The sequence below is a fragment of the Mesorhizobium sp. P2_H9 genome (assembly GCF_056403215.1).
This window is the reverse complement of record NZ_JBFUFX010000005.1, coordinates 226,641-281,404: the sequence shown is the minus strand read 5'-3', so window position 1 is coordinate 281,404 and position 54,764 is coordinate 226,641. Positions and strand designations below refer to the sequence as shown.

The 54,764-nt window shown below is 61.1% G+C and carries 57 protein-coding genes and 3 pseudogenes (1 of these 60 only partly in view); 36 read left to right on the top strand and 24 right to left on the bottom strand.

All coding sequences use genetic code 11. The features are described 5' to 3' along the window. Positions 1 to 249: the 3' end of a hypothetical protein gene (locus AC1DXN_RS11605; RefSeq protein ID WP_477273800.1), read on the top strand. Its footprint begins 270 nt before the window's first position; 249 of the gene's 519 nt are visible here — the last part of the coding sequence; the start codon falls outside the window, past its left edge; the stop codon is at positions 247 to 249. 32 nt (positions 250 to 281) lie between these two features. Here AC1DXN_RS11605 and AC1DXN_RS11600 read toward each other — a convergent pair whose 3' ends face one another. Further along, positions 282 to 653, bottom strand: a complete 372-nt coding sequence (locus tag AC1DXN_RS11600) for a nuclear transport factor 2 family protein (protein WP_477421549.1) — start codon at positions 651 to 653, stop codon at positions 282 to 284. A gap of 396 nt (positions 654 to 1,049) precedes the next feature. Between AC1DXN_RS11600 and AC1DXN_RS11595 the strand changes: the two genes are divergently transcribed. Both AC1DXN_RS11595 and AC1DXN_RS11590 read left to right on the top strand, forming a co-directional pair. Continuing rightward, positions 1,050 to 1,625, top strand: a complete 576-nt coding sequence (locus AC1DXN_RS11595; protein WP_477273796.1) for a hypothetical protein — start codon at positions 1,050 to 1,052, stop codon at positions 1,623 to 1,625. 606 nt (positions 1,626 to 2,231) lie between these two features. Continuing rightward, positions 2,232 to 3,395: an acyltransferase family protein gene (locus AC1DXN_RS11590; RefSeq protein WP_477273794.1), complete on the top strand. Its 1,164-nt coding sequence runs from the start codon at positions 2,232 to 2,234 to the stop codon at positions 3,393 to 3,395. A gap of 39 nt (positions 3,396 to 3,434) precedes the next feature. Here AC1DXN_RS11590 and AC1DXN_RS11585 read toward each other — a convergent pair whose 3' ends face one another. Next, complete coding sequence (locus tag AC1DXN_RS11585) at positions 3,435 to 4,604, bottom strand: acyltransferase family protein (protein WP_477273792.1); 1,170 nt, start codon at positions 4,602 to 4,604, stop codon at positions 3,435 to 3,437. 46 nt (positions 4,605 to 4,650) lie between these two features. Between AC1DXN_RS11585 and AC1DXN_RS11580 the strand changes: the two genes are divergently transcribed. Continuing rightward, entirely contained in the window at positions 4,651 to 6,465 is a 1,815-nt protein-coding gene (locus tag AC1DXN_RS11580; protein WP_477273790.1) for a portal protein, read from the top strand. Then, complete coding sequence (locus AC1DXN_RS11575; RefSeq protein WP_477273788.1) at positions 6,462 to 6,785, top strand: Bbp19 family protein; 324 nt, start codon at positions 6,462 to 6,464, stop codon at positions 6,783 to 6,785. Before AC1DXN_RS11580 ends, AC1DXN_RS11575 begins: the two co-directional genes overlap by 4 nt. A 217-nt stretch (positions 6,786 to 7,002) precedes the next feature. Here AC1DXN_RS11575 and AC1DXN_RS11570 read toward each other — a convergent pair whose 3' ends face one another. After that, positions 7,003 to 7,320 (bottom strand): YMGG-like glycine zipper-containing protein, encoded by a 318-nt coding sequence (locus tag AC1DXN_RS11570; RefSeq protein ID WP_477273786.1) that lies wholly within the window; start codon positions 7,318 to 7,320, stop codon positions 7,003 to 7,005. A 270-nt stretch (positions 7,321 to 7,590) separates the two neighbouring features. Between AC1DXN_RS11570 and AC1DXN_RS11565 the strand changes: the two genes are divergently transcribed. From AC1DXN_RS11565 to AC1DXN_RS11550, 4 genes are all read left to right on the top strand, one after another. Next, positions 7,591 to 8,163 carry a hypothetical protein gene (locus AC1DXN_RS11565; protein WP_477273784.1) on the top strand — a complete coding sequence of 191 codons (573 nt, stop codon included), beginning with the start codon at positions 7,591 to 7,593 and terminating at the stop codon, positions 8,161 to 8,163. Between the two features lie 218 nt (positions 8,164 to 8,381). After that, positions 8,382 to 9,293 carry a hypothetical protein gene (locus AC1DXN_RS11560; protein WP_477273782.1) on the top strand — a complete coding sequence of 304 codons (912 nt, stop codon included), beginning with the start codon at positions 8,382 to 8,384 and terminating at the stop codon, positions 9,291 to 9,293. Positions 9,294 to 9,647: 354 nt separating this feature from the next. Next, positions 9,648 to 10,982: a hypothetical protein gene (locus AC1DXN_RS11555; RefSeq protein WP_477273780.1), complete on the top strand. Its 1,335-nt coding sequence runs from the start codon at positions 9,648 to 9,650 to the stop codon at positions 10,980 to 10,982. A gap of 327 nt (positions 10,983 to 11,309) precedes the next feature. Further along, complete coding sequence (locus AC1DXN_RS11550) at positions 11,310 to 13,295, top strand: hypothetical protein (RefSeq protein ID WP_477273778.1); 1,986 nt, start codon at positions 11,310 to 11,312, stop codon at positions 13,293 to 13,295. 110 nt (positions 13,296 to 13,405) lie between these two features. Here the strand turns inward: AC1DXN_RS11550 and AC1DXN_RS11545 are convergent, their stop codons facing one another. The 4 genes and pseudogenes from AC1DXN_RS11545 to AC1DXN_RS11530 all read right to left on the bottom strand — a co-directional run bounded on the left by AC1DXN_RS11545 (position 13,406) and on the right by AC1DXN_RS11530 (position 18,171). After that, the gene (locus AC1DXN_RS11545) at positions 13,406 to 15,319 is read right to left on the bottom strand and encodes an acyltransferase family protein (protein WP_477273776.1); all 1,914 of its coding nucleotides are present in this window, start codon (positions 15,317 to 15,319) and stop codon (positions 13,406 to 13,408) included. A 204-nt stretch (positions 15,320 to 15,523) separates the two neighbouring features. Beyond that, positions 15,524 to 16,408, bottom strand: a complete 885-nt coding sequence (locus AC1DXN_RS11540) for a glycosyltransferase family 8 protein (protein ID WP_477273774.1) — start codon at positions 16,406 to 16,408, stop codon at positions 15,524 to 15,526. A gap of 152 nt (positions 16,409 to 16,560) precedes the next feature. After that, positions 16,561 to 16,785, bottom strand: a pseudogene (locus AC1DXN_RS11535) (CatB-related O-acetyltransferase); the annotation flags it as partial. 957 nt (positions 16,786 to 17,742) lie between these two features. Continuing rightward, positions 17,743 to 18,171 carry a hypothetical protein gene (locus tag AC1DXN_RS11530; RefSeq protein ID WP_477273772.1) on the bottom strand — a complete coding sequence of 143 codons (429 nt, stop codon included), beginning with the start codon at positions 18,169 to 18,171 and terminating at the stop codon, positions 17,743 to 17,745. On the opposite strand from AC1DXN_RS11530, the gene AC1DXN_RS11525 reads away from it, so the two are divergent. The 6 genes from AC1DXN_RS11525 to AC1DXN_RS11500 all read left to right on the top strand — a co-directional run bounded on the left by AC1DXN_RS11525 (position 18,149) and on the right by AC1DXN_RS11500 (position 21,403). Then, on the top strand, positions 18,149 to 18,697 hold the full coding sequence (locus tag AC1DXN_RS11525) for a hypothetical protein (protein WP_477273770.1): 549 nt from the start codon (positions 18,149 to 18,151) through the stop codon (positions 18,695 to 18,697). The genes AC1DXN_RS11530 and AC1DXN_RS11525 overlap by 23 nt on opposite strands. Before the next feature lie 129 nt (positions 18,698 to 18,826). Then, entirely contained in the window at positions 18,827 to 19,561 is a 735-nt protein-coding gene (locus AC1DXN_RS11520; protein WP_477242468.1) for a glycosyltransferase family 25 protein, read from the top strand. Positions 19,562 to 19,644: 83 nt separating this feature from the next. Further along, positions 19,645 to 20,334: a glycoside hydrolase family 108 protein gene (locus AC1DXN_RS11515; RefSeq protein WP_477273768.1), complete on the top strand. Its 690-nt coding sequence runs from the start codon at positions 19,645 to 19,647 to the stop codon at positions 20,332 to 20,334. After that, positions 20,331 to 20,534: a hypothetical protein gene (locus AC1DXN_RS11510; RefSeq protein ID WP_477273766.1), complete on the top strand. Its 204-nt coding sequence runs from the start codon at positions 20,331 to 20,333 to the stop codon at positions 20,532 to 20,534. The genes AC1DXN_RS11515 and AC1DXN_RS11510 overlap by 4 nt, the downstream gene beginning before the upstream one ends. 118 nt (positions 20,535 to 20,652) lie before the next feature. Further along, a complete protein-coding gene (locus tag AC1DXN_RS11505; RefSeq protein ID WP_477273764.1) occupies positions 20,653 to 20,892 on the top strand; it encodes an ABC transporter permease in 240 nt (79 codons plus the stop codon). Between the two features lie 187 nt (positions 20,893 to 21,079). Continuing rightward, the gene (locus AC1DXN_RS11500) at positions 21,080 to 21,403 is read left to right on the top strand and encodes a hypothetical protein (protein WP_477243104.1); all 324 of its coding nucleotides are present in this window, start codon (positions 21,080 to 21,082) and stop codon (positions 21,401 to 21,403) included. A 20-nt stretch (positions 21,404 to 21,423) separates the two neighbouring features. Here the strand turns inward: AC1DXN_RS11500 and AC1DXN_RS11495 are convergent, their stop codons facing one another. Then, positions 21,424 to 22,221, bottom strand: coding sequence for a hypothetical protein (locus tag AC1DXN_RS11495; protein WP_477273762.1), 798 nt, complete (start codon positions 22,219 to 22,221; stop codon positions 21,424 to 21,426). Positions 22,222 to 22,338: 117 nt separating this feature from the next. Between AC1DXN_RS11495 and msrA the strand changes: the two genes are divergently transcribed. After that, entirely contained in the window at positions 22,339 to 22,857 is a 519-nt protein-coding gene (gene msrA / locus AC1DXN_RS11490) for a peptide-methionine (S)-S-oxide reductase MsrA (protein ID WP_477273760.1), read from the top strand. A gap of 136 nt (positions 22,858 to 22,993) precedes the next feature. On the opposite strand, the gene AC1DXN_RS11485 is transcribed toward msrA, so the two are convergent. Beyond that, positions 22,994 to 23,137, bottom strand: a complete 144-nt coding sequence (locus AC1DXN_RS11485; RefSeq protein WP_477273758.1) for a hypothetical protein — start codon at positions 23,135 to 23,137, stop codon at positions 22,994 to 22,996. A 174-nt stretch (positions 23,138 to 23,311) separates the two neighbouring features. Between AC1DXN_RS11485 and waaF the strand changes: the two genes are divergently transcribed. Beyond that, the gene (gene waaF / locus AC1DXN_RS11480; RefSeq protein WP_477273756.1) at positions 23,312 to 24,430 is read left to right on the top strand and encodes a lipopolysaccharide heptosyltransferase II; all 1,119 of its coding nucleotides are present in this window, start codon (positions 23,312 to 23,314) and stop codon (positions 24,428 to 24,430) included. Between the two features lie 87 nt (positions 24,431 to 24,517). Here the strand turns inward: waaF and AC1DXN_RS11475 are convergent, their stop codons facing one another. The 5 genes from AC1DXN_RS11475 to AC1DXN_RS11455 form a co-directional block, all read right to left on the bottom strand. Next, the gene (locus AC1DXN_RS11475) at positions 24,518 to 24,985 is read right to left on the bottom strand and encodes a GFA family protein (protein WP_477273754.1); all 468 of its coding nucleotides are present in this window, start codon (positions 24,983 to 24,985) and stop codon (positions 24,518 to 24,520) included. Positions 24,986 to 25,171: 186 nt separating this feature from the next. Continuing rightward, positions 25,172 to 25,465: a hypothetical protein gene (locus AC1DXN_RS11470; RefSeq protein WP_477274014.1), complete on the bottom strand. Its 294-nt coding sequence runs from the start codon at positions 25,463 to 25,465 to the stop codon at positions 25,172 to 25,174. A gap of 37 nt (positions 25,466 to 25,502) precedes the next feature. After that, positions 25,503 to 25,682, bottom strand: coding sequence for a DUF3606 domain-containing protein (locus AC1DXN_RS11465; RefSeq protein WP_477242490.1), 180 nt, complete (start codon positions 25,680 to 25,682; stop codon positions 25,503 to 25,505). 109 nt (positions 25,683 to 25,791) lie between these two features. Next, positions 25,792 to 26,133 carry a hypothetical protein gene (locus tag AC1DXN_RS11460; RefSeq protein ID WP_477273752.1) on the bottom strand — a complete coding sequence of 114 codons (342 nt, stop codon included), beginning with the start codon at positions 26,131 to 26,133 and terminating at the stop codon, positions 25,792 to 25,794. A 52-nt stretch (positions 26,134 to 26,185) separates the two neighbouring features. Next, on the bottom strand, positions 26,186 to 26,353 hold the full coding sequence (locus AC1DXN_RS11455) for a Thivi_2564 family membrane protein (RefSeq protein WP_477242494.1): 168 nt from the start codon (positions 26,351 to 26,353) through the stop codon (positions 26,186 to 26,188). 206 nt (positions 26,354 to 26,559) lie between these two features. Here AC1DXN_RS11455 and AC1DXN_RS11450 point away from each other — a divergent pair, with 206 nt between their 5' ends. The 4 genes from AC1DXN_RS11450 to AC1DXN_RS11435 all read left to right on the top strand — a co-directional run bounded on the left by AC1DXN_RS11450 (position 26,560) and on the right by AC1DXN_RS11435 (position 29,460). Further along, positions 26,560 to 27,129, top strand: a complete 570-nt coding sequence (locus AC1DXN_RS11450; protein WP_477242496.1) for a hypothetical protein — start codon at positions 26,560 to 26,562, stop codon at positions 27,127 to 27,129. A 276-nt stretch (positions 27,130 to 27,405) separates the two neighbouring features. Beyond that, positions 27,406 to 27,570, top strand: coding sequence for a DUF3309 family protein (locus AC1DXN_RS11445; protein ID WP_258602338.1), 165 nt, complete (start codon positions 27,406 to 27,408; stop codon positions 27,568 to 27,570). A gap of 271 nt (positions 27,571 to 27,841) precedes the next feature. Further along, complete coding sequence (locus AC1DXN_RS11440; protein ID WP_477273750.1) at positions 27,842 to 29,239, top strand: PAS domain S-box protein; 1,398 nt, start codon at positions 27,842 to 27,844, stop codon at positions 29,237 to 29,239. Positions 29,240 to 29,286: 47 nt separating this feature from the next. Then, positions 29,287 to 29,460 (top strand): hypothetical protein, encoded by a 174-nt coding sequence (locus AC1DXN_RS11435; protein ID WP_477273748.1) that lies wholly within the window; start codon positions 29,287 to 29,289, stop codon positions 29,458 to 29,460. Between the two features lie 17 nt (positions 29,461 to 29,477). Here the strand turns inward: AC1DXN_RS11435 and AC1DXN_RS11430 are convergent, their stop codons facing one another. Both AC1DXN_RS11430 and AC1DXN_RS11425 read right to left on the bottom strand, forming a co-directional pair. Further along, positions 29,478 to 31,322 carry a CHASE3 domain-containing protein gene (locus AC1DXN_RS11430; protein WP_477274012.1) on the bottom strand — a complete coding sequence of 615 codons (1,845 nt, stop codon included), beginning with the start codon at positions 31,320 to 31,322 and terminating at the stop codon, positions 29,478 to 29,480. Between the two features lie 169 nt (positions 31,323 to 31,491). Then, positions 31,492 to 31,827 carry a hypothetical protein gene (locus AC1DXN_RS11425; protein WP_477273746.1) on the bottom strand — a complete coding sequence of 112 codons (336 nt, stop codon included), beginning with the start codon at positions 31,825 to 31,827 and terminating at the stop codon, positions 31,492 to 31,494. A 274-nt stretch (positions 31,828 to 32,101) separates the two neighbouring features. Between AC1DXN_RS11425 and AC1DXN_RS11420 the strand changes: the two genes are divergently transcribed. Further along, positions 32,102 to 32,353, top strand: coding sequence for a hypothetical protein (locus AC1DXN_RS11420; RefSeq protein ID WP_477273744.1), 252 nt, complete (start codon positions 32,102 to 32,104; stop codon positions 32,351 to 32,353). A 113-nt stretch (positions 32,354 to 32,466) separates the two neighbouring features. Here the strand turns inward: AC1DXN_RS11420 and AC1DXN_RS11415 are convergent, their stop codons facing one another. Next, positions 32,467 to 32,760: a hypothetical protein gene (locus AC1DXN_RS11415; RefSeq protein WP_477242506.1), complete on the bottom strand. Its 294-nt coding sequence runs from the start codon at positions 32,758 to 32,760 to the stop codon at positions 32,467 to 32,469. 405 nt (positions 32,761 to 33,165) lie between these two features. On the opposite strand from AC1DXN_RS11415, the gene AC1DXN_RS11410 reads away from it, so the two are divergent. The 3 genes from AC1DXN_RS11410 to AC1DXN_RS11400 all read left to right on the top strand — a co-directional run bounded on the left by AC1DXN_RS11410 (position 33,166) and on the right by AC1DXN_RS11400 (position 34,683). Next, on the top strand, positions 33,166 to 33,339 hold the full coding sequence (locus tag AC1DXN_RS11410; RefSeq protein WP_477242508.1) for a hypothetical protein: 174 nt from the start codon (positions 33,166 to 33,168) through the stop codon (positions 33,337 to 33,339). A 27-nt stretch (positions 33,340 to 33,366) separates the two neighbouring features. Beyond that, positions 33,367 to 33,858 (top strand): pyridoxamine 5'-phosphate oxidase family protein, encoded by a 492-nt coding sequence (locus AC1DXN_RS11405; RefSeq protein WP_477242510.1) that lies wholly within the window; start codon positions 33,367 to 33,369, stop codon positions 33,856 to 33,858. Positions 33,859 to 34,272: 414 nt separating this feature from the next. Next, a complete protein-coding gene (locus AC1DXN_RS11400) occupies positions 34,273 to 34,683 on the top strand; it encodes a hypothetical protein (protein ID WP_477273742.1) in 411 nt (136 codons plus the stop codon). 1,170 nt (positions 34,684 to 35,853) lie between these two features. Here AC1DXN_RS11400 and AC1DXN_RS11395 read toward each other — a convergent pair. Beyond that, positions 35,854 to 36,924, bottom strand: a complete 1,071-nt coding sequence (locus AC1DXN_RS11395; protein WP_477242514.1) for a sensor histidine kinase — start codon at positions 36,922 to 36,924, stop codon at positions 35,854 to 35,856. Between the two features lie 580 nt (positions 36,925 to 37,504). Between AC1DXN_RS11395 and AC1DXN_RS11390 the strand changes: the two genes are divergently transcribed. Next, a complete protein-coding gene (locus tag AC1DXN_RS11390) occupies positions 37,505 to 38,731 on the top strand; it encodes an anion transporter (RefSeq protein WP_477273740.1) in 1,227 nt (408 codons plus the stop codon). Here AC1DXN_RS11390 and AC1DXN_RS11385 read toward each other — a convergent pair. Continuing rightward, on the bottom strand, positions 38,728 to 39,321 hold the full coding sequence (locus AC1DXN_RS11385) for a TetR/AcrR family transcriptional regulator (protein WP_477273738.1): 594 nt from the start codon (positions 39,319 to 39,321) through the stop codon (positions 38,728 to 38,730). The two genes, AC1DXN_RS11390 and AC1DXN_RS11385, sit on opposite strands and share 4 nt — an antisense overlap. Positions 39,322 to 39,402: 81 nt before the next feature. On the opposite strand from AC1DXN_RS11385, the gene AC1DXN_RS11380 reads away from it, so the two are divergent. From AC1DXN_RS11380 to AC1DXN_RS11365, 4 genes are all read left to right on the top strand, one after another. Further along, positions 39,403 to 40,326 (top strand): crotonase/enoyl-CoA hydratase family protein, encoded by a 924-nt coding sequence (locus AC1DXN_RS11380; RefSeq protein WP_477273736.1) that lies wholly within the window; start codon positions 39,403 to 39,405, stop codon positions 40,324 to 40,326. 131 nt (positions 40,327 to 40,457) lie between these two features. Further along, the gene (locus AC1DXN_RS11375) at positions 40,458 to 41,780 is read left to right on the top strand and encodes an aminotransferase class I/II-fold pyridoxal phosphate-dependent enzyme (protein WP_477273734.1); all 1,323 of its coding nucleotides are present in this window, start codon (positions 40,458 to 40,460) and stop codon (positions 41,778 to 41,780) included. Between the two features lie 53 nt (positions 41,781 to 41,833). Then, entirely contained in the window at positions 41,834 to 42,949 is a 1,116-nt protein-coding gene (locus AC1DXN_RS11370; protein ID WP_477273732.1) for a branched-chain amino acid ABC transporter substrate-binding protein, read from the top strand. 83 nt (positions 42,950 to 43,032) lie between these two features. After that, entirely contained in the window at positions 43,033 to 43,902 is an 870-nt protein-coding gene (locus AC1DXN_RS11365; RefSeq protein ID WP_477273730.1) for a LysR substrate-binding domain-containing protein, read from the top strand. Between the two features lie 52 nt (positions 43,903 to 43,954). Here the strand turns inward: AC1DXN_RS11365 and AC1DXN_RS11360 are convergent, their stop codons facing one another. The 5 genes and pseudogenes from AC1DXN_RS11360 to AC1DXN_RS11340 all read right to left on the bottom strand — a co-directional run bounded on the left by AC1DXN_RS11360 (position 43,955) and on the right by AC1DXN_RS11340 (position 48,137). Next, on the bottom strand, positions 43,955 to 44,263 hold the full coding sequence (locus AC1DXN_RS11360; RefSeq protein ID WP_477273728.1) for a cupredoxin domain-containing protein: 309 nt from the start codon (positions 44,261 to 44,263) through the stop codon (positions 43,955 to 43,957). 10 nt (positions 44,264 to 44,273) lie between these two features. Continuing rightward, positions 44,274 to 44,798, bottom strand: coding sequence for a DUF4142 domain-containing protein (locus AC1DXN_RS11355; RefSeq protein WP_477273726.1), 525 nt, complete (start codon positions 44,796 to 44,798; stop codon positions 44,274 to 44,276). A gap of 116 nt (positions 44,799 to 44,914) precedes the next feature. Beyond that, positions 44,915 to 45,586, bottom strand: a pseudogene (locus tag AC1DXN_RS11350) (RNA polymerase sigma factor). 79 nt (positions 45,587 to 45,665) lie between these two features. Next, positions 45,666 to 46,746, bottom strand: a pseudogene (locus AC1DXN_RS11345) (HPP family protein). Between the two features lie 218 nt (positions 46,747 to 46,964). Then, positions 46,965 to 48,137 carry a cystathionine beta-lyase gene (locus tag AC1DXN_RS11340; RefSeq protein ID WP_477273724.1) on the bottom strand — a complete coding sequence of 391 codons (1,173 nt, stop codon included), beginning with the start codon at positions 48,135 to 48,137 and terminating at the stop codon, positions 46,965 to 46,967. A 357-nt stretch (positions 48,138 to 48,494) separates the two neighbouring features. Here AC1DXN_RS11340 and AC1DXN_RS11335 point away from each other — a divergent pair, with 357 nt between their 5' ends. From AC1DXN_RS11335 to AC1DXN_RS11310, 6 genes are all read left to right on the top strand, one after another. After that, positions 48,495 to 49,130, top strand: a complete 636-nt coding sequence (locus AC1DXN_RS11335) for a DUF1326 domain-containing protein (protein WP_477273722.1) — start codon at positions 48,495 to 48,497, stop codon at positions 49,128 to 49,130. A gap of 9 nt (positions 49,131 to 49,139) precedes the next feature. Beyond that, positions 49,140 to 50,000, top strand: coding sequence for a DUF2182 domain-containing protein (locus AC1DXN_RS11330; RefSeq protein WP_477273721.1), 861 nt, complete (start codon positions 49,140 to 49,142; stop codon positions 49,998 to 50,000). 380 nt (positions 50,001 to 50,380) lie between these two features. Next, on the top strand, positions 50,381 to 51,409 hold the full coding sequence (locus tag AC1DXN_RS11325; RefSeq protein WP_477242537.1) for an amino acid ABC transporter substrate-binding protein: 1,029 nt from the start codon (positions 50,381 to 50,383) through the stop codon (positions 51,407 to 51,409). A 63-nt stretch (positions 51,410 to 51,472) separates the two neighbouring features. After that, positions 51,473 to 52,660, top strand: coding sequence for an amino acid ABC transporter permease (locus tag AC1DXN_RS11320; protein WP_477242539.1), 1,188 nt, complete (start codon positions 51,473 to 51,475; stop codon positions 52,658 to 52,660). Positions 52,661 to 52,664: 4 nt separating this feature from the next. Continuing rightward, positions 52,665 to 53,828 (top strand): amino acid ABC transporter permease, encoded by a 1,164-nt coding sequence (locus AC1DXN_RS11315; RefSeq protein WP_477242541.1) that lies wholly within the window; start codon positions 52,665 to 52,667, stop codon positions 53,826 to 53,828. A gap of 20 nt (positions 53,829 to 53,848) precedes the next feature. Then, positions 53,849 to 54,652, top strand: coding sequence for an amino acid ABC transporter ATP-binding protein (locus AC1DXN_RS11310; protein ID WP_477242543.1), 804 nt, complete (start codon positions 53,849 to 53,851; stop codon positions 54,650 to 54,652). The last annotated feature ends 112 nt before the right edge of the window (positions 54,653 to 54,764 follow it).

Genomic DNA, 54,764 nt, shown 5'->3' with positions numbered 1-54,764 from the left:
AAGCTGACCGACTGGGCCGTGTTCAAGGTATCGGGCGACAGGTCCGTCTCCGGCTTTAACAGCAAGAGTTCGAGAGTGACGGTGCAGACCATCAATCTCGTCTTGCAGTTGGAAGCCGCACCCGTCCGCAGTCTTCATGGCGACATCTGCGTGCAGGTCACCGCTGGGCTCGAGCATGGCGAACTCGGCGTTTCCATACGCAAGGCTTTGAGGGCAGCGGATGCGTTGCGGCAAGCTGGAATAGTCTGATCGCTGTCGCGAATTGACCCTATCGCCAACTCCTATTCCACGATCTTCCAATACGAATCCTTGCGGATCACCTTGCCGTCCCGAAACGTGTAGAAGTCGCAGCCGCGGACTTCCTTTTTCACGCCCTCGCGGGTGGTGCCGGTGAGGGTCCATTTCGACATGCCGGTATCGGCAGCCGCATCGGCAAAATGCTCACCGTTGCCATAGTGGACGTCGGGCAGGCCTTCGAAGCGTGTCGCCAGCGCGTCTCGCACGTTGGCTTTTCCCTCGAGACGAGTGCCCCAGGGCTTGCTTCCCCGCGGCATCTCCAGCACGCAGTCGTCGRCAAAGAACGCCATGATGCGATCGAGATCGTGCGCGTTGAAGGCGTCGCATAGCTCCGTCAGTGTCGATCGAATGTCCATTCGCCCGTCTCCTGGATAACCGATAGCGTGCGCCTCCGAAGTAGGTCACTGGCGACGGAGCCGGTCAAGTGCGCAGGCCTTTGAGGGCAAACGCTTCGGACAATGACGGTTGCACTTGCGACGAGCCAATCGTCGAAGCTGGCACCGCCCCTCATCGCCCTGCCGGGCACTTCTCCCCGTATAGGGACGGGGAGAAGGGGCTGGCCACAACGACGGCGTCCTTCTTGCAACGCTGGTGATTGGCGAAACCGGCGATGAGAGCGCCCCTCTCCCCGTCACTATACGGGGAGAGGATGCCGGCAGGCAGGTGAGGGGCAGCGCAAACGCCCAAGGCCACTGAAACTGAAGCGAATGCCCTGCCTTCGATACGCACGAAACGAGAAGCGCACCCATGGCATGCTCATGACCCTCCGCATCATCCCCGCCACCTTGCGCGATCTTTCCTACATCGCCGCTAACCTCCGCCCCGAAGACCGCGCCGAGATCGATTGCCAGCTCGACCATTGGTCGCCGGCTTTGCTGGCGCTGACCGCGCTGCAGGGGTTTGCCTACGTCGCCGAACTCGACGGCAATCCGGAAGCCGGTTTTGGCGCCGCCGAACAGCGGGGCGGGCTGTGGATCGCCTGGAGCTGGGGCACACGCCGCATGAAGCGCTGCGTGCCTGGCATCACCGGGTTCTTCCACAAGGTGCTGGGGCCTCAGGTTGCGGCGCGCGGTGCTTTACGCGTCGAGGCGAGGGCGCTGGCCGCCAATGAACTGGCGCTGCGCTGGCTTGGCCGGCTGGGTGCTACGCAACGCTGCCTGCTGCCGGGCTACGGCAAGAACGGCGAAGATTTTTTCCTCTACGACTGGACAAGAGAAGGCTGGAACCATGTGTCTGTTTCAAAAACCACCGGAACTGAAGCCGCTGCCGCCAACGCCGACCATCGCCGACAAGGACGTGCAGGCGCGCGAAGCCGCACTTCGGGCTGAGCTCGAACAGCGCCAGGGCACGGCCGGCACCATCAAGACCGATCTGTCGCCGAGCGATCTCACCGGCCAGCGCCGCGTGCTGCTGGGGGTATGACCATGACCGCGATGAAGCGCAGTTTTCGCAAGCGAGTGCTGGCCTGGTGGTATTGGCGAAAGCACGCACGGTTGGTGAAAAGGCGAGGGTAATCTCCCCCCTCGAGGGGGAGATGTCGCCGAAGGCGACAGAGGGGGTCGGTGCGACGGGACGCGACCTTCTAACTTGCAAGAGTGGGTCAGCGCTCCACGCGAGACGACCCCCTCTGGCCTGCCGGCCGTTCGTCGTTCGGAAAGCCAAGCAATTGGCTTTCCGTCCGCTGCACGGAACACTCCTCAACCCCCTCAAGTGGGGAGATCGGCAGCTTCGGTGCTGGCGCTTTCGCCCCTCAAAACCTCCGCTCATGTTGCACTGCGTTAGATTTGTTGCGTTGCGATATGCGGCCGGTGGATCGAAACTCTCCATGGGTGGGTTTTCGACCTTGCACGAGGATTCATCGTGTCAGCACCCTCCTGGGCACCACTCCGTGTCGCAGTCGTATCGCCCGCGCTCCTGCTATCTCGGAGCCCGGCATGACAGATATCAGGTCATCGCGCATCGAATGCCTGGACGGGCTTCGGGCGCTCGCCGCGATCTGGGTGCTGGTCGGGCATTGCCTGCTTTTGACCGGCTGGCAGATTCCGATCGTTGGCGAACCGGATCTCGGCGTCGACCTGTTCATCATGCTGTCCGGCTTCCTGATGGTGTTCCATTATCAGCTGCGCCAGGACAAGGAGCCCTGGCAAAGGCCGGAAACCTGGCTGAAATTCTGGACGCGCCGCTATTTCAGGATCGCGCCGCTGTTCTACGTCATGCTTTTCGCGGCGTTGGCGCTTGGCCCCTATCTCTACGAGTCGAGGATCGTCATCGACGATTTCCTGTCGAGATCGCACCAGGCGCCTGAACGCTATCTCGACGGCAGCCTGAAAAACATCGTCGCCCATCTCACCTTCCTGTTCGGACTGGTGCCGAACCTCGCCTACCGCACGCCGCTGCCCGACTGGAGCCTGGGGCTGGAGATGCAGTTTTACGCCGTGTTCCCGGCGCTCATGCTGCTGGTGCGCAGGCTGGACTGGATACGGAGCGCCATACTGGTCGCAGTGCTTGGCTGCATCATCGTGTTTGCGATGGGCCGGTTGTCGATCCATTTTCCGATGCCCTCGTTCCTGCCGCTGAAAATGCAGATCTTCCTGTGTGGAATGCTGTTGGCGGGCGTCGTGCATCAAAGCCAGCCGCGGCCGCTGCTCTATCTGGCATTGGCCGTGCTGCTGGCGGCGCTGCCCTTTGGCGGCGACTACGGACTGGGCAAGCTTTTGGTGCGGGAAGCGCTGGTGCTGGGCTTCTTTGCCCTGGTGCTTTATCGCATGCTGCCGGGACAGGCGGGAAGGCTGGCGAGAGCAATCGCCCTGACGCTCAGCAATCGGTTCTTTCATCTGATGGGCGAGCTGTCCTTCAGCATCTACCTGATCCATCTCTTGGTGCTGCAGCCCGTGGCGGCCTTTGTCATCAGCCAATACGGCCACGAACTGGCGGCGCCGCTGCGCTTCGCCATCGTCGTCGCCATCGTCCTGCCGACGGTGACCTTGCTGTCCTGGATCACCTACAATCTGATCGAGGTCCCCGGCCAGAAGGCAGGCCGCTTCGTTGTCCAGCGCTCCGCAAGAAAGCCAAAGCTGGGGACGGCGCCAGCGGAGTAGGCTCTAAAAGCCAGCCGATCTCCTCGACCTGAAAGCCGGCTAAAACTGTGTCACGCCCTCTCGGGCGCGCCGAAGTGAAAGCCATTGCCGCAGCAGGGCCCGGATATTCTTGTCGTAGACATAATGGGCGAGTGCCGAGACCGCGATGATCAGGGTGGATGTCGCCAGGATGAACGGCAGGCCGTGCTCGTTCCATGCGATATCGGTGACAGCTTGGACCGCGGCGTCCGACAGGCGGATGAGCGGCGTGTGAAGGACATAGATGGCGTAGGAGATGTTGCCGGAGAAGAGCGCAATCCAGCGCCAGAAACCGGAAAGCCGCAAGCGCGAGGCCACGAGAACGAGCCAGGGCCAGATCAGGACGATAACCACCAGGCTGTATAACTGGACATGTTCGGCGGGATCGAAGGTCATCAGCGCTCCGCACAGCACCAGCAGGAACAGCATATAGAGATTGCCATCCCGGCTGTCGCCGGTCGCATACCGGTTGAGAAAGACCCCGAGAAAGAACGAGAAGGCGATCCGGGCGGGCGCCGCGATCGTGTTGTCCCAGTAGGCGCCGCCGCCAAGCACGACACCGTGCCAGGCCATCAGCACCAAGGCCAGCAAGCCAACGCCGACGATGACGGCCAGCGAACGCGCAAGCAGCCTTGTGGCCAACGCGGCAAAGAAGGCATTGGCGACGAGTTCATAAAACAGCGACCATGCCGGACCATCAAGCGGGAAAAGCAGGTCGGGAGCCGTCGAGAGCGCCGGCGGCGTAGGCAGGAAAAGAACGGAAAACCCAAGGGTTGCAAGCAAATCCAGCCGCGAATACGCACCGAGCCCTTGTGTTGCGATGATTGCACCGACGCCGATCATGGCCAGGCCGAGTGCGGCGAAGTAGAGCGGGTAGAGCCGGAGAAGACGGGTCTCCGCGAAGGCCCAGAATGACATCCCTTTTCGGAACTTGTCGTCGTAGGCGTGGGCGATCACGAAGCCGCTCAGCAGAAAAAACAGGTCCACGGCGAGGAATCCTGAAGGCGCCAGATCATATCGCCGGCCCGTATATTCGGCGAAGTGGCCGAGCATCACCAGGACAGCAGCGATGCCCCTAAGGCCGTGCAGGGCGTCGAAGTGGGCCGTTTCCGCCCTTGGATCTCGCGTTTTGGTCATCCCGTTCCTGGCTGCTTTGCCCTGCCAATCTACGCACTGATTGCTGCGATGCACAAGAAAGTTTTGCGGCGCACACTCAACTCATACTCAGGAGCCTCCCATGGCCATTGAAGAAGGCTCGAGAAGCCGCGCCCACGATATCCTGTCGCGCCAGGCCGAGCTCGAAAGCGAGCGCAGCCAGTATGAGGCGGTCTGGGAGGCGGTGTCCGAGTTCTGCGACCCCGATGCGCCCGATGTCTGGAGCGGCCGCCGCAGCGGCGGCGCGGACTCGCAGGCCGAGCGGCAGGAGCGGCGGGGTGCGCGCGTCTACGCCAACACCATCAACTCGGCCGCCAACCGGCTGGCCGCGGGCCTGGAAAGCCTGATCATCCCGCAGTCGGAGAAATGGCATGGCCTGTCGACCGCCGCCATGAACGACGAGGAGACCGACGAGGAGAAGGAATGGGCGGAAGCCTTGCGCGATTTCCTGTTTGCGCTGCGCTATTCCGCCAATTCGAACTTTGTGCCGGCGACGCAAGCCTGCCTGCGCAATGTCGTGCGCTACGGCCCGGCCTATCTCTACGCCGAGGAAGGTTTTGACGGCACGCTGATCCGCTATGCCTCGATCCCGGTGGTCGAGGGTTATCTCGCGCGCAACCGCTGGGGCCAGGTCGACACGTTTCACCGCCGCTACGAGCGCACGGCGCGCCAGGCCGCGCAGCTGCTCGGTTACGAAAAACTGCCGGCGCGCATCAAGGTGCTGGTCGACGACCCCGCCAAATGCGAGACGAAAATTTCGCTGATCCAGTGCATAAAACCGCGCGACGAGCGCAAGATGTATCGGCTCGGCGGGTCCTACCAATATCTCGACACGGCCTTTGCTTCATATCACGTCATCGAAGACGAGGAAGAGATCGTCCGGGAAAGCGGTTTCCGTTCGTTCCCGGTGTCGTGCTTCAACTGGCGCCGCTACGAGGGCGACCCCTATGGCATCTCGCCGACCATCGAGGCGCTGACCACGGTTCGCGAGGAAAACGCCGTGCGCCGCTCCGGCCTGCGCGCCTTGCAGCAGGTCACCGATCCGGCGACCGCTTCCAAGGCCAGGCTCGACTATGTGCCGGTGCTCAATCCCGGCGAAAATTATCCCGGCCTGATCGACGACAATGGCCGGCCGCTGATCCAGCCGATCGCGACCGGCCAGAACCCGACCTACGCCTTCAACTATGCGGCGAGCCGGGCCGAGGAGATCCGCGACATGATGTTCGTCAATCTGTTCCAGACGCTGGTGCAGAACCCGCAGATGACGGCGACGGAAGCGCTGATCCGGCAAGAGGAAAAGGGCGCTCTGCTCGGCCCCTCCGGCTCGATCATCCAGGCCGGCTTTGCCAGCAATCTCGACCGCGAACTTGGCATTTTGGAAGACAAGGGACTGTATGACGAGGACAGCCGTTTCCAGCCGCCGGAAAGCCTCGCCGGCAAGGCGGTGCGGCCGACATTCACCGGCCCGCTCGACGTGCTGCGCCGCTCGGCCGAAGCGCGCGACACCATCCAGGTGGTGACGACGGCCATGCAGATGGCGCAGTTCGACCCCGGGGTGATGGACAACATCGACAGCGACGAGGCGATCAAGATCGTGCAGAGCGCCGGCCGCAGCCCGCAACGCATCTTTCGGCGCAAGGAGGAGGTCGACGGTCTGCGCGGCGCGCGAGCCAAAGCGCAGCAGGCGCAGGCCGGCATGGCGGCGATCGCCACCGCCGGCAAGGTCGCCAAGGATGCCGTGCCGGCGGCCGTGCAGGCGCGCGACAGCGGCTTGCTCGACAGTTTGCAAGGCCTGATGGGCGGACAGCCGGCCGCACCAGGCGGGCAGGGCGCGCCGGCTGACGCATCGAGTGGCCAAGGTGCTGGCGGCCCAGGCATGACAGGCGGCGGCGCATGAGCCAAAAACGCTTCGCCCATTCCAGCCAGGCCGGTGGCCCGGCCAAGGCGCGCGACGCGCTGACCAAGGCCTATCTCAGGGTCTTCTCCGGCCAGGACGGCGAGATGGTGCTGGCCGACCTCTTTGCCGCCACCGGCTACTACCGCCGCCCGTCCTATGGTGAATGGCTGGCCAAGACCAAAACGCCGAACGGCTTCGAACTGCACAGTGCGCTGAGCAATGCGCGCGCTGAGGTGGTGCAGCATATTATGGGGTTTCTGACCCTGGACGAGGCGCAACTCGCGGCGCTGGAGAAGGCGGCGCGGGCGGAGAGTAATTAGGAGGCGCCGACATCGAAGCTGCGCCCCTCTCCCCGTTCTACGGGGAGTTGAGGAGTGGCCCGCGTAGCGGACGAAAAGCCAACTGCTTGGCTTTTCGAATGACGAACGCCGGCAGGCAGGTGAGGGGCGGTGCCAGCCTATCAGAAGTTTGTGCTGCCCTCATCCGCCCTTCGGGCACCTTCTCCCCGTGAACGGGGGAGAAGGTGGGAGCTAGTGCTCAATAATCGCCGTTATAGTACCGGTCGTCGCAGGGTGCGGTGTAAATCCGGCCGTAGCGGTCCTGGTAGCGGCAGAGCTGTTCGCCGCGGCGCTGCGGCGTGGTCGCCTGGCCGATGACGGCGCCGAGCAAGGCGCCGCCGGCAGCACCCACGACCGTGCTTTTGGTGTTGCCACCCAGCGCCTGGCCGGCGAGGGCGCCGACACCGCCGCCGATGAGCGCACCGGTGGTCGCCCTCTGCTGCTGTTCGGTCTGGGTCGCGCAACCTGCCAGCGCGGCAGTCATGAGCACGGCGGCAATGGCTTGTCTGATGATCATCTCGAGAACTCCTTTGAAGCCCCAAACGCGGATCGGGGCGAATGGTTGCCAGTTGCTGGCGCAATGCGGCGGAACATGGGCACCATCTCTCACGATATGAGACATGGTTTCTCAGGCCTTGATGACTGAAGCCTTCAGGCTGAAAGATCGTGATCGAACAAGACGATAGAGCTTCGTCTTGAATCAGTCTGCAAGGCCCTATGCCGCCTCGATCCCAATCACCCGCGGCGGGTTGAGCCGAGAGAAAAGAATCCAAGAATGGAGATACCAATGACCCGAGGTCTTCCCCGGACGCTTGTCCGTGCCACAGCCCGTGAGGCCGGCCTTGCCCCGCCCAAGGCCGGGCTGAAAGCCATCACCACAGGGCAGGGCGGTTCGTACCGCACCGTGTTTTCCTTCAACGCCATGCCGGTCCCGGTCACCGATGCTCTGGCCTATGCCGCCCAAAAGATCTTCGATTTCCTCGACGGCAAGGTGCGCATCAAGGGCGGCACGGCAAGGCTGCAATTCGCGGTGCTGACCACCCGTGCGTCGACCATCAACGACAATGCCGCACTGACCTGGTCGCTGGGCTCGGTGGCCGCGTCGAGCGCGACACTGGCCGGCACCATGGTCAATGTGCTGGCCTCGACCGGCCGCACGCTGGACGGCGCCGGTGCTGCTTTGTCGACCGCCTCGACAGCCGATATCGCCGCCCCCGCGACGCTCGATGGCACGACAACACCGGTCGACCTCTATCTCAACCTGGCGTTCGCCACCGGCACCGACATCGATGCTGATGGGACGATTGCGGTGACGGGGACGATCACGCTGCTGTGGGAGAACTGGGGCGATAATGTGTAGGCGCTGATCTCCCCCCTCGAGGGGGAGATGTCGCCGGAGGCGACAGAGGGGGCCGGTGCGACCTGACGCGACGCCCTATTCCGCGCCGCATGAAGTCAGCGCTCCACGCGCGGCTACCCCCTCTGGCCTGCCGGATATCTCCCCCTCAAGGGGGGAGATATCAAGCTTCGCCGCCGGCGCCCTTGCGCTGGCATCTGACCACAACAAAGGAATCTCACATGACAGATCTGGCAGACGCCGGGTCCGTGGCTGCGCACGCGCAGCCGGCGGGCAACCCAGTACGGCCACCGGCAGGTGCGGACAACGGGTCCGCCGCGCCTGGCGCCAAAAGTTGGTTTGACGGTCTTTCCGAAGGCAACCGCAAGCTCGCTGAAACCAAGGGCTGGACCAAGCCTGAAAGCCTCGACCGGGTTTTCACATCCTATGCGGAGCTGGAAAGGCAGCAAGGCGAAAGCCTGCGCGTTCCCGCCGCCGACGCATCTCGGGAAGACTGGGACAGGTTTCATGCCCGGCTGCCCGAGACCATGCGTCCGCTGACATCGCCCGACAAGGTCGAGTACCGGCGCCCCGACGGGCTTCCGGAAAACTTCGCCTATTCGGATGAGCTTGCCCAGGCGTCCAAAGCCTGGGCGGTCGAAGCCGGCGCCACGCCCAAGGTGGCGCAGGCCTATCACGACCGTTTCGTCGGCTACATGGCCGAGCAGGCCAAGGCACAAGAGATTGCCCTTGCCCGCTCGGTCGAGGCCACGCACGACGATCTCGTCAGGGATTGGGGACCGACCGACAGCGACGGCTTTCGCCAGAAGCTCGAGGTCGCCAACCGGGCGATGAAGAAGCTCGGCCTGGTCAATGCCTACAAGGCGAAGGGCATCCTTCTGCCGGACGGGGCACTGACCGATCCTGAGATCGCCAAGGCGTTCCACGCCGTTGGCGAAGCGATGTTCCGCGAAGACACGATCGACGGTGGCGCGCGTTCAAGCGGAAGCAATCCGTTCAAACGCAACGCCGCCGGCGAACGCAACATTTCGGCGATTTCAGCCCTCGTCAAAAGCGACCCCGCCCGCGCCCGGCGGCTCGCGCGGGAGGCGGGCGAGAACCCGGACCGATGGATGCCCAACAACCCGCTCTAAGCTGTGTCGATATTCAAGTGATCCCGGCCTGCAAACGATGGCCTTCTGCGCTTCCGGTGCTCACGGACCGAAATGTCCGCTCCGCGCCGGTTCTCGAAAGCCATCATTTTCGGCTCGGCCTGACCTGAATCTCAACAACTTCATGTTCCGGAAATTCTGCCGTTTCCCCAAGACGTTTTACGTTACATCAACAGGCGACTAAGCGACCCCAACGGTTCGCAGAAGGATAAGCACGCGCTTGTCGATGAATTGTCATCTGCGACGGACGATCCAGCCGTCCAGGCAGCCGTGTTCCGGCAACTCTACCATTTTGGTTTGGCCCGACTTGTCCGCAACACCGCACTGGAACTCCAAATGACCCCAGCTGAGACGCAAGCTGCGGAACTGGAGCAAGCCGCGAACGCCGGTCTTCACGCCAACGGGGAAGCTTGGTCATACGATCCAACGCTTCGTGAGAAAGCCGGAGGATTTATAGCCGGCGAGGGGCGGCCTTACGGTCTACGCGCGGATCTAGCGCGAGCGCTTGTCGGATCTACCGGACTTGGGAACGAAGGCATCTCGGTTGCCGACGTCGCTCCTGTTATAGGCGGTGTGTTTTCCTCGCAGGAGGCCTTGCGGGCGCTGGAAGCTGGACACTACGGCGAAGCGGCACTCGACGCGCTCGGCGTAATCCCGAGCGGCGGTCTCGGCGGTAAAGTTGGCAAAAAAGTAGTCGGGGAGGTCGCGGAAGCGATTTTCGGCAAAGCTGCCAAGGACGCGGCTTCGCTGGCAAAACCCGCAGAAGAATTTGCGAGCAGAAGCGCAAACATCTATGATCCTCTGACCAAGCCGGCTCGCTCGATTTTCGACGACTACAAAGGTGCAGTGAAGGCGGATGACAACGAAAAGCTCCTCATCGACGCAAGAACCGGAAGACAACTCTCCGACCCAGAGACCGGAAGACTCCTCTACGACTCGGAAAGGCGACGCCTCGGCGACGGAAGAGTGGTTGGACGAAGCGCCGTGGGAGGAGAAGATTCTCCCCTCTTACCGGAAGAATATGCCGCTATTGTCAAGGCAGCGATTGGCGAGAGCCATAAGGCAGTCGAGAAAGGAGCGTTTCAAAAAGGAGTAGTCGGAAAATACGTAGTCGCTCCCGGTGCAAATGGTACCGAAAGGTCCATCCTCATTTTGAATACTCTTTCAAAAGACGCGGCAGACAAAGTCGGAGCACACGAGATAGGGCATATGATCGATGACATCGCAGGCAAGATTGTCAAGATCGATCAAGCTGGTCCAATTCGGATGATCGATCAGGAGGGGATCAAGAGCGAACTTAAATGGCTCTACAATGACCTCAACAATCCTGCCCTTCAAAGTGCACGCGCCGCAGGGCAGCCTGTCGAACAATTCTCATCGAAAGTGTATCGAGGATTTGGCCCTGAACAAATGGGCTATAAGACGGGGGTCGATGCCGACAGAGAACTAATGGCGGAAGCTATTCGCGCCTACATGGCCAATCCCAATTATATGAAAACCGTTGCACCCAGAACGGCCGCGCGCATTCGCGCATACGTAAATGACAATAAAGACCTAAGGGATATCATTCAGTTCAACAGCGTAGTTGGGATAGGTGGCGGTGGTGTCGGTGCTGCCGCCGTATTGGGGACGCAGAACGATTCAGCCACGCAGGGTGAATCTGGACTCTAGTAGACCCGAGAAGGGCCGAGGCTGACCGCCCAGTCACGGTCGCCGCACTTCACTAAGAATCCTTAAAAGTGCACTGTCACCGTAATCACGAAGCAAGAGCCTGGGCGCGCAATTATCCAGAAGACGAATAATAGTACGAACCGCGCAGCAACTGAGTTGCCAGAGGCCGAGCGCTTTCAGGAAGTGAAGTTCCGGAATAAGCGATCGCACCTGGCTAAGCGCACCTGCGCGTTCGTTCTATCCAAATCCCATTGTCAGCCCGCGCAATGACCCAAAATATCCTTCCAAGCCTCGCTTTCGCGGGGCTTTTTTCATGGAGCAAGCCTTATGGCCCGACCAGCAACTGCCGCCGTTCGCCTGTTGACCGGCGAACGCGAACCCGTGCGCCTGGCAACCACGGCCAACATCGCCCTCTATGGGCTGCAGACCATCGATGGCGTGGCGGCCGAGGTCGGCGACCGCGTGCTGGTCAAGGACCAGACGGACGCCTCGCAGAACGGCATCTACACCGCCAGCGAAGGCCATTGGCATCGCGCCGCCGACGCCCGCAGCGCCCGCACCCTGCAGAAGGGCACCACGGTGCATGTGCAGCAGGGCACGGTCTCGGCCAGTTTCGTCTATGTCGTCGAGACATTTGATCCGGTGATCGGCGCCGATGCCATTGTGCTCGCCTTCTACCTCTCGGATGACACGCTGGGCGATGTCGTGGGCGCGGCAAGTGCTGCGGCTGCGAGCGCTGCCGCGGCGCTGACCTCGAAGAACGCGGCCGCCACCAGCGCCACCAATGCCGGGACGTCGGCCACATCAGCCGCCGGCTCGGCCACCGCTGCTTCCGGCTCCGCCACCACGGCCGCGACCAGCGCCACCACTGCCGGCACCTCGGCCACTGCCGCCGCCGGCTCGGCATCGGGTGCCGCGACCAGCGCCACCAATGCCGGCAACTCAGCAACCGCCGCGTCGGGCTCGGCAAGTGCCGCCTCGGGCTCGGCCACGGCGGCTGCAACCTCAGCCACCAATGCCGCGACCTCGGCCACCAATGCGGCTGCCAGCGCCTCTGTTGCGGCAACATCGGTGGCGGCGCTCGGCTACACCTTTTCGACGACCACCACCGACGCCGATCCCGGCGGCGGCACCTTGCGGCTGAACAATGCGAGCGCCGCCGCGGCAACGGCAGCCTATGTCGACAATCTCGACGCCGGCGGCGCCACGGTGACCGGCCTTCTCGACACGCTCGACGACAGCACCAACACCATCAAGGGCCAGCTGACACTGCGCGCAAAAGCCTCCGCCGCCATTTCCTATGTCTACAACGTCACCGGCTCGGTGGTGGACGGCACCGGCTATCGCAAGCTGACGCTGGCCTATGTCAGCGGCTCCGGCACCTTGCCGACAACAGCCGACGGCATCTGGCTGATATTTGCCCGGGCAGGGGACAAGGGGGCGGACGGCACGGGAGCGGGCGACTTCTCCGGGCCGGCGTCTTCGGTGACGGACAACATCGTCACCTTCAACGGCATTACGGGCAAGGTGGGCAAGGACAGCGGCATCAAGGCGTCCGACCTGATCGCCGGCCCGGCATCGGCGATCGCCGACAACATCGCCACGTTCAACGGCACAACAGGCAAGCTCGCCAAGGACAGTGGTGTTGCTGTGTCGAGCCTGGCGCCAAAGGCCAGCCCAACGTTCACGGGGACGCCTGCGGCACCAACCCAGGCGCCGGGCGACAACAGCACGAAGCTGGCGACTACCGGATTTGTAAAAGCCGCGATCGACGTTGTCCTCGGCGGTGTGTCTGCGGCGTTCGACACGCTATCCGAGATTGCAACGGAACTTGGGCTCAAAGCCGCTATTGCCAGCCCAACCTTTACCGGCACACCCGCCGGACCGACTGCTGCGCCTGGCACCAACACGACGCAGTTGGCGACTACCGCGTTCACTACAGCAGCAATTGCGGCGCTGCCCTTCAAAAACGCTTATGAAACCACTCCGCAGACCCTGACGAAAGGTGGAACCGTCACCGTTCCTCACGGGCTCAGTGGTCAACCGAAGCTTTACCAACTGTACCTTCAGTGTGTGACCGCTGACCTAGGCTACGCCGTTGGCGATGAGACATTAGTATCTCCACAGACAGGCGGCAGTCAGGACCCACGAGGCATGGCGATCACCCCAGATGCTGTCAATATCAATGTGAAGATTAGCAACGACGCCAACAACGGCTTCTTTATGATTGTCAACAAGGGCACCGGAGCTCTGAGTACAGTTGGAACGAGCAACGCTGCAAATTGGCGTTGGATTGTGAGGGCGTGGCGATGACAATCTGCGGCAACGCTATATGCGGGTCACACTGACAAGGTGGCGCATACAAATTTTGTAGATGTCGCCGACCTCGCTCGACCGACCGATTCAAGGAACATAGCGCCGATTTAGCGGCCTGCTTTCTGGGCGAGCCCGATCTCTGCTTTGATCTTCTCTGCGAAAAGTTTTGATCCGACATCTGTCAGGTGCCCGATGTCGGCATGGACTGGGGTGCCGTCAAGGTACATCGGGCATTGCTGATTTGGGCACACCGCGTCGAGGACTGACACATACAAGGCCGATGTCTCAGCCATCTCAGCTTTCATCCGTCTATCCGCATCGAAAATGCGGCTGCGTATCTCGCCCTTGGAAACCGTGGAACGATCCCCTCGCAACCATCGACGAGCCAGAATGACAGGAACATCCTCTTCGTAAGACGGCGATTGGCCCAGGATAACGACGGACGTCCCAGCGGGAAATTCTGATATTTCCTTCTTTAGCAACTGCATGGCCGGTTCGTTGTAAAGCCAACTTCCCGACAAGTAAAACCACCTTGAAGACATGACGATAAGTTTTGGGCGGTTCTTCTGTATCCATTCAAAGGCCGCATCATTGAAGGCCTTACAATTTGGTTTATCTCCAATGTTAAGCCCAGCAATCGGCGGGCAGCCAGCAGCGTTCAGTTGGGCGAACACAAAACCCATATCTTCAAGAACGGGTCGAAGTCCAAGTGTGTAATGTGCGGCGTAACTGTCCCCCCACAGTAGCGCGACCGAGCCTTCTACGGGAAGGCATACGGCTTGATCTATCGCTTCATAGGTATCACCTGGTCCGACGAAACACTGACCAGAACGATAGTCCGCATTCATGCGGATGTCATTTTTGGAGCGGTAGGCAAGGAGTTGCTGAACATCAGGTGGCAGTCTGTCTATGAAGCCGCCGCTGGCGAACATCAAATACGCCAACCCGAGTGATGCGGCGACCCCAAACGTGGACAGCTGGAAGATCCTGCGTGGCCGCCAGAATCCCTTTCGGTTGCGAGTCGGGATCTCAACAAATTGGTAGGAGAGCACAGCCAGGCCCAATGACCCAGCGACTGTTCCAGCTAGAAATATCGAGAGCGGTGCGTTTGGGTAAAGAAGCCTAGTAAAGACGATGATGGGCCAATGAATCAGATAGAGGCTATAGGACGTGCGGCCGATATAGTTCAGCGGTTCCAGACCAAGAATACGGCTGGCGAAATTCTGATACTGTCCACCCCAAATTACGAGTGCCGCCCCGGCGCATGGAGGCAAAGCGGCGATGCCGGGAAACGACATAAACGATGAATATAGAAGTAGCGTGGCCAAAATCATGAGAAAGCCAGCAGCACTGGCGATAGAGCCTATCAAAGGCGATTTCGGTGGCTTGACAGACGGCAGGGCAATCATGCTGCCGATCAGCAGTTCCCAAGCCCTAAACGGAAGCCAGTAGAAAGTCGTCGTCGGAGAGACAGACAACATCAATTGGGAGGCAATGAGCGAACCGACCAGGAGGATCGTAAGGTCCAACGCAAATAGGCGGGGACCAAATCGCCACAGAAGCAGGGCTATCACAGGGAAGAGCAAGTAGAAATGCTCCTCCACCCCGAGTGACCAATAGTGAAGGAGCGGGCGCGTCTCGGCGGCCGGTCCGAAATACTCCGCCCGCGTGGCGAGGTTCCCTGAAAATAGCGAGGATGCGAGCAGGGATTTCGAGAACCTGACTAACTCGTCCGGCATGAGAATGGCGTAGGCTGCAAACGCAGTCAGCGTCGACACGGCGAAATAGGCGGGCAGGATTCGCCGCGCCCGCCGCTCGTAGAAGTCGATGAAGCTAAATTGTCCGATTGCCAAGCCTTGGAAAATTCGCCCACTGATCAAGTAACCAGAGATAACGAAGAACACGTCGACGCCTACAAAGCCCCCAGGCACAGCTGAAATGCCGGCATGATAAAATAGCACGGCAAGAACCGAGATTGCTCGTAAGCCATCGATGTCACGCCGATAATCTTGTTCTGGCAACTTGCTCCCCTACGCCCATGGCCAAGGCTTTCTTCATCTGAGAATGCGCTTTTCGCGCAACCAGTTGGAGAATCGCGACATTTGTTCTGATACCAGTGCGGCACTGCGCTCAGAGCCATTCCAAGCGGCTAACCCCGTGTGACGATTTGATATCGGAGAGAAAGAAAGACCGCAACTTCGGGTGGCGTTAACCGCTGGCGGCGCTCAGCCGAAGCCGCCAAGTCTTTCCGGAAAAGGCGCGGCCAGCATATGAGCGTCCGCATGTTGGGCATAGATCTCGTGCATCTTTTTGCCGTCGTAGCGAGCCCGGCGCCGCTGGACGTCCTTGGTCGCAAGAAGCCCCGTAAGGCGGTCAAACTTGCGGAAGAAACGTTTCATCACGCCTCGCTCGAATGGGATTTTCTGCTGAAAAGGCTTCCCCCACGGAGTATCCTGCGCCAATTCACGCCAGACTTTGAGCGCATCGAGTTCAACGCCGACCTGGTTTCCCCAAGGCTTTCCGGCGGTGAAATGGCGAGCAAATGCTTGCGAGAACCGATAGTCCAAGGTGCCATTGGACATCAGGTTCCAGTTCGGGTGCATCGTCTGCCACTTGCCTTCAAAAGCGATGTTAAGCGCGCCTTGATCTCCCTGTCCTTTTTCGGCCACGGCTTGCCGAGTCAGCTCCAACAAGCCCTGCTCGCGCACGGCTTTCATGTCAAAAACGAGGATGCCGGAATTGAAATACGGTGCCCCCGGCCGCATCGACATCATTTGACGATAGCTCGGCCGGAAATACATGTAGTCGTCATGAGCCGCCAACAGTGGCGCGTTCAGCTTTTGGCCGACGAGATCGCCGATATCTCGATTAAAGAGAACGTCGCAGTCAGTGTAGGCTATGCGCTCATAAGAATCGAAAAACGGAAACAGATCGGCGAAAAGCCTGATGCAGGCGGAGATGAGTCCGCCGGGAACGCGAAATCCTGATTCCTGCATAAACGCCGAAACGTCGATCAGTTTGACTCGCTCTGGAAGAATGCGCTTGGCCACGCGCATATCGGCGTCATCTACACCCAGATGAAGAATGAAGCCGTCGATGGGTGCGGACACGTCCAGTATCCGGCGCGCCGTCAAACAGGCGTATCGAAAATACTTGTCGTCTGCAGCCAGAAAGAAACACGAGCGCGAAATCAGGGCCTCCCAGATGCAAAATGCCGTTCGATAAAGGCCTCGATCGGGCCGTTCAGAGCGTCAGCCTCTCGTTTTATCTTCTCGTCATCCCACAACCACCATTGGATCGCCAGCAGCTTTGCGATGACATCCTCTGAAAAGCGATAACGGATGAGCTTGGCCGGGATGCCCCCGACGATTGCATATGGCGCTACATCTCTTGTGACAATTGCCCCGGCGCCAACGACGGCGCCGTGCCCGATGTGCACGCCAGGCATGATCGTTGCGCCAAGACCAATCCATACATCGTCGGCGATGGTCACCCCGCAGGGTTTGCCGCCGTTTTCAACCCGATCGGGCTTGTCCATCATTCGGCTGCGAATTGGGAAAGTCGTCGCGCTACTGACCGAATGGTTTCCCCCCGAGCACATAAAACGGACCTTGGCAGCGATCGAACAAAATGCTCCCACCGTCAGGGGAGCGCCCTCGGAAACGTAAAATAGCTTTTCGTGACTTACACCATAAGTGTGCCGACCAACCGTTACGCCAGCAGGCAGTCTACGCCGAAAAGGGCTCCTTTCGTGTAGCCATCTGGACAACCTGGACATCCGGAACTCCCTCTGCAGCGCCAGCACGACGTAGCCGCGATCACCCCAATCCACAACCCAGGAGGCGTAGACGGGCCGCAGCTTTGCGCGGGCGCATGCGCTCGTTTTGAAATACGAAGGCCGCTGTTCGCACAATCCGGCCAGTCCCAGTGGAGTGTGTTTCTATGCAACTGGGGAGCGTAGCCGAACGATGCGCCCCTAGGCCAATTCCCTAACGGGCTTATCAATACTCGGAGCGAAGAACGTCCCGTCGGCTAGAGGGCGGCGTGCACTCCATACCACCCGTGCCTGCACATTCCGAACAGCGCACGCTCGTGCCGGGGCATTTGTGGCTATGTGTCCCGGCTGGGCAGCAGTTCCCGTTCGAACTGTGCCATCTCGGACATTCGAACGTCTTGCCCGTGCCGCCGCAGCACTGGCACTCGACCATTTCTGAAAACGACGAACCCATCTTGCCCAACCCCAGGCGTTGTCTGGCAACGCCATTGCTCCATCGACCAGCGAGCCCCCGCTCGCATTTCAGAGTTTAATGGAAGGTAATTAAGTTTTTTCTAAAACACCAGTTCCGTGTCAGGCAGACCACGGAAAGGGATCCGCTCGAGCAATTGACAAACTGGCACACTTGGTGCTGAGCAGGGAAGAAATCCGTTCAACAGCCGACAGCGCCTAGCGAAATGAATTGGCGATGAGATCTAAAATTCTGAAGAGAACCGCCGATTCTATCAACCGCACCGAATTCGTCGGCAAGGCGAAATCCATCCGCGACAAGATTTCGTATCTGGTTTTTCGGGCCAAGGGGGCCAGCCGGGCGCGGGAATTCTCGCGGCTTTTGCAAGAAGCCGGGACGTCCAGCGTCTGCTTCACCATCGCTTTCAACACGCCCTGGGTCATCGACGCACTGACCAAGGCATGGCAGATACATTCGCCGGGATTGTCGCTGGTCGTCATAGACAATTCAACTGACGATGCCGCCAGACATTCGATTGAACAAATCTGTTCCGCCAGAGGCGTGCCATATCTCGGCTTGCCCAACCGTCGCGAGCGCCATTGGTCGCGTTCGCACGGAACGGCATTGACCTGGGTGTTCCACAACATCGTAAGGCACCTTCGGCCGGAATTGTTTGGCTACATCGATCACGATTGCTTCCCGGTTGCGCCCTTCGACATTCCTGCCCGGATGGAAGGCAAGGTCGTCTATGGGTTGAAGCTGGATGCCACTGAGAACTACCGCTACAAGCCGGGGGAAAACGAAACCAAATGGCATCTGTGGGGGGGCTTCTGCTTCTTCCGGTTCGCGGCCGTCGAGAAACTGAATCTGGACTTCAGCCCACGCATGGAACTCGGCCTGGACACGGGCGGCGGTAACTGGCCACCGCTCTATTCCCACTTGGCGGAAACTGATGTTTCAGCGGCACTCGAGGAGCCCGTTGCCGTCGTGCTGGCGGGCGCAAGGGGTGAGCATCAGATGCTGGACGCCGCGTTTTTCCATCTGGGAGGCTCTTCTTACGCCGGCCAAAAGTCACGCCATCACCGCACGCCGCAGCATCGCGAACTGTTGCGCGATTATGTCTGGGATCGTTTTCTGGGTGGCGCCCAGGGCCGGATTGCCAACGATTCCTGATCATTGGTCAAAAATCTTCCGGGCCAAGGCCAGGTCTACGCCCACGATACCAACGGCTGCTCGCGGCCGTGGATAAGAGCCCGAACCTCGCCTCTGGATTTTCGTGATCCGAAACACTAGACACCAGCCATGCCAGAGTTTCCAGCCGACAAGGTCTTCGTTCGCGTATGCCACGTCAAACGAGGCTACGAAGATCGGGAACGCCATATTTTGAAGGAGTTCGGTCGGCGCGGTGTGCCGGTCGACTTCTTCCTCGACTGGGATATTCCTGATGTGACGGAGGATGTCAGAGCATCGTTTGTCGGATCGGACAAATTGCTGCCGTCAGAAATCTCGCTGGCCCTGAAACAGGTCGGCATATGGCAGGCGTTTCTCGAAACAGACAAGCCGTTTTGCCTGGTGTTTGAGGACGATGTGTTCCTCGACGCCGACTTCGTCGGCAAATTCAACGAGTGCGTAGCCGAGTTCGGCAGTCCGGACCGAAAGGCTGTCGTCTATCTCGGCAGTGGCAGCAACTACTACGTGCCGCGATGGAAGTTGCGGAAGGGCCAAAGGCTCTACCCAGCGCTGCATGCGCGTTGTGCGGATTCCTATCTGATTACACGCTCGGTTGCCAAGGCTCGACTCGATTGGTTGGTCGAGCACAAGCTGTCAAAACCGATCGACCATCAGATTGAACATATCGATGAGAAACTAGGCATCGAAATGCTCTGGTTCGAGCGGCCGATCGTTGAACAGGGAAGCCAGAACGGTGCTTTTCAGAGCACTGTAGCGGGCGCTGCTCGCCGCTTGTGGTTCAAACGGATTGCCTGGAGTTGGAAGAAAGCCACACGGCGTTTCTTCGGCCACAACGCGCGCAGCTAGGCGCCTTCCGGCCTACCCTCAACGCATCCGAAAGGTCGCTTCATGCGGCCTTTTTCATTTCCGGCAACATCAAGAGGCACACCATGGACCGCAATTTTTCGCGGGCGCTTGCGCTCGTCCTCAAATCCGAAGGCGGCTGGTCCGACAATCCGGCCGATCCCGGCGGCGCCACCATGAAGGGCGTCACCCTTGCCAATTTCCGCCGCTTCGTGAAGCCCGACGCGACCAAGGCTGAATTGCGAGAGATCACCGACGAGCAGGTGGCAACCGTCTATCGCCGCTTCTATTGGGACACAATTGCCGGCGCCGAGCTTCCGGAAGGGGTCGACTATGCCGTGTTCGACTTCGCCGTGAACAGCGGGCCGGGCAGGGCGACGAAATACCTTCAGGCCGCCGTCGGCACGGCGCAGGATGGCAGGCTTGGCCCGGCCACGCTGCGGGCCGTCCGCGCCAGGCCGGCGGGGACGATTATCGACGATCTCTGTGACGCCCGCCTGACCTTTCTGAAGCGGCTGCCGACCTGGCCAATTTTTGGCAAGGGCTGGAGCGATCGGGTCGGCTCGGTGAGGTCGCGGGCGCTGTTGATGTCGGGGGGCTTCGTCCAGCCGGCTCCGGCAGCTTCGACGGCCCCGCAGCAAACCCAACAGCAAGCCGAACCACCTGCACTGCCTGGTCCTGATTCGCAGCCTCCCGCCGCTCCGGCCGAGCCCAATCTGCTCTGGCGCGTGCTGTTTCAAATCCTCAAATTCATTTTCGCAAGGAACCCGAAATGACTGCTGTCCTTATCCGCATTGCGCTGCGCTACGGCGCCGGTGTCCTCGTCGCGCGCGGCCTGCTCGGCGCCGGCGATGCCGCGGCCCTGTCCGCCGATCCCGACGTTCAGATGGCTCTGGAAACCGGCGTTGGTCTGGCGATCAGCGCCGCCACCGAGGGCTGGTACCTGCTTGCCCACAAATTCCACTGGCCGAAGTGACGGGAGACGCCGCGATGCTCGAAATTGTCACCGAAGTCATCCGTCAGGCGCTGCCCTGGGCGGTTGGCGCGCTCTTTGTTGCAGTCGCGATCGGCTTCGCGCTCGTGTGGTGCTGGCAATGACCGCGCTCCTGTCTTTCTTCACCGGTAACCCGGCGTTTCTTGGAATGCTGGCGTCCGTCATTGCAGCACTTGGCTGGGGCTTTCACCAGCGGCTCGCCGGCGCCAGCGCCGAGCGTGCCCGGCAGGCCGCCGCAGAAACCGAAGCGCGCGAGATTGCCAACCGGATCCAGAACGATATCGGGGCGCTGCCCGCTGAAACCGCTCGAAAGGAGCTGAAATCATGGGCAAAGGATTGAGCCTCGCTCTGGCCGCAGCCCTTATCGTGGGGCTCTCCGGCTGTACGACCACCAAGGGCAGCCTCTGCGCGATCTCATCGCCGCTCCGCTTGTCGGCCAAGGCTGTCGACGCGCTGTCAGACGCCGAGGCGAGGGCGCTGCTGGCGCACAACCGCAAGGGTCAACGACTTTGCGGGTGGAGGCCATGATGCACGATTTCTTCGATATGCTCGGCATAAAAGGCCCCGTCGTTGCCGCGGGGCTTGCCGGCGGCGTGCTGCGCGCGTTGTCGCGCCATCGCTACAAGCTGCGCGAAATGGTGGCTTCGCCGATCTGCGGCGCGCTGGCTGCAGCCTATCTGACGCTGCCTACCGTGTCCTATTTCAAAGCAACCGGCCTGCCGATGCCCAACCCAGCCGACGACACCACGACGCTCGCCGCCGCCTTCCTGATCGGCGTCTCGGCGATGTGGATCTCGGATATTGTCTTCGAGGTGGCCGTGCGGAGATACAAGGCGGCGAGGGAAGAGTGAACCGATGGCGGCTGCCGTACCTAGGCAAGAGGCCGTAGCCGTCGCCAGGCCCTCATCAGCCCGCCCTTTGGAATGTTCTTGTGGGTGTAGCTCTGGAACCGATGTGTCAGACGCTTTGCGTCGTGATTGCGCAAATAGGCATCAACACGTTGTTCAAATGGCGCAGCGGGGTAGGGCGGAAAGCGTTCCGGTGTGGGATGGGACTCATTGTAGATCGGCGCGCGAAAGACCGACATCTTGGCCAGAAAGCATTGGTCCGAGAAGCCGTAGCCGAGGAGGAAATCGCCTTCCTGGCCGAAACTCTCCGACTTTGCTTTTTCAAACCGGTCGTTCCAGCTCAGGTTCGCAACGATAAAATCGCTTCTGCTTTCCATGAGCTGAATGGCAGGTTCGATCCACCGGAAGCGGCGCTTCGGGTAAGAGTCGCCCGTATAATAAAGCAGATAGTCGGCGGTGCTGGCGTGAACGGCCACCAGCGGGCCGATCGAGTAGAAGTGGCCACGGCCGAAAGATGCCTTGTCGATGTGCAAAAACCTCAGCGCGGCATCAGCGCAGTCTTCCGAGAACAAATACTCGTCGAGGTCGCCGCGAGCGACTGCCGCTTTTGCAGCTGCTTCGACAGGACCGCGCGCCTTGACATTGTTGATGATCAGCCGGCGCTTTGAAAAAGTGTGAACGCTACGCTCGACCACGACGCGCAGGTAGTCTTTTCCAAGCACGATCTGCCAATCGTTCTCATAGCAGTTGGTTGCAAAATCGACAGACAAGACACCGTTTTTTGGCAATGAACGCCCAACCCCAACCATCGACTTCCCCACTGCCGTGTCTATCCGCGGAACTCGGCCCCCACAAGTCCGGCTTTGATAGTTGGGCACGACGGCTGGACGAAAGAGCCGACAATCCCCACTTTAGGAGAAATCCGAAGGAGACGTGATATGGCGACTTCCACCGAACGGGCAGTCCTTGCCGGCGGCTGTTTCTGGGGCATGCAGGATTTGATACGGCGCTACCCGGGCGTCATCTCGACGCGTGTCGGCTATAGCGGCGGCGATGTGCCCAATGCCACTTACCGCAACCATGGCACCCATGCCGAAGCCATCGAGATCAACTTCGATCCCGCCAGGATCAGCTTTCGCACGCTGCTTGAATCCTTCTTCCAGATCCATGATCCGACAACGCGCAACCGCCAGGGCAACGATGTCGGGATGAGCTATCGCTCGGCGATCTTCTACACCAGCGACGAACAGAAGCGGATTGCCGAAGACACCATCGCCGATGTGAATGCCTCTGGCCTGTGGCCAGGCAAGGTCGTCACCGAGCTTGCTCCAGCAGGCGCCTTCTGGGAGGCGGAGCCCGAGCATCAGGACTATCTGGAAAAATATCCCAACGGCTACACCTGCCATTTTGTCAGGCCGGGCTGGAAGCTTCCTGTTCGCGAAAAGGCCGTTTCATAACGCGCCGGATCGACCTGAATTGGAACCGTCGCATCCAAAGGTGCGGCGGTTTTTCGCGTTTGAGGCTCGTATTCCGACCAGCCCGCGCCGCCGGCGAAAGGCTGGCTCGTTCTCGCGCCGTGACCAGACGTACGCTCTAGAAGCCGAAGAATTGCTTGCCGATCCAATATCCAAGCGCGACCACCGCCAGCGGAAACAGAGCAGGCGCCAGCCAGCCCACGGCAGAGCCCTTTGCCGGTGTGGGGTGGTGCCTGGAGGTGTTTCCGAGATTCTTGGTCATTGGGCATAGTAGCAGATGCTGATTAACGAGTCCGTAACCTGGTCCCGAACGTCTTGCCCTCCCGCCGCGGGGAGCGTTGCCCGAGACGGTCGGCGCGGTAAGCTCTCTAGCAGCCTCAAGTGCGATTGCGAACTCTCCATTGGTCTCAAAGAAGCACCCGCAAACGCCTCGACAATGCCGCGAATCTGCTGCTACGAGGTTTCCAATTCAAAAGGTGGCACGGGGTTATCTGGACCTGTATGCCCGAATCCTCGATGGCGAAGCACTTCCTTGACAACCAGCGATCCAATCCTTCTGGTCGGCTTTTCGGCGGTCGGCGACTTCGTCCGCTGCCACTCCGCCATTCAGATCATTGCCCAAAAATTTCCGGATCGCCCTATCGATGTGATCACGTCGTCCGTGGCCCTGCCTTTGGCAGGGCTTATGCCTCATGTCAGGAAAGGCTGGGCACTCGACAAGCGTCACCTGCGACTCGGCATTGGGGAGCGCCGCCGATTGGTCGGCGAACTGCGTAAGCAGAATTACCGCACGGCCTATCTGATGACCAGCACCACCAAGGCGGCGCTGATGACGTTCATGGCCGGCATACCCGAACGCATCGGCTATCCGCAGGAGTGGCAATTCGGGCTGCTTAATCGTCTCCCGGCCGATTGGCTCGGGCATCTTTGGGAGTTCGGCCCGCGCAAGAGGCGGATCTTCGAAGAGGTCTGCTCGATTGCCTCGCTTGGCGAAAAGCCGGCTGCAGACACGCAATGGCCGGCACCGCAGCTGGTGGTCGATCCAGCAGAACTGGATGACTGGCGCCGGCGTCAGAAAATCGATGCCGACCGGCCAGCGCTCTCGCTCTACACTGCCGATGTTGACAATTTTCGGTCATGGCCTGTCGAGCGCTTCATCTCGATCGCCAAGGACTATCATGATCGCGGTTGGGCGATCTGGATCGTCGGTGGATCGCGAGAGCGCGCCGGCGCCGCGCAGATCCGCGCAGCCATTCCTGAGGCGGTCGATTTCACCTCGACCCCGTCGATTGCCGAAGCAATGTGCCAAATCGCTGCCTCGACCATGTTCCTTGGCGTCGACGGCGGCATCTCGCACGCCGCCGCCGCCCTGAATGTCCCGTGCGCGCTTATCTACGGAATGAACCGTCCCTATGTGCATGGACCGGTAAACAGCCACGTCCGCTTTCTTGAGCCACGGCTGTCGACACCCAGTTGGATCACGGACACACTCGGCGTCAGCGAAGACCGCGTGCGGGAGACCCTGGCCGGTCTTTCAACCGAAGTCCGCACCTGAACGGCACAGCAAAYGCACGGCGTCAGGATCGCTCGTTCATGTTCATCGCGCCCGCCTCGCAAACGACTCCGGCTTCTTGACTGCTTCTTAGGCCGACTTGCGCAACGGCTCACTGCCGGAAGACGTCTCGCTGTCCGCGGTGGAATCTTGCGCGTCCGTCTGATCGCCTTCGACGCGGTCGTGCTCGAACTGCTGAGCCTCGGGCAGGGGCTGCAGCCAGTGCTCGCGGCGCCCGATCCACAGCTCATAGGCAGGTTCCAGTCCTTCGGACGGCGCCAGATCGAGACTGCCGACCATCACTTCGACCTCATCTTCACCGACGAAGCTGACGCGGCCGCCGCAAGTCGGGCAAAAACTCCTGCCGCCGTAGCTGTTGACGATACCGTTCGTTTCAAATGCTGCCAGCGGCCAGACCGCGAAAGCCGAGAAGGCTGATCCGCTGGTCTTGCGGCAGTCTTTGCAATGGCAAAGACCCGTCCGCAAGGGATCTCCGGTCACCACGAATTGCACGCCGCCACAAAGGCAGCTGCCACTTCTGCGGATGTCGTTGGACATAGCTGCTCCCTCCTGGCTTGGCTCACGCGGTCAAGATGTCGCTACGCCAGCCTCGCGCAGAATCAATTCGCTCGAGGCGCAACGGTTCCACGCGAGATATCAAAAGGCGTCGATGACGCACCGGCGCCAATTTCAGGCCCGGCCGCCGAGCATGCAACAACAGGCTGCACGCCGATCGCGATCCGGTCAGTTGGGGAAATCCAAGACCGGCTCCTGGCATCGATAGACCCGGCATTGACCGTCGCGTGTCGGGACAGCGGCAGCGGTCGGCACCTCCGGCCAGTCGCATTCATTGCCGAACTGGCGGACATAGCGAGTATAGGCATTCGGCCCGGTCGTCAGCACCGCCGCGCGATGGCTCTGGATCAGGGTTTGCGTCTGTTCGCAGGTCATCTTGCGCGTATCCGGCCGGGCGTAGGCCGCAGCCGTCGCAGCAAGCAGGATCGTTCCAGCTGTCAACGCGATTGATCGAAAAGGCATGACAATCATGTAGCGCTCGAGACGCATAGCCGACCGACTAGATCCTCGTCGCCATATAGGCGTCGAGTTTCCGCCTCGACGGCCCGTAACGCTTGATGATCGTCTTGGCCTCGCTCGGCGGAATGCCATACTTTTTAGCGAAGGCAGCGACTTCGTATGGTTCTTCGCCGGATACCAGTCTTCGGTCCGCCTTGGTCTTCGATTTGTCGTCGGTCATGGGTAGCTCTCGCACTGATAGATTGCAGGTTTGTCGGTCATTCGCTATGGACGCCGATCCGCAGTCGAAGTCCATAGCCGGAACTGCCGCCCGCGCTGTTCAATCACGCTTAGAACCAGCGGCGCTCGGGCTCCGAACTCTTAGCGATGGCGATGCCGAGGAGGACGCCCAGCATTCCGCCAAGCACCATCGCCGACGATATTGTGCCCGGATTCTGCTGGACCGTATCCGACACCGTCTGCGCCTGGCTGCGCAATTGCTGGGTTGTGCGCGAGGCTTTGTCAGCCGCGCTTTCATACCAGCCTTGCGCGGTCTCGGCAGCCTCTTCGGCTTGCTCGGACAGGGTGCGATTGATCTTGGTGATCTCGCGCCGAAGCTCTGCGATCTGCTTCTTCATCGCTTCCTGCGTATCGTCGGACGCCTTCGCGGCGCCTGCTTGGGTGTCGGCCATCGTTTTCTCCTTGTAATGTAAGGTGGAAACGCTCGCAGCCCCCGCTCGGTTCCTAGAAGACAGCCAGGTATTTCAGCATCGAGATAATACCGATGATGATGACGACGATCTGGGCGATCTGTCTCGTGCGGCCATCGAGCGGCAGGCGCTGGACGAGATAGAGCACAAGAATGATCACCAGAAAGGTGATCAGGATGCTGATGAGAACTGATGAAGCCATGTCCCTCACTCCGTTGGCTGTTTTGAAAAAACATGAAGTACGCTGCAGCAAACGGTGCAGCGTCGGATTGGTTCCTCAAGCCGCTGGCGCAGCCACGGGATGGCTTCCGTTCGCTCCTCTCTCATAGCCCTCATGGAACAATTCGTCCGCATGTTGCTTGAGTCCATGGATCCGCGCCGATTTTGCGCGCTCCGGGAGAAATCGACATGAAAACGATAGCTGGACTGTACGACACCTATGGCGACGCCGAAGTCGCGGTTCGTGAGCTCGAGGGTGCCGGCATCCCGACAGATGAGATCAGCATCATAGCCCCGGACGGTTCGCAGCGCAGCGGCAGTCCGGCCGCCACAGGCGCCAGTATCGGAGCCGCGGTCGGTGGCATCGGCGGTTTTCTGGCCGGCATCGGCGCGATTACAGTTCCGGGTCTTGGGCCTGTTGTCGGCGCCGGGTGGCTGGTATCGACGCTGACCGGCGCTGCGGCAGGCGGTATGGCCGGCGGCGTGCTGGAGGCCTTTGCCGTTGCGGGCATCGATGAAGCCGATGCCTATGTCTACGCCGAGCATGTCAGGGGCGGTGGAACCATGGTCATGGCCCGGGTTGGGCAGGCGCAGGAGGATGCGGCAACCGCGATATTGACACGATCGGGCGCTGACGCGCGTCGCGGCGACTCTGAGACCGCGGGCTGGTCAAGCGACGCGGAAATTCCCTTGGCCGAAGAAACAGGGAAGAAATCCGCAAAGGCGTCGATCCCTTCTGAATCCGAATTTCCACGCTAGGATGCTGTCCGGCAAATTCCTTGTCTAACGGACGCAACTTCATCCCGCCCCGTGCATTATTTCTCTGATCGCTGGGTCCCTCCAGGCGGTCAAGGGCTGAAAGGCCTATCGCCCGCTGGCTCCCGGCCAGCGGGCGTTTTTTTGTGCCCTTTTCTGGCCCGGGGCCGTGCCCGTGTCATCAGGTGGAACAGGAACGCGCTTCGCGAGTTCCTATGCTGATCAACAGGCGGAGGAACGCACCTGTTGCAACAGCGCCAACTGGCAGAGGAAAACACCATGGGTCTCGGCACTATTCTCATCATCATTCTGGTCATTGCCTTGCTGGGCGGCTTCAGCGGCTTTGGTGGCGGGCCATTCTACGGCACCGGCTATTATGGCGGTGGCGGTCTCGGCCTCGTCCTCCTCATCGTCATTATTCTGGTCGTACTCGGACGCATCTAGCGTCGCTCGCAGCGATTTCAGGCCCGCCGTGCCTAAGGGAGCGGCGGGTTTTTTGCATTCACCGGTTGAGGTGATTTCCACTCCGATATGTCAAATTTAATAGACCGCGGCCGGCTGGATAGGTTCCTTTCTGTTGTTGGGCTGCGGCGTTTGGGGTTGGGCCGCCGCAGCTTGGCAACCCGCTGCGCCGAAAGGCGCGGCGGGAACCCAAACCCCTCACGTGCATTTAACGGTGGTAGCAATCCGTTAGAAACGTACGGGCGGGGAACAAGTGAACATCATCCAACAAGCGGACGCTGGGATTCCAGTAGTACCTTCCGTCGATTTGCTGCAGGCGATGCCCGTCGCCGTCTACACCACGGACAGACAAGGTCACATCACCTTCTTCAACGAGGCCGCAGCCGACCTCTGGGGGCATCGGCCCGTCATTGGCGAGGACCAGTGGTGCGGTTCCTGGAAACTGCGTCATCTCGATGGACGGACAATGGCGCATGACGAATGTCCGATGGCGGTCGCCTTGCTCGAAGAGCGCGATGTCCGCTGGGGCCAAGCGATCGCCGAACGGCCGAATGGCGAACTCATTCCTTTCAAGGCTCATCCCGTCCTGCTGCGCGATGAAGCGGGCCGCGTGATTGGCGCTATCAACACCTTGCTCGATCTGCGCAGCCAGAGTCAGGCCGACGAAGCTCGCACTCGGTTGGCAGCGATCGTCGAATCGACGATGGACGCCATCATCTCGAAGGACCTGAACAGCACTATCACCAGCTGGAACGACGCGGCCGAACGCCTGTTCGGCTACACGGCTGCCGAGGCAATCGGCCGGCCGGTGACCATGCTCATTCCCGTCGATCACCTCGACGAGGAAGCCCTGATCATCAGCCGCATACGCGCCGGCGAGAGGGTGCCATCCTACGAAACGATCCGCCAGCGCAAGGACGGCAGGCTCATTCCGGTTTCGCTGACGGTCTCGCCGATCCGCGACGGCATCGGCCGGGTCATCGGCGCCTCCAAGATCGCGCGCGATATCAGTTCTCACAAGGAGAGCGAACGGCGCATCCGCCTGCTCATGCGCGAGGTTAATCATCGCGTGAAGAACCAGTATTCGGTCATCATCTCGATGATCCGCGAAACCAGCAAATCGATGAGCACGCCGGAGGCTTTCCTCGGACAGGTACGGGAGCGCATCATGGCGCTTTCGCAATCCCACGACCTTCTCGTCAACGCCGAATGGCGCGGCGCAACGGTCAGCGAGCTGGTCGAGGCGCAGATCAAGCCTTTCGCCGCGCAGGCCCGTCTGTCGCTGGCCGGACCGGTGATCATGCTGCAGCCGAACGCCGTGCAGTATCTCGGCATTGCTTTCCACGAACTCGCCACGAATTCGGCAAAACACGGAGCGCTGTCGCGTCATGGCGGACAGGTCGAGGTCGAATGGGACATAAAGACTGTCGCCGATGGCGCCGACACCTTCCGGCTTGTCTGGCGGGAGCTCGGCGGGCCGCAGCTGGACGAGATAACGCGTCGCGGCTTCGGATCAATCGTCCTCAAACGCGTCGCGCCGCAAGCGCTCAGCGGCACCGGACAGCTGGAGTTTCAAAAGCAAGGCGTTGTCTGGACGTTGGAAGCGCCGTTGCGCTTCGTCCAGACGTCACTCGATACCGCGATCGATTGAAGGAACCTTCGCCTCCACTCTTGGTTGTAGATACCAAAGGGATTGCGATGGCTGAGGATAGACAAAACAGTGTCCGCCAGACGAAAGAGAAGCGGCTGGCTCTTATCCTGACAGAGGAAACCGGCATTACCCTTGATCAGGCACACGACCTCATCGCCATGATCGGTACAGATCGACCATCGTTGCTGCGTGAGGCGCGGATATTGAAGCAGGCAAAATAGCAGGCATCGAAGAAGGTTTATGCGTTTGCATTCAGCACGTCGCGCAGCTTCGCGGCCAGTTGCTCGATGGTGAACGGCTTGGCCAGGAAATGCACATCGTGGTCAAGAATGCCATTGTGGACCACGGCATTTTTGGTGAAGCCGGTGGTGAAGATCACCTTCAGTCCTGGTATGCGCCTGACGGCTTCTTCGGCCAGCTTGCGGCCATTCATCTCCGGCATGACAATGTCTGTGAAGAGGAGCGCGACGCCCGGGGTCTCGCCGAGTTTCTGCAATGCTTCTTCGCCGCCGCCGGCGTGGACAACGGTGTAACCGAGTTCGCGCAGCGCATCGGTTGTCGAGACCCGCACCCGCATATCGTCTTCGACCACCAGTATGGTTTCAGTCGCCGGCCTGGCGACTGCCTCTCCGGTTCCGGCGGAGGGTGCGGTCTCTTCATCGCCGAAGAAGCGGGGCAGGTAAATCCTGACTGTCGTGCCTTCGCCCGGCTCGGAGTAGATCTTGACGTGACCGCCTGACTGCTTGACGAAACCGAAGACCTGGCTGAGACCAAGACCGGTGCCCTTGTTGATCGGCTTGGTCGTGAAAAACGGCTCGAATGCCTTTGCGATGATGTCCGGCGTCATTCCGGTGCCGGTGTCGGTTACCGCGACCATCACATACTGGCCGGCTTTCACCTCGGCATGGGTGGCGGCATAGGAGTCGTCGAGATGGCTGTTGGCAGTTTCGATGGTCAGCTTGCCCTCTTCACCCATGGCATCGCGCGCATTGACCGCCAGGTTGAGGATAGCATTTTCGATCTGGCTCGGATCGGCATGTGTCTTCCATAACCCGCCAGCCAGGACCGTTTCGATCCGGATCGCTTCGCCCAATGCCCGGCGCAGCAAATCTGACATGCCGGTTACCAACCGGTTGGCGTCGACGATTTGCGGCGCCAATGGTTGCTGGCGCGAAAAGGCGAGCAACCGAGCCGTCAAATTGGCGGCTCGGGTCGCAGCGTCAGTCGCTGCCTCGACAAACTTGTCGATATCGTTTTCGCCGCGCGCGAGCTTGCGCTGGGCAAGGTTCATGGCGCTGATAATCACGGCCAGCATGTTGTTGAAGTCGTGGGCAATGCCGCCGGTAAGTTGGCCGACAGCTTCCATCTTCTGCATCTGGCGGATTTGGGATTCGGCCTTCTCGCGCGTCTGGATCTCTCTCGTCAGCGCGGTGTTCTTGCGGGTCAACTCGTCCTGGGCAACAGCCACCTCACGGAAGCGGCGGCGCGATTCCCGGACCGTGTAGACGCCGAGCACGAAAATCGCCAGCAGTGCTGCGAACGATCCGATGCGCAGCCAGCGTTCAATCTGGTCGGTATGGGCGTCCCTGGCGTGCAGGGTCGCGCTGACGATGCGTCTGATCGTATCCATGTTGGTTCGAATCTGATCCATCGCGGCCTTGCCTTGCCCGTTGCGGACAATCTCCAGCGCCTTCGCCGCCTGGTTTTTTTCGTATAGGCGGATCGTCTCTGCCAGTTCCGCCTGTTTTTGCGCCAGCGCGTCCTTTATGCCATCGATCTGCTGGACGGTTTCCTGGTTTCCAGCGGTCATCTCGTCGATGCGGGCGAGTTGTCCGGGAATTGCGGCCACAGCCTGTTGATAAGGCTCCAGGTACGATTTCTCCCCAGTCAGCAGGTAACCGCGCTGGCTCGTCTCGGCGTCCTGCGCCAGCGAGAGCAGACCGGCAAGCAACTGCTGATATTCGATCGCATTGCGCGCGGCGGCGCGATTGGCGCTCTGTGTTTCCACCAGCATGGCACGCGAGCCAACGATCAACGCCAGGATGGCGAAGCCGACGATGAGCGGAAGCGATTGCCAACGCATCGCGCGCCGCAGCCTCGTGATCATCTGCTATGCTGTACCATAGGAAATCCTCGCCGAATGCATGTGGTAAGGGCCGCCTCGGCCCAACGCAAGGGGCGGCCGCAGGATGCTGGACGACGATCTTCCACAACAGGCTTGATGCCAGGGAGCGTCAGGTGACGGTCACCGCCTATTGGATTTGATCCAGCGGGCGCCGATCGTACGCAATGGGTCTGTCTTCGATCGCATCGAGACTGCCGAATATTGTGACGCCATCCTCGGACAGCGGATTGAAGGTCGTCACGTCGATGGCGGTCAGCCCTTCGAGTTCCATGGCCGCTCCGTAGAATTGGGCAGCCTGCATCACCATGTACTCGATATCCTCGAGTGCGACGTTTTCGGCAAGGTTTTTCAGCCGTATGGCCTCAGCCACCACAGCGATATTCACTATTCCCTGGGAGCGCCATGCCACCTGAACCTCCGAATTGACGTCGTCCCGCAGATGAGCCGAATAGCCATATCTCATGGAAAACCTTCCTTTCTGGAATGGTTTGTCCCTCGCCATCGACCATGCGCCGGCCGCGCTGGAATGGCAAGAAAAATAAACAATTTATCAAATAAAATCAAGTAGTTAGTAGAACATGTTGATTGTGCAAGTGACGCCTGTTCCTCACCATTGGCCTTGTGTGACGGTGACGTATCAGCAGCTCTTGACGTCCTGTACAGAGATCACTAATTTTACTCGTAGTGAGGGACATACTAACTCACCGTACTTTTGGTCTTGGCGGCTGGAGGCGCAGATGGCTGAACTGGAACGACCGGAACGATTGCAGATCATGCTGACCGCCGATGAATTGGCGGCGCTGGAAAACTGGCGTTTTGACAAGCGCATGCCGAGCCGGTCGGCAGCCGTGAGGGAGCTGCTGCGGCGCGGGCTCGATGCCGACGGGTTCCTGACGGCAGGACCGGGGACCAAGTCGCAAGACTTTGGAATTCTGGCCAATGCTGTGAACGGCGAGGGGGCCGTCGACGGATCGTCCGGCACAGACTAGCCCGCCAATCGCCAAGGCGGGCGCAAGCGCATCCGTCGATGCCAGGGCGGTATCGGAGAGAAAAAATGGCGGACCCTAAGGCCCGCCATTTTCCGTCTGCAAGAAGCCGACGGTTAGTTGGCGCCGCCGATCTGCTTGGTCATCTTGCAGAAATTGTCGTGCTCCTTGGCAATAGCCTCGTCGCCGCATTCCTTCATTATCCCGGCACGGTCTTCTTCCTTCATCGCCATCCAGGCGGCCTTGAATTCGTCAGCCGACTTCATGGTCTTCATGCCGGCATCGGTGAAGAACGGCGACATTTTTGCCGGATCATCGAGCGCGGTAGTCCCGGTGGTGCCGGCAGCGAGAGCCGTACCAGTGGTCATCGCAAGCGCCATCGCGCCCATGCAAATCATCTTGAAGTTCATGATCAATTCCTCCTGTTGCTGTTGAGATCGTCCAAGCAGCGATCGAAAGCAGAACGGATCATTGGTGCAAAGGTTCCCCGAATTTCTCTATTGAGAGAATACTATTGCTGGGTATGGCATCAGGAGAATTATCTATTCCGTAACGGAACATCTTCCATCGCCGGGCAGATGGTCTCAGATCGTCACGCGCGGCATCTTTAGCCGGCCGTCTAGTCGCTATCTTCCAACGATCCGGTCGACGATGGTCTCGTCGACACCTTCATGGCCGGTGAGTTCGCATACCAGATCCCTGGCTGCTGAATCCAATGCGATTCAGCGTACGCCATTTCAGGGCTTTGGCGAGTCAATCCACTCCGGGCGGAACCGATCGCTACCTCAGGCTGTTGTGTCCCTGGAAGGCGGCCCATGCCCCTCACGATCCGAACCACGCTCTGCGAAATTCGCGACGACCTGCACGCCTTACGCAGGACGGTTGCGGCGCGCGGCCAGATCGAGGCGATCCAGGCCATCGACGCATTGATCGGGGTCGCCGAAGGCGAGGCGATACGCGCCATCCGGCGCATCGATCGTGGTGCCTGACGTCGACGAACAGCAACGGAAAGAACAATGGCGATGAACATCTCAGAGATGACGCGGCCCGAATGCATTTCCTTGTTGAAGTCGGCCCGGCTTGGCCGCCTGGCCTGCGTCAAAGATAACCGGCCTTACGTGGTTCCGATTCATTTCGCCTTCGGCGACAATTTCATTTTCAGCTTCTCGCTGCTCGGCAAGAAGGTCGAGTGGATGCGCCAGAATCCGCATGTCTGCCTGCAGGTCGATGATGTCGGCGGCGTCCATGGCTGGAAGAGCGTCGTCGTCGAGGGCCTGTTCCAGGACCTGCCCAAGGCGCCCGCTCTCGACAGCACGATTCCTGCCAGGGACCAGCAGGCTCCCACGTCAGACCATGATCGCCAATTTGCCTGGTCGCTGCTGCAGAAGCACGCCAATTGGTGGGAGCCCGGCGCGCTGAAGCCTGGCGAGGCGCAGGCCGGTACCGGCAGCCATCTGTTCTATCAGATCACGATCGAGACCATCTCGGGACGGCAGGCCTATCGCTAAACCACCTAGCCGAGATGGTGCAAAAAACCCGCATTCCGGGGGATTGGAAGCGGGCTCTTTAACGACCGAACGCTTGGGCGGTTCGATCCATCCATCAACACCTCAGCGAGGCGTTTGTTCCATGCGAGGCATAGTTTCTCGATAACTGCACGATCCTGCGGAATCCGGATCAACCGGCATAGAAAGGAAAGCCCACCGGCTTTGACACCGGTGGGCTGCGCTTCTGCCTTTAAAGGCTGTTGGAACGGCCGATCAGTTGGCCGGTGCTGGTGCAGCCGGGGCCGGCGCTGGTGCAGCCGGAGCTGGTGCAGCCGGTGCGGGAGCAGGTTCGGCCGGGGCTGGTGCGGCTGGGGCCGCCGGTGCTGATGCCGCAGGCGCGTCGATCTTGACATTGATGTCGCCTCCGCGGTCGCCATGGATGTCGATAACACCCGTAACAACCAGCAGTACGGCTATCGCAATGAGCGCCACAACAATCGCGATGGCTGTGGTGCCTCCGCCTCCACCACCGCCTGTATTAACAACAGTTGGGCCGTCAGCCATTTTCTTCTCCTTTTCAACCTGCCAAACGCAACACAGTCCAAAACCGTGTGCGTATCGGAGGATAAACGGACGATACGGGCATCCGTTCCTTCCAGAGACTATTACTGTGCAAATCGGGCATCGTTCGCTGACGCCCTCCAGTGTGACGGGGCGTCGGCCGATATCGAAGTTGTGGGTGATGATGTCACACGCGCCGACCAGGAAGACGGCGCCAGGGCTTCTACACAAGAAAGCCCGCGCCTCTGGCGGAGGGCGCGGGCCGATCGGGTGTACGAAACCTGATCCTTCAGCAATATCCGGGAGATATCGCTGCAAGCCTATGACTATTTGGCAACGGCTAGTGTTAGGCTGCGAAAGAATGACGATTTGCCGCTACGGCTATGTGAATCAGGCTAGGACCAAGCCGGCCAACAGCACCGTGAGAACAAGCGAAAGCGGTACGGCAAGAAGCCAACGAGCCTCCAAAATGCTGTTGTGCTGGTTGTCCATTGGGTTGTGCCTTCCGGTATTCTTCTATTCTTTGCGCGGAATCGAGAGGTTCCGGACCCGATGATTGCTTTCCCGTCTAGTACCAGCGTCCGCGACCGTAGAAGCCGCCACCGCCCAGCAGCAAGACAATGAGAACGATGACCAGAATTGTGGTGATATCCATATAAGCCTCCATGAGAGCGCCCGGCCGTTTCGCCGTTCGCCGCTCTTGCCCTGGACAGGGCATCACTCGTGCCTGTCACTTGATCTCAATCAACGATCCGCATGGCATTCTGGTTCCTTTGGAAGGACGAAGCATGGCCAGCGAGGCCCACACCGCTCGCACATTCTTGGCAGTCCTTGCCGACTTCGAGGTCGACGCCGAGGTATGGCCACCCGAACCGCTCGCTCCCCAGCCGAAGCAGTAAGGTTTTGGAAACCATGCCGGCGACATCGAGGGAACCAGGCGGCCTGCCGATCTTTTTAGCTGAATGAAGCAAGCTGGTGCGTTCGAAATGGAAGATCACAACCTCACCGGTTCAGTCGGTGAATCTCCGGAACAACCGTCACTATCCAACGATCCTCCGGCTGAAGGCGATTTCAGCGGACCATTTGGATTTGGGCATCCTGCTCACAAGCCAGATCCATCCGCCACCTATACGTTTCGACCTGGAGCAGGACGCCCTCTGCCTGTCGATGCCAGGAAAAGATGGCGTTAGCCGCGGAGCGGCTTGGCAAGCGAGATACCGGTGCAAAAGCCCTATGAACCCGCCTATTTCGCCAGGAAGCATGGGATCACTCAGGCTCAGGCGCGACGGATCACCAAAAACTTTGGCCCTTCGCGTGTCAGGTGCGATACAGCCGCCCAGAATCTGAATCTGGCCCTTAATGGCCCATCGCCCTTGCATGAGCGTACGCCGACATCTCTTGGCGCAATCCGATCCGACAACTTGGCTAAGGCGCCCCGCCATGAAATGGATCACGCTACGCCGCGCGCGGCACCCGTGAAGTGAACGTCGCTCTGGTTACCGACACGCTGGTGCCGTTCTTGTCGCTGATGACCTCGATCTTGGCCTCCAGTTGCTTGACCAGCGCCTCGACGATGGCGGTTCCCAGGCCCGCACTGGCGACGATGCTGGCGGGCTTGCCGGCGCCATTGTCCGAAACCGTCAGCTTCCAGTCGCTGCCATCGGTCTCGTAGGTCACCTGGATCAGCGCCTTCGCCTTCTCCATGGGGAAGGCATATTTGATCGCGTTGAGAACGAGTTCGGTGACGATCAGCCCCAGGCTCACCGCCTTTTGCGAGTCGATCCTGCCGCCATCCGCCGTGACGTTGACCGCGATCGGCTGGACATCGCCGACCATCGAAGAGGCCAGGCTGATGCACAGCTTGGACAGATAGGACACGACGTCGATCTCTTCGACACCAGCCTCGGTGTGGAGATGGCGCTGCACTTCGGCCACCGACAGCACCCGCTGGTGAGCCTCCTTCAGATGCTGGCGGGTTTCCTCCGAGGTGACCGAGCGGGCCTTCAGCAACAGGATGCTGGCGATGATCTGCAGGCTGTTGGCAACCCGGTGCTCCATCTCGCGCAGCAACACATCCTTTTGCCGCAGCAGATCCTCGGTACGGGCGAGAAGCTCTTCCTTTTCCTTCTCGATGGCGCGTCGCGCCGTAATGTCGTTGAAGGCGAGCAGAATGGTAATAGTCGAGCTGTGATCGTAGAGCACCTTGCGGGCGTTAAGCAGCATCGTGCGGCGGCCGATAGTGGGGAAATCATGCTCGACCTCGAAGCCGTCCATGGCTGTCTTCTCGGGGATGATCGTTTCCAGCAGCAGGCGCAGTGCCGGAATATCCCATTGGCCGTCGCCCAGTGCATAGAGCAGGGCGCCGTGGGTCTCCTCGGGGTCGACCTTAAAGGTCTGATAGAAGGAGCGGCTGGCTGCCAGCACATGAAACTTTTCGTCAAGGACAAGGAATGGCTCGACGATCGTATTGACGATCGCCTGCGCCAGCGTCTGCGCATCCTCGATATTCGCAATGGGGTGGAACAAGGCTCAAAGCCGATCTGGAGGCATTTTTGCCTCCGCTCAGCCTCTTCTATTACACCATTACCGGGCCGGAGTCGCGAATTGAATGCAGCTTAGTCATTGTCGGCTCAACATCACCGCCCGGCGCATTCCCGGCAAGCAACGGTGCGGCCGGGGCAACTGAGCCGGTGTGTCCCGCCAGGACAGCAATGTCCTTTCGAATCGACCCATCGCGCGCATATGAAAACCTTGCGGGCGCCATGGCAGCGCGGGCATTCCGTCGGGTGCATCGCTTCCTCCTCTCCGAAATCCGGTACTCCCTCTCAACGTTCTGGCCCATCTGAATCATCCGAACGGCCGAAAATATTGGTAAGCCAGCTAGCGATAATGGCTGGCCGTGGCTAAAGCCAAGGGGCTGACGGCCGGCAAGTTTCACTGGCGCAAATCGGCTGTCGCGGCGGGCGATTTGCTCCCTGATTTTCACGATCGGTCGCCATCAGCGCTTTCACTTTGCGGGGGCCTTGCTAAAGCTGCATGGACGAAATGATCGGGCGGGGAGGGATCTCGCCCGGAGCCGGGCCGATTTGAACTGGGTGTTCTGCCAATGACATTGACGGGCGCGGCGGCCTTGCTGATCCTGATCCTGACCTATGCCGGCGTCGCCATCGGCAGGATACCCGGCCTGCGTCTCGACCGGGCAGGGATCGCGCTGCTCGGGGGAGCGGCGATGATCGCCATCGGCGCGCTGAGCATGGAAGACGCCTACCGCGCCATCAATTTCGACACCATCACGCTGTTGCTCGGCATGATGATCGTGGTGGCGCACCTGAAAGTGTCGGGCGCCTTCCGGGCGCTCGGCGCCTACGCCATCGAGCACGCGCATGCGCCCTTCATGCTGCTGGTGATGGTGACGCTGCTGACCGGCGTGCTATCGGCGTTCCTGGTCAACGACGCCATCTGCCTGGTCATGGCGCCGATCGTCGTCCACGTCACCCGCGTCATCAACCGCAACCCGATCCCCTATCTGATCGCCACAGCCACCGCGTCCAATTGCGGCAGCGTCGCCACCATCACCGGCAACCCGCAAAACATGGTCATCGGCGCGCTGTCGGGGATTTCCTATCCGGCCTTCTCGGTCGCCCTGGCGCCGGTCGCCCTGTTCGGCCTCGTCGTCGTCATCGTCCTGGTCCGCATCGTCTACCGGGCTGAATTCGCGCGTACGGCCGAACTCAGCCCCGAAGTCTATCGCGGCCGCATGCTGCCGGGGCAGGTGCTGAAAGCGGTGGTCGTCTGCATCGGGCTGGCAGTCGCCTTCTTCGCCAGCGTTCCCGTCGCCAAGGCGGCACTCATCGGTGGCGCCATCCTGCTGCTCACCCGCGCCATCAAGCCGGCGCGCATCTACCACGAGATCGACGGGCCGCTGCTGTTCATGTTCGCCGGCCTGTTCGTGGTCGTCGCCGGCGCCGAAAAGACGCTGCTGACGCCCGACATCATCGCCTCGGCCAAGAACCTAGGGTTGGACAACGTCTGGCGTCTCTCCGGCTTCACCGCCGTTCTGTCCAACATCATGAGCAATGTGCCGGCCGTGCTGGCGCTCAGGCCGTTCATCCCCGGCCTGGAAAACCCGGAGCGCGCCTGGCTCGTCGTCGCCATGAGCTCGACGCTGGCCGGCAATTTCACGCTGCTTGGCTCGGTCGCCAACCTGATTGTCGCCGAGCAGGCGCGGCGCGCTGGCACGGCTCTCAGTTTCGGCGCCTTCTTCAAGGTAGGCCTGCCGCTGACCCTGATCACCCTTGCCGCGAGCACCGCGTGGCTGGCGTACGGGTTCTAAGAGCTGGGGTTTCCAGTCCCGGATCTCGCCCGAACCAGCGTCGCGGCGGCATGCCCGGCCGCTTCGATATAGTCGGGGTTGCGGTGGACCAGCATGATCGAGAAGGCGCCGTCCATCAAAAGCACGATCTCGCGCGCCAGCATCTGCGGCTCGGCGATACCGCGGGCCAACAATTCCGCCGCCAGCCATTTTTCGAAATTTGCCTTGTGTCGCGATCCTGCCTTGACCGCAGGGTGGCCAGGCATCGAGGCGAGTTCCGCCGCTGTGCGCAGGAAACCGCAGCCTTTCCACTTTGGGTGGCGTGCCGACCGCGCCAGATTGCTGAAGATCGCCTCGACCTTGCGGTCGGCGCCGCCTTCGGCGGCCTCGAACCAGCCTGCAAACTGTTTCAGATTGGGCTGGTCGCGGCTTTCGAGATAGGCGGCGATCAGATCGTCCTTGCTCTGGAAGTGATAATACAGCGTCCGCTTGGTCAGCCCCGCTTTCTCGGCGATGGCATCGACGCTGACGCGGCCGATTCCCTCCGCATAAAAGAGCCTGGTCGCGGCATCGACAATGCGTTTGCGGGTGGGGCTCGACGCTTCAGGCATGATGTTAGGTATACCGACTAGTGAATATACATGCAACCGAAAGCCTGATCCTTTTCCGGGGCAATCTGGAAAGGAACAGCAATGACCGATCTTGTCCTGAGCGAGACCCGCGAAGGGGTAACCGTGCTCACCCTCAATCGTCCCGAAAAACTCAACGCGCTGAACTACGCGCTGATCGACCGGTTGCTGGCGATCCTCGATGCTGTCGAGGTCGACGGTTCCGTCCGCGCCGTCATCTTGACCGGCGCCGGCGAACGGGCGTTTTCGGCCGGTGGCGACATCCATGAATTTTCCGTCAGCGTCGCACGCGGCGCCGATGTCGCGCTGCGCGATTTCGTCATGCGCGGCCAGCGTTTGACCGCAAGGCTGGAAGCCTTCCGCAAACCGATCATCGCCGCCGTCAACGGCATCGCCTTCGGCGGCGGCTGCGAAATCACCGAGGCCGTGCCGCTCGCCATCGCCAGCGACCGCGCGCTGTTCGCCAAGCCGGAAATCAATCTCGCAATGCCGCCGACCTTCGGCGGCACACAGCGCCTGCCGCGGTTGGCCGGGCGCAAGCGGGCGCTCGAACTGCTTTTGACCGGCGATTGGTTTCCGCCACCCCGGGCCCTCGACCTCGGCCTCGTCAACGAGGTGGTGCCGCATAAGGAGCTGATGCCGGCAGCCTTTGACCTGGCACGGCGTATTTGCCGGCATTCACCACTGGCCGTCGCCAGCATCCTCACCGCGGTGGCGCGCGGCCTCAACCAGAGCATCGCCGAAGGCTTGGCTGTCGAGGCCGAGCAGTTCGCCCGTATGGCTCCGACCGCCGATCTGCGCGAAGGGCTGGATGCCTGGATCGCACGCCGCCAGCCGGGCTGTGACGGCTCGTGGACCCACATCACCCGGCCGGATGAAGCCAGGCGGGCGTCGCTGGAGCAGGACCGGCTTGCCGAGCAGGATCAAGGCGCTCCTGTCGCCGACGTAGGGCCTTCGATGTCTGAAAGGAAGCGGCGCTCCAAATAGGGGCGAGACGGGTAGACCTAGCTTTTCTAAGCCTAGGCGCTAGAACTACTCGCTTGCGTCTTGGCGACCGACGGCTCCACCTTAGGCGCTATTCGCAGCCGGATTATCGGCGCATGGCAATGGAGACATCGATGGTCGCTCTCGCTCGCAGGCCCTGGGTTCCATCGCATTGCGACGAGTTCGCCCAGCAGCTGGCGCAGACGACGAGCGCTCAGAAGACCGATGCCGTCATGGCGGCAATCAACCGCGGCATCGGGCTGAACCGTACGATCCACGAAGCCGACTGCATCAACCTTAACCCGGCGACCAATGTGATGAACCCGAAGGCCGAAGCCGCACTCGCTTCCGGCCTGGGGTCGCGCCCGTCGCTTGGCTATCCCGGTGACAAATATGAAATGGGATTGGAGGGCATCGAGCAGGTCGAAGTGATCGCTGCGGAACTCGCGGCCGAAGTTTTCGGCGCCAGCTATGCCGAGATCCGGGTGCCTTCCGGCGCGATCGCCAATCTCTATGCCTTCATGGTTGCAGCCAGGCCGGGCGACAGCATCATTGTCCCGTCGCCGGCGATCGGAGGCCACGTGACCCACCATATGGCCGGCTGCGCCGGGCTCTACGGGCTCGATATCCACACCGCTCCGGTCGATGCCGACGGTTACACCGTCGACGTCGGCAAGTTGCGCGACATGGCAAGGACGGTACAGCCGAAGATGATAACCATCGGCAGCAGCCTCAACCTGCTGCCCCATCCCATTCGTGAGATCCGGGCGATCGCCGACGAGGTCGGTGCGCTGGTTCTCTTCGATGCGGCCCATTTGTGCGGCATGATTGCCGGACACGCCTGGCAGCAGCCGCTGGAGGAGGGCGCTCATCTGATGACGATGAGCACCTACAAAAGTCTCGGCGGTCCGGCGTCCGGGCTGATCGTCACCAACGACGCCGCCGTCGCCGAGAAGCTCGACAAGATCGCCTTTCCCGGCATGACCGCCAACTTCGATGCCGCCAAGTCGGCAGCTCTGGCGATCACGCTTCTGGACTGGAAAGACCACGGCAAGGCCTACGCCGCGACGATGGCGGGGACCGCGAAGGCGCTGGCCAAAAACCTTGCCGATCGCGGCCTGCCGGTGTTTTCGACCGGCAAGGGCTACACGACATCGCATCAGTTCGCCGTCAAGGCAGCCGAGTTCGGTGGCGGCCAGGCGGCGGCAAGGAAGTTGCGGCTGGCAAACATCCTGACCTGCGGCATCGGCTTGCCCACAGACGCTGTCGACGGCGACATGAACGGGTTGCGCTTCGGTACACCGGAGATCGTCCGCTGGGGCATGACCGAGGACGACATGCCCGAGCTCGCGTCCCTCATCGCCAGGGGGCTGCGCGGCAACGACGCCAGCGAACAGGTGGCGGCAGATGTCACGGCATTCCGGCGCCGGTTCAACAAGCTTCACTTTGTGAACTGACGCCTGAAGCGGCGGGAGAACCCCGCCTTTCTCTAAAGAACAGGGGAATAACAATGCGCATGATCGTGCAGATGATGACTGCTGCCCTTATGACAGTCGCCGCTGTCGGCGCCGCGAGGGCGGATATCGTGTTCGGCGTCGCTGGCCCGATGTCCGGGCCGAACGCCGCTTATGGAGAACAGTACCGCGTCGGTGTCGAAACCGCAGTTGAACACATCAACGCCAATGGCGGCGTTCTCGGGCAAAAGCTTGCCGTTTCGGTCGGTGATGATGTCTCCGACCCGAAGCAAGGCGTTTCGGTCGCCAACAAATTCGTCGCCGATGGCGTCCACTATGTCGTCGGGCACTATAATTCCGGCGTCACCATTCCCGCTTCCGAGGTCTATGCCGAGAATGGCGTTCTGTTTGTCACGCCGACGGCCACCAACCCGATGGTGACGGAGCGCGGCCTTTGGGACGCTTTCAGGGCGTGCGGGCGTGACGATCAGCAAGGCTCGATCGCCGCCAAATTCGTTCTCGACCGCTTCAAGGACAAGAAGATCGCGATCGTCGACGACAAGTCGACGGCGGGCAAGGGCCTCGCCGATGAAATGGCCAAGGCCTACAATGCCGGCGGCGGCAAGGAGGTCCTGCATGAAGAGGTCAACCCGGGCGAGAAGGACTACAGCCCTCTCGTCGCAAAGATCAAGCAATCGGGCGCCGAGCTCGTCTACTATGGCGGTCAGCACACGGAGGCTGGTCTCATTGTGCGTCAGATGCACGACCAAGGCGTCACCACCATCCTGATGGGCGGCGACGGCATCTCCAACAGCGAGTTTGGCGCAATCGGCGGTGACGGTGCTGTTGGAACCCTGATGACGTCGTTCCCTGACCCGGCAACCTTTGCCGAAGCCAAGGGCGCCGTTGCGGATCTCAAGGCCAAAAACGTGCCCACCGAGGCGGTGACCCTCTATGCTTACGCGGCAACGCAGATTCTTGCCGAGGGTATTGCCAAGGCCAAGGCCGACGATCCGAAGGCCGCTTCCGATTATCTTCATTCCGGTGCCGGCATCCCGACTGTGCTCGGTTCGATCTCCTATGACGACAAGGGGGATATCAAGCAGCCGGGGTTCGTCGTATTTGAGTGGCAGAAGGTCGACGGCAAGCTGACCCCGGTCGCCCTCAAATAGAAACACCGCGTCGGCGGCCCAGATCGGCCGCCGACGTTTTCCGGGAACGTCGGACGATGGCCGTAAATCCGCCGCGACCTCGAATGCCGCCCCTCAACACTTTGCGCGCCTTTGAAGCAGCCGCCCGCCATGAAAGCTTCGCCAAGGCGGCCGACGAGCTTGGCGTCACCCCGGCGGCGGTGTCGCATCAGGTCAAGGCCCTGGAGGCATGGCTCGGCTCGCCGCTGTTCGTGCGCCATGCCCAGGGGCTGCATCTGACCGAGGCTGGGCGCGCGGCCCTGCCTGCCTTCTCCACCGCGTTCGATGCCATGGGCCTTGCCGTCCAGGAACTGCGCATCTGGGCTCCGAAATCGCAGGTAAGCATCGCAGCACTGCCATCCATCGCCCAGCTCTGGCTGGCTCCGTATCTACCGGCACTTCGCGCTGCGCTTCCCGCCCTTCGCCCGTCCATCCATGCGCTGGAGGAGCCGCCGGACTTCAGGCGTGAACCCTTCGACCTCGCCATCTTCCTGACCAGGCATGCCCCTGGGGGCAGCCGCGCGTTCAAGCTCTGCGACGACGTGATCTTTCCGGTCTGCGCGCCGGCGCTCGCCAGGCAGCTGAAAACGCCGGCGGATCTCTCATCGCAGCTTCTGCTTTGGGACACCACCTGGACCGGCGACTGGAGCCTGTGGTTCGAGGCTGCCGGACTGAAAGGCCCGTCGATAGAGTCCGGCTCCGAGTTCTCGCTCTACAGCATGGCGTTGCAGGCGGCCGTCGACGGCGCCGGCGTTCTGATGGGGCATGAGGCTCTGGTCGCGCGCGCTCTCGCCGCCGGTTCGCTGGTGGCGCCGTTCCCGCAGCGCGTCCCGACCGGCCTCAGCCTCTCAATCCTGGCGCCGGACCGCCCGCCCGCCCAGGCCGCGCAAATGATCGAGTGGCTGCTTGCACAGGGCGCAGCGAGCCAGGACTGAAGCTTGCAACAACCGGCGGCAGAGCGATCGCTTCGCCGCCGGTTTCAAACCATCATGGCGTCACGTCGAGACGGCCTTTCATATTGGGGTGGAAGCGGCAGAAATAATCGACCGCTTCCGCCGTCTTCAGCGTCAGGCTTGCTGTTGCCTTCGGCGGGATCATCACCTCCCAGCCGCCCTTCACGGTCGCCGTATGGGCGAACACATCGTTGTTCACCCACTCGACCGTGTCGCCGACCTTCGCCTCGACGGCGGCTGGCGAAAAGACAAGCTTGTCGATGGTGACTTGGATGGTTTCGGCCTGTGCCGGAACGATGCCGATGGCCAGAGCAAAGGCAATCCACAGATGCCGCTTCGACATGATCCTGTCCTTACTTCAACATGCCGGCGACGTGTTCGGCATGCTGCTCATGGCCCTGGAAAATCTTCAGGCCGGTTTCCAGCAGGCTCTTCAGCTCGGCATTCTGCGCAGACGGGATCAACAGGGTTTCAAGGGCACCGTTGACCTGCTTGTGGTAGGCGACCTCGTTGTCGACATAGGCCTTGTCGAAGGCAGCGCCGTCGAGCTTGGTGAGCTTGGCGCGTTCTTCCTCCGCAGCCTTGCTCAACGCCTGGCTGGTGGCGTTGTCTTCCGGTGTCACATTGAGCTTCTTGACCAGGTCGAGCGCCTGGACGTTCACCGCTTCATGATCGCGCACCATGTCGTTGGCGAAGTCGACAACCTCCTTGGTCTTTGATTTCTCGATCGCCAGCTTGGCGGCTTCCACATCGATGACGCCGGCCGTGTAGGCGATGTGGGCGATTTGCGGGTCGGTCGGCTTGTCCCCGGCCTGTGCGAGCGGGGCCGTGCCGAGCAGGAGCGAGGCGGCGAGGGCGGCAGTGTGACGAATAGACATGGCATCTCCTTCGCCCGGACGCAGGGATCGCGCCGGGTCGTGTTTTTCAGTTGACGGTCATTGGATGCGGGGCGGCGACAAACGTTCCCGCCAAAATCAGCCAAATCAGCCGACGATCAGCTTTCCAGGCCGAGCCGCCGCATCACGGCGCTGGTCAGCCTGTCGCAACGCCGGCCGGCGAAGGGGAATGCGTCGAGCAGCACCGGACCGATCTGGTCGTCCAGTGCCTTGCGCACCAAGGCGCGGGCGCGGTGCAGCCTTGTCTTGACGGTTTCGGGCCGCACGCCGAGAAGCTCGGCGGTCTCCTCGATGCTGAGTCCCTCGATCACCCGCGCCACGAACACCGACCGGTAGACATCGGGCAGGCTGTCGGTCGCTCGTTCGACAAGGTCGAGGATCTACCGTTGCGCCATCGTCCGCTCCGGATCGTCGCTGGGATTGAGGGGAAACTGGATGATTTCGGCTTGCGCGTTTGCCGGCATCGCCACCGTTCGCCTTCTTTTGCGCAGACGGCCGAGCGCCTCGTTGATGACGATGCGCGACAGCCACGTGGCCAGCGAGGAGTCGCCACGAAAGGCATCGAGATGGGCAAAGGCGCTGACATAGGCCTCCTGGACGATGTCCTCGGCCTCGGCATCGTTGCGCACCACGCCACGCGCGATGCGGTAGAGCCGTTGATTGTGGGTCTTCATGATCGAGCGGAAGGCATCGCCCTCGCGTGCCATGGCGCGGCGCACCAGCACCATCTCGATGGAAGCGGCAGACATCACCGTCAAGGCAGCAGGCATGGCCAGTTCCTCGTATCCAATCCCCGACCGAAACCTCGATCAAAGACATTGGATGACATCGCCGGCAAAAGGTTCCCGACTATTTTTCGCCGGTCCGTCGGCGCCTAGAGTACCGCTTCCGCCGACGGCTTGTCAGCAGCCTGCGCGCGAGGCCAAGGATGCGGCTGTCGTCATCGACGATGATGACTGCATGGGTGCGGCCGTCGGTCAGCACCGGCAACAGGGCCATGGCGGGCGAGCCGGCGGCGGCGGTCGACGCTGTCGACGTCACGCTTGCGACGGCTTCGTCGGCTCGCGCCAGTTCCCTCAATCCCACCGTGCCGACCAGCCTGGCGTCCTTGTCGACAACTGGCAGCGTCCGGATATTATGGTCGAGCAGCAGATGGCGCGCCCGTTCGGCAGGCGCGTGTTCATCGACCGAAATCACATCGCGCGACATGATGTCCTCGCACAACATGGTCCGGTGTGCGCGCATCGTCGCTTGCAATTCGACCTGTCGCAGCAGCCGTTCGAGATCATTGCGGTCGATGTCGAAGGTCTCGTGGAGTGCGCTGAGCGCGGCATCGATGTCTTCTGGCCGGAAGCCGATGCGCTCCTGCGCCGGCGGATCGATGGTTCCGTGCGTGCTTTGCGGGGCAGGGGCCGGCACGTGCGGATAGCTGCGCCGCGATAGCCTGTGGAAGCCGTAGCCGAGCGCGACAAGCACGATCGAGTTCAGCGCCACCGGCACGAAGGGAAATAGGAAGCCTGCGCTGATGACGGCCGGGCCGCCGAACACAGCGGTCAATGCAGCGGCCCCGCCCGGCGGATGCAGGCCAGCGCGCGAACGACATCGCCGCGATCGCCAGCGCCACGGCAATGCCGGTGGCGAGCGCCGGTTCGTGGATGAAATGCGCTACGATCACTCCGATCAGCGCCGATATCGTGTTGCCGCCGATGATCGACCAAGGCTGCGCCAGCGGGCTTGCCGGCACCGCGAACAAAAGCACGGCCGACGCGCCCATCGGCGCCACCAGCAGCGGCACATGCGGGCCGTTGCCCAGCACCAGGCCGCCAATGGCGCCGGTCAGCGCAATGCCGATCGTCGCGCCGATACAGGCGATGATGCGCTCGCGGAGCGTCGCGCCGGCAAGAATGGGAACAAAGAGGCGGAAGGCCATGGCAAGCTCTGGAACGGGTCCGGCTGGGGTTATTGCTCGAAGCTCCCCGCAATGGGGGCGGGCTGCCGAGTTGGGAAGTCAAATCAATCCGGAAATACGCGCATTAGGGAAATAACATTGCGCGTCGCCATTGCGTGGCCGTCTTTGCGACATCCGGCATCTCGCGACAGCCGTCCGGCCATTCCTTTCAGTACAGGATTCATCCGTGCAGGTTCCGTTCAGGTGGCTGCGGCAACCGCGGCGAGGCCGCGCGACAGGTCGGCTTTCAGATCCTCGACATCCTCGAGCCCGATCTGCAGGCGGATCAGCGGACCGTCATAGGCACCCTTGGCGACGAGGCGGTCGCCGAGCCAGACCGGCACGGCGAGGCTCTCATAGCCGCCCCAGGAATAGCCAAGGCCGAAGATTTTCAGCGCGTCGAGGAAGGCGTGCTGCTGTTTCTGGCCGCCGCCTTTGAGCGCGATGGAAAAGATGCCGCTCGAGCCGCAGAAATCGCGCTTCCACAGAGCGTGGTCCGGGTGGCTGGGCAGTGCCGGGTGCAGCACCCTGGCGACGCCGGTCTGCCCCTCCAGCCAAGCGGCGATTTCAAGCGCGCTTTTCTGGTGGTGCTCCAGCCGCACGCCCATGGTGCGGAGGCCCCGCAGCACCTGGTAGACATCGTCCGGCCCGGCGCAGCACCCCATTGTGCAAAAACTCTCATAGAGCTGTTTCCAGCAGGCCTCGTTGGCCGACACGGTGCCGAGCAGCACGTCGGAATGGCCGGCCGGATATTTCGTCGCCGCATGGATCGAAATGTCGACGCCATGGTCGAGCGGGCGGAAATAGAGCGGCGTCGCCCAGGTGTTGTCCATCATGACGATGGCGCCGGCCGCATGCGCCGCCTTGACGATGGCCGGGACGTCCTGCACCTCGAAAGTGTTTGAAGCCGGCGATTCCGTGAACACGACCCTGGTGTTGGGCTTGATCAGCTTGGCGATGCCGGCGCCGGCATATGGATCGTAATACTCGACCTCGACACCCAACCGCTTCAGCATCGTGTCGGCGAAATTGCGGGTCGGATGATAGACGGAATCGACGATCAAAACGTGATCGCCCACCGACAGGAAAGCCAGCAGCGGAATGGTCACCGCCGCCAGGCCCGACGGCACGATTATCGTGCCGGCCGAGCCTTCCAGCGCGTCGATCGCATGCGCCAGCGCGTCAGTGGTCGGCGTACCGCGCGTGCCGTAGGTGTATTTCTGGCTGCGCGCGGCCATCGTCGCGGCATTGGGGTAGAGAACGGTCGAGGCATGCACGACCGGCGGATTGACGAAGCCGAAATAGTCGTGCGGGTTGTTGCCGGAATGGGCAAGCCGCGTGTTGATGCCCATCTCGTTGCCGTCTTTTGCCATTGCTGTTCGCCTTGTGGTGAGGCGCTAGCCATAGTGCGGCGGCACTGGCCGTGCAACAGCCCGACGCCGGCCAGGCAACGGTCTTTGGATATGCCAATTCATGCCAGCAGAAGTCGGTAACGCTGATCCGCCCCGCGCTGGCGTGATCACCGGCAATGCCTGGCCAGGGCGCCCCGCCGGTCCCCCGCCGATCGGCCTTGTGGGTGGCTGCGAAAGATATATAATTGAATACTAATACTTATCGCCGGATTGCCTCGATCAGATGCTACCGGACGGTTTTTGCCGGTTGACGTCCAGATCCCTCCGATCCGGGTATCTCGCTCACAGAGCATGAGCGAGGCAAAGGGGAGGAATGCCATGACCGACGTCAAATGGATGATAAAGGCGCGCGAATTCACCAACTGCAACTGCGCCTATGGCTGCCCATGCCAGTTCAACGCATTGCCGACGCACGGATTCTGCCAGGCGGTCGCCGGCATGGAGATCGAGCACGGCTATCATGGCGAGACCAAGCTTGACGGCTTGCGGTTTGCCGGGGTCTTTCGCTGGCCGGGCCCGATCCATGAAGGCAAGGGCGAGGCTGCGGTGGTCATCGACGAACGGGCGACCGATGCGCAGCGCGGAGCGCTGCTGCGCATTCTCAGCGGCCAGGACACCGAACCCGGCGCGACCATATTCCAGGTTTTCTCGACCACATTGGAAAAGGTCCACGATCCGATCTTCGCCGCCATCGACTTCAAGATCGACATCGACGCGCGTAAGGCCACGCTGCATGTGCCGGGCGTAACCGAGGGGCACGGCGAGCCGATCAAGAATCCGGTCACCGGCGCTGAGCATCGGGCGCGCATCGATCTGCCGCACGGCTTCGAATACGCGCTCGCCGAGGCCGGGCGCGGCTGGACCAAAGCGTCCGGTCCGATCAAGTTCGAGCTGGCAGACTCCCACAGCCATTTCGCCATTATGCATCTCACGCAAAGCGGCGTCGTGCATTGACCTGATCCAATGAGCGACTCGGCCCTTGAGGCGGTGTTGCGGCGCGACCGCGCGGTCGTGACGGTTGCGCTTGTCATCATTGCCGTGCTCGCCTGGGCCTATGTGCTGTGGCTCGCCGCCGACATGACGGCGCCCGATGTCGCCGCGCCGGGCGCCGCAGCCGGTGACATGGCGGGCATGGACATGTCGGGTATGAATATGGGCGGCATGGATATGGGCGCCACGGCGACGCCCGGTTTCCGGGTCTGGGCACCGGCCGATTTCGCTTTCATCTTCGCCATGTGGGCGGTGATGATGGTCGGCATGATGACGCCATCGGTTGCGCCGATGCTGCTACTCTATGCCGGCGTTGGCCGCCAGGCGCGCGCGAGCGGCCGGCCGATCGCATCGACGGCATGGTTTTTCACCGGCTATTTGCTGGTCTGGGTTGCCTTCAGCGTTGTGGCGACCGGCGCGCAATGGCTGCTGGCTGGTCTCACCTTGCTGAGTCCGACGATGGCAACCAACAGCAGGATACTGGCCGGCCTCGTTCTGGTCGCCGCCGGCCTCTATCAATGGACGCCGTTGAAGGCGGTGTGCCTGCGACAATGCCAGGCGCCGATCGCGTTCCTGGCCAGTCACGGCGGGTTCCGGTCCGATCCGCTTGGTGCCCTGCGGTTCGGGGCCGAGCATGGCGCCTATTGCCTTGGCTGCTGCTGGGCGCTGATGGCGCTGCTGTTCGTCGGCGGTGTCATGAACGTCCTGTGGATCGCCGGCATCGCCATCCTCATTCTTCTGGAGAAGACAGTTCCGGCCGGCCAACTGATTCCCCGCATCTCCGGGGTGCTGATGGCGGGTGCCGGTCTCTGGCTCCTTGCCGGAGCGGTTTGAGCGCGCCAGCGCAAGGGCAGACCATGCCAATTGATCGCGACAAAAGGCAGTCGTGCAGAGCAATGCCGGAGGACAAGTTCCACAGGCGCCGCGCGAATTTGCGCGGATAGGACTTTGCCAATTTTGTTTGCGCGGCTTGCAAATTTCCTGACGCTCTTGTCTGCAATTCAGGCATTTCCGGCAATTGGTTTTCAAACGCATTGGGTTTCGGTCATTTCCCTTGACCTCACAGGAATAATCGCCTTCGATGCAGTTCGTGAATGGGAGGCAGCGCGTCGATTACGATGCGGGTTTCGGGAATAGATCGGAAGGGGGCTACGTTCACGCACGGGAACAATGATCAGGGTTTGCCTGAAAAACAGAAGAAGGGTCTGTGGGTTATGAAACATATTGCAATTGGCATTTTTGGAGCCGCCGCGCTCGGATTGATGGCTTCGGCCGCTTCGGCAGGCACGCTGGACACAGTCAAGGCGAAGGGCTTCATTCAATGCGGCGTCTCGACCGGTCTGGCCGGTTTCTCGGCGCCCGACGACAAGGGTGAATGGCAAGGCATCGATGCGGATTTCTGCCGCGCTGTGGCGGCCGCCGTCTTCGGCGACGGCACCAAGGTCAAGTTCACGCCGCTCAGCGCCAAGGAGCGGTTCACCGCACTGCAGTCTGGCGAAGTCGACATCCTGTCGCGCAACACCACCTGGACCATCAACCGCGACACGGCACTTGGCCTGAACTTCATCGGCGTCACCTACTATGACGGCCAGGGCTTCATGATCAACGCCAAGAAGTTGCCGGGCGTGAATTCCGCACTGCAGCTTTCGGGCGCCGCCGTCTGCGTGCAGAGCGGCACCACGACCGAGCTCAATCTGGCCGACTACTTCAAAGCCAACAAGATGGAGTACAATCCGGTCGTCTTCGAAAAGCTGGAAGAGGTCAACGCCGCCTATGACGCCGGCCGTTGCGACGTCTACACGACCGACCAGTCGGGCCTCTATGGCATCCGTCTGACGCTGGGTGCGCCGGCCGACCATGTCGTGCTGCCCGAGATCATCTCCAAGGAACCACTTGGACCGGCCGTGCGCCAGGGCGATGACCAGTGGTACCACATCGTCAAATGGACCTATTTCGCGCTGCTCGACGCCGAAGAACTCGGCATCACCAAGGCCAATGTCGACGAGATGAAGGCCTCGGAAAGCCCAGAGATCAAGCGCGTGCTCGGCCAGGAAGCCGACACCAAGATCGGCACCGATCTCGGCGTCTCCAATGACTGGGTCATCAACATCGTCAAGGCGGTCGGCAACTATGGCGAAATGTTCGAACGCAATGTCGGCTCGGGCAGCCCGCTGAAGATCGCGCGCGGCATCAACGCACTGTGGACCAAGGGCGGCCTGCAATACGCTCCGCCGATCCGCTGATCGAAATGTGATCCGGAAGGCAGATCCTCTGCCTTCCGGTTTCTCTTTCCAGGGGACGGTCAAATGGCATCGCAGGAAGTTCTTCGCGAGGAGCCGAGCCGCGGTTCCTTCATCAACGATCCGAAAGTCCGCAGTTTTGTCTTCCAGGCGGTGGTCGTCGTTCTGCTGGTGGGGGGCGTCTGGTGGATCGTCAACAACGTCATCGACAATCTTACGCGCCTTCACATCGCATCGGGGTTCGGCTTCCTCAGGGGGCGCGCCGGCTTCGACATCTCTGACAGCGCCATCGCCTACACGTCGGATTCGACCTACGGTCGCGCCATCATCGTCGGCATCATCAACACGCTGATTGTCGCCGCTGTCGGCATTGTCACAGCAAGCATCGTCGGCTTCTTTGTCGGTATTGGCCGGCTGTCGCGTAACTGGCTGATCCAGAAGATCTGTACGGTCTATGTCGAGACTTTCCGCAACATCCCGCCGCTGCTGGTCATCTTCTTCTGGTACTCCGGCGTGCTGGCCGTGCTGCCGACGCCGAAGGAAAGCATTCATCTGCCGTTCGGTTCCCTTCTAAATCAGCGCGGCGTCTACTTTCCGCGCGCCGTGTGGGGCGACGGCTCCTGGCTGATCTTCGTCGCCTTTCTTGTCGGCATCGCCATGGCGTGGTTCGTCGCCCGTAAGGCACACCAGCGGCAGATGGCGACTGGCCAGCAATTCCCGGTGTTCTGGACGTCGCTGGCGTTGATCGTCGGACTGCCACTGCTTGCTTTCGCGCTGAGCGGCTTCCCGCTGAGCTTTGATTTTCCAAAACAATCGACCTTCAACCTGACCGGCGGCTTCGTCGTCAAGCCGGAGTTCCTTTCGCTTTATCTCGCCCTGTCGTTCTATACCGCCGCATTCATTGCCGAGATCGTGCGCGCCGGCATTCGCGGCGTGGCAAGGGGCCAAAGCGAGGCCTCGGAGGCGCTCGGCCTGCGGTCGGGACAGGCGCTGCGTCTGGTCGTGGTGCCGCAGGCGATGCGCATCGTCATCCCGCCGTTGGCGAGCCAATACCTCAACCTGACCAAGAACTCCTCACTGGCCATCGCCATCGGCTATCCCGATCTGACGGCAACCGCCGGCACCGTGCTCAACCAGACCGGCCAGGCGATCGAGTGCGTGCTGATCATGATGACGGTCTACCTGTCGATCAGCCTGCTCACCTCGCTGTTCATGAACTGGTTCAACGCCAAGATGGCGCTGGTGGAGAGGTAGGGCCATGCAAGAACACGACATGTCCTGGGTCCGGACGGAAATGGTGCTGGCGCAGCCTGCACCGGCCGGGGTAACCGGTATGGGTGCCTGGGTTCGCAAGAACCTGATCGGTTCGGTCAGCGATACAGTCCTGACCATCATCGGTATCGCTCTGGTGGCGCTAATCCTGCCGCAAATCATCAATTGGGCTTTCATCAACGCCCAATGGACCGGCGCCGACCGCACCGTCTGTCTCACGGCTGCGCAGGCGCAGGGCGGTATCCAGCCCGACGGCTGGTCCGGCGCCTGCTGGGCCTTTGTCAATGCCAAGTTCGGCCAGATCCTGTTCGGCACCTATCCGGTCGAGGAGCGCTGGCGGCCGATCCTGGTCGGCATATTGCTGGTCGCGCTGCTCGTGCCGATGCTGATGCCCAAGGCGCCGCGCAAGGGCCTCAACGCCATCCTTCTGCTCCTCGTGCTGCCGATCGTATCCTTCATCCTGCTTTCGGGCGGAGTGTTCGGGCTGCCTCTGGTCGAGACCTCGCGCTGGGGCGGGCTCATGGTGACGCTGTCGCTCTCCTTCGTCGCGATCGTCGTTTCGCTGCCGCTCGGCATCGTGCTGGCGCTCGGTCGGCGTTCGAAGATGCCCATCGTCAAAACGCTATGCGTGATCTTCATCGAGACCGTGCGCGGCGTACCGCTGATCACCGTCCTGTTCATGGCCAGCGTCATGCTGCCGCTTTTCCTGCCGGCCGGCGTCACCTTCGACAAGTTCCTGCGCGCGCTGATCGGCGTGTCGCTGTTCTCGGCCGCCTACATGGCCGAGGTGGTACGCGGTGGCCTGCAGGCCATTCCGAAAGGCCAGTATGAAGGCGCCGATTCGCTCGGCCTCGGCTACTGGCAGAAAATGTATTTCGTCGTCATGCCGCAGGCGCTGAAGCTGGTCATTCCAGGCATCGTCAACACCTTCATCGGCATGTTCAAGGACTCCAGCCTGGTCTCGATCATTTCGATGTTCGACCTGCTCGGCATCGTCAAACAGAACTTCTCCGACCCCAACTGGGCAACGCCGGTAACGGCGAAGTCCGGCCTGGTGTTCGCGGCCTTCGTCTTCTGGCTGTTCTGCTTCGGCATGTCGCGCTATTCAATGTACACGGAACGCCGGCTCGACACCGGCCACAAACGCTAAAAACAAAAGGGGACCCTGCCATGGTCATAGAAAATGCGGTCAGCGCGGAAGAGATCAAGGTCGATGCCAAGAAGATGCACATCTCGACCACCGATGTCGCCATCGACATCATCGCCATGCACAAATGGTACGGCGAATTCCATGTGCTGAAGGACATCAACCTGAAGGTCATGCGCGGCGAGCGCATCGTCATCTGCGGTCCTTCGGGCTCCGGCAAATCGACGATGATCCGCTGCATCAACCGGCTGGAAGAACACCAGAAGGGCAAGATCATCGTCGACGGCAAGGAGCTGACCAACGATCTGAAGAAGATCGACGAGGTGCGCCGCGAGGTCGGCATGGTGTTCCAGCACTTCAACCTGTTCCCGCATCTGACCATCCTGGAGAACTGCACGCTGGCGCCGATCTGGGTGCGCAAGACACCGAAGAAGCAGGCCGAGGAAATCGCCATGCACTTCCTCAAGCGTGTGAAAATCCCGGAGCAGGCCAACAAATATCCAGGTCAGCTCTCAGGCGGCCAGCAGCAGCGCGTGGCGATTGCCCGTTCACTGTGCATGAACCCGCGCATCATGCTGTTCGACGAGCCGACCTCGGCACTCGACCCGGAAATGATCAAGGAAGTGCTGGAGACGATGGTGGGCCTCGCCGAAGAGGGCATGACCATGCTGTGCGTCACCCACGAAATGGGCTTTGCCCGCAAGGTTGCCAACCGGGTGATCTTCATGGACCAGGGCCAGATCGTCGAACAGAACACGCCGGCCGAGTTCTTCGATCACCCGCGCCATGAGCGGACGAAGCTGTTCCTGTCGCAGATCCTGCACTGACGATTTCAATGCGAAACGAAGAGCCCGGCCGGAAACCCGGCCGGGCTCTTTTTCGTATGGATCGGCTGAGGCAGTGTTCGTTGTGTAGCGGCAGGGCGCAAGGACGCCATCG

Coding starts and splice junctions, on each gene's coding strand:
- AC1DXN_RS11595 (WP_477273796.1), top strand. CDS start 1,050: ATGCTCATGACCCTCCGCATCATCCCCGCCACCTTGCGCGATCTTTCC.
- AC1DXN_RS11590 (WP_477273794.1), top strand. CDS start 2,232: ATGACAGATATCAGGTCATCGCGCATCGAATGCCTGGACGGGCTTCGG.
- AC1DXN_RS11580 (WP_477273790.1), top strand. CDS start 4,651: ATGGCCATTGAAGAAGGCTCGAGAAGCCGCGCCCACGATATCCTGTCG.
- AC1DXN_RS11575 (WP_477273788.1), top strand. CDS start 6,462: ATGAGCCAAAAACGCTTCGCCCATTCCAGCCAGGCCGGTGGCCCGGCC.
- AC1DXN_RS11570 (WP_477273786.1), bottom strand. CDS start 7,320: ATGATCATCAGACAAGCCATTGCCGCCGTGCTCATGACTGCCGCGCTG.
- AC1DXN_RS11565 (WP_477273784.1), top strand. CDS start 7,591: ATGACCCGAGGTCTTCCCCGGACGCTTGTCCGTGCCACAGCCCGTGAG.
- AC1DXN_RS11560 (WP_477273782.1), top strand. CDS start 8,382: ATGACAGATCTGGCAGACGCCGGGTCCGTGGCTGCGCACGCGCAGCCG.
- AC1DXN_RS11555 (WP_477273780.1), top strand. CDS start 9,648: ATGACCCCAGCTGAGACGCAAGCTGCGGAACTGGAGCAAGCCGCGAAC.
- AC1DXN_RS11550 (WP_477273778.1), top strand. CDS start 11,310: ATGGCCCGACCAGCAACTGCCGCCGTTCGCCTGTTGACCGGCGAACGC.
- AC1DXN_RS11530 (WP_477273772.1), bottom strand. CDS start 18,171: ATGTTGTGGAACACCCAGGTCAATGCCGTTCCGTGCGAACGCGACCAA.
- AC1DXN_RS11520 (WP_477242468.1), top strand. CDS start 18,827: ATGCCAGAGTTTCCAGCCGACAAGGTCTTCGTTCGCGTATGCCACGTC.
- AC1DXN_RS11515 (WP_477273768.1), top strand. CDS start 19,645: ATGGACCGCAATTTTTCGCGGGCGCTTGCGCTCGTCCTCAAATCCGAA.
- AC1DXN_RS11510 (WP_477273766.1), top strand. CDS start 20,331: ATGACTGCTGTCCTTATCCGCATTGCGCTGCGCTACGGCGCCGGTGTC.
- AC1DXN_RS11505 (WP_477273764.1), top strand. CDS start 20,653: ATGACCGCGCTCCTGTCTTTCTTCACCGGTAACCCGGCGTTTCTTGGA.
- AC1DXN_RS11500 (WP_477243104.1), top strand. CDS start 21,080: ATGCACGATTTCTTCGATATGCTCGGCATAAAAGGCCCCGTCGTTGCC.
- msrA (WP_477273760.1), top strand. CDS start 22,339: ATGGCGACTTCCACCGAACGGGCAGTCCTTGCCGGCGGCTGTTTCTGG.
- AC1DXN_RS11485 (WP_477273758.1), bottom strand. CDS start 23,137: ATGACCAAGAATCTCGGAAACACCTCCAGGCACCACCCCACACCGGCA.
- waaF (WP_477273756.1), top strand. CDS start 23,312: ATGCCGCGAATCTGCTGCTACGAGGTTTCCAATTCAAAAGGTGGCACG.
- AC1DXN_RS11475 (WP_477273754.1), bottom strand. CDS start 24,985: ATGTCCAACGACATCCGCAGAAGTGGCAGCTGCCTTTGTGGCGGCGTG.
- AC1DXN_RS11470 (WP_477274014.1), bottom strand. CDS start 25,465: ATGCCTTTTCGATCAATCGCGTTGACAGCTGGAACGATCCTGCTTGCT.
- AC1DXN_RS11465 (WP_477242490.1), bottom strand. CDS start 25,682: ATGACCGACGACAAATCGAAGACCAAGGCGGACCGAAGACTGGTATCC.
- AC1DXN_RS11460 (WP_477273752.1), bottom strand. CDS start 26,133: ATGGCCGACACCCAAGCAGGCGCCGCGAAGGCGTCCGACGATACGCAG.
- AC1DXN_RS11455 (WP_477242494.1), bottom strand. CDS start 26,353: ATGGCTTCATCAGTTCTCATCAGCATCCTGATCACCTTTCTGGTGATC.
- AC1DXN_RS11450 (WP_477242496.1), top strand. CDS start 26,560: ATGAAAACGATAGCTGGACTGTACGACACCTATGGCGACGCCGAAGTC.
- AC1DXN_RS11445 (WP_258602338.1), top strand. CDS start 27,406: ATGGGTCTCGGCACTATTCTCATCATCATTCTGGTCATTGCCTTGCTG.
- AC1DXN_RS11435 (WP_477273748.1), top strand. CDS start 29,287: ATGGCTGAGGATAGACAAAACAGTGTCCGCCAGACGAAAGAGAAGCGG.
- AC1DXN_RS11430 (WP_477274012.1), bottom strand. CDS start 31,322: ATGCGTTGGCAATCGCTTCCGCTCATCGTCGGCTTCGCCATCCTGGCG.
- AC1DXN_RS11425 (WP_477273746.1), bottom strand. CDS start 31,827: ATGAGATATGGCTATTCGGCTCATCTGCGGGACGACGTCAATTCGGAG.
- AC1DXN_RS11420 (WP_477273744.1), top strand. CDS start 32,102: ATGGCTGAACTGGAACGACCGGAACGATTGCAGATCATGCTGACCGCC.
- AC1DXN_RS11415 (WP_477242506.1), bottom strand. CDS start 32,760: ATGAACTTCAAGATGATTTGCATGGGCGCGATGGCGCTTGCGATGACC.
- AC1DXN_RS11410 (WP_477242508.1), top strand. CDS start 33,166: ATGCCCCTCACGATCCGAACCACGCTCTGCGAAATTCGCGACGACCTG.
- AC1DXN_RS11405 (WP_477242510.1), top strand. CDS start 33,367: ATGGCGATGAACATCTCAGAGATGACGCGGCCCGAATGCATTTCCTTG.
- AC1DXN_RS11400 (WP_477273742.1), top strand. CDS start 34,273: ATGGATGTCGATAACACCCGTAACAACCAGCAGTACGGCTATCGCAAT.
- AC1DXN_RS11390 (WP_477273740.1), top strand. CDS start 37,505: ATGACATTGACGGGCGCGGCGGCCTTGCTGATCCTGATCCTGACCTAT.
- AC1DXN_RS11385 (WP_477273738.1), bottom strand. CDS start 39,321: ATGCCTGAAGCGTCGAGCCCCACCCGCAAACGCATTGTCGATGCCGCG.
- AC1DXN_RS11380 (WP_477273736.1), top strand. CDS start 39,403: ATGACCGATCTTGTCCTGAGCGAGACCCGCGAAGGGGTAACCGTGCTC.
- AC1DXN_RS11375 (WP_477273734.1), top strand. CDS start 40,458: ATGGTCGCTCTCGCTCGCAGGCCCTGGGTTCCATCGCATTGCGACGAG.
- AC1DXN_RS11370 (WP_477273732.1), top strand. CDS start 41,834: ATGCGCATGATCGTGCAGATGATGACTGCTGCCCTTATGACAGTCGCC.
- AC1DXN_RS11365 (WP_477273730.1), top strand. CDS start 43,033: ATGCCGCCCCTCAACACTTTGCGCGCCTTTGAAGCAGCCGCCCGCCAT.
- AC1DXN_RS11360 (WP_477273728.1), bottom strand. CDS start 44,263: ATGTCGAAGCGGCATCTGTGGATTGCCTTTGCTCTGGCCATCGGCATC.
- AC1DXN_RS11355 (WP_477273726.1), bottom strand. CDS start 44,798: ATGTCTATTCGTCACACTGCCGCCCTCGCCGCCTCGCTCCTGCTCGGC.
- AC1DXN_RS11340 (WP_477273724.1), bottom strand. CDS start 48,137: ATGGCAAAAGACGGCAACGAGATGGGCATCAACACGCGGCTTGCCCAT.
- AC1DXN_RS11335 (WP_477273722.1), top strand. CDS start 48,495: ATGACCGACGTCAAATGGATGATAAAGGCGCGCGAATTCACCAACTGC.
- AC1DXN_RS11330 (WP_477273721.1), top strand. CDS start 49,140: ATGAGCGACTCGGCCCTTGAGGCGGTGTTGCGGCGCGACCGCGCGGTC.
- AC1DXN_RS11325 (WP_477242537.1), top strand. CDS start 50,381: ATGAAACATATTGCAATTGGCATTTTTGGAGCCGCCGCGCTCGGATTG.
- AC1DXN_RS11320 (WP_477242539.1), top strand. CDS start 51,473: ATGGCATCGCAGGAAGTTCTTCGCGAGGAGCCGAGCCGCGGTTCCTTC.
- AC1DXN_RS11315 (WP_477242541.1), top strand. CDS start 52,665: ATGCAAGAACACGACATGTCCTGGGTCCGGACGGAAATGGTGCTGGCG.
- AC1DXN_RS11310 (WP_477242543.1), top strand. CDS start 53,849: ATGGTCATAGAAAATGCGGTCAGCGCGGAAGAGATCAAGGTCGATGCC.